We start from the raw sequence: 57,671 nt of genomic DNA on the forward strand, positions 1-57,671 counted from the left end.
CTGTTTTAGCTTTTCTTCTACAACCGATAGGTTTTTCTTCGCGGCTTCAAAGTTAGGCTTTTCCTCTAGCAGCTTTTTATACAAATCAGCCGCATCTTCTAATTGACCATTTTGAGCGAGCGAGTTGGCGAGGTTATAGCGGCCGTTAAGGGAGGCATCATGAGAAAATGCTTCGATAGCGGCTTCGTAGTCACCTTTTTGATAACTGGCGGCTCCTTTCCAGCTTGGGTTTGTAAATAGGTTTTGCGCCTGTTCATACTCACCTTGCTTGTAGAGTTCCGCTCCTTGTTGGTCGGCATTTAAGAACGGATTAGCTTCTGCATGCGGTGTCCACGTTACTGGGACTACAGTCGCAACTACCATCCAAATCAGGTCGCGTCGAAACAGTAAAGCCGCAGGAAGAAGTAACAACGGCAGTAACCAAAAGCCACTGTTGAGACGAGAGTCAGTTTTAACTTCTTCGCTTTGGGTTGCAGAAAGCTGGCTACCAATGTTATTGGTAAAGGCCGCGATGTTTTCAACATCACGGTTGGTGTGTTGAATAGGAACAAATAGGCCACCAGTCTTATTCGCTAGCGTTTGTAGATTTTTCAGATTTGTTTTCGCTACGACGGTTGTGCCTTGTGCAGTTTTTAGCAGAGATCCATCGGGCAGCGCGATAGGCGCACCGTTAGGAGTCCCGACGGCAAGAACAGAAATGCGAAACTTTGTACCTTGGACTAAATCTAACGCGCGAGACAGCTCTGACGTATCAAGATCATCCGCTAACACGATGATATCGCCTTGTTGCGTGCCTGCTTGAGAAAACTGGTTGATCGCAAGTTCAATCGCGGCAGGCAGGTTTGCTCCTTGAAAAGGCATCAGCTCTGGTGACAAATTTTCGATAATGCCAGCAAGCGTGCTGGAATCAGTTGTCAGTGGACTTAAGTTATAGGCATCGCCAGCGTAAGCAATAAGTCCAGTGGCTCCCTCTTTCCATTTAGGCAGCAAATCGAGCGCCTTATAACGTGTTTGTGCTAGCCGATTGGGTTTGATGTCTGTAGCAAACATAGAGCGAGACATATCAAGCACCAAGATACGGTTTTGGTTTAACTCAAAGCTTGGTCGAGCATTGGACTGCCAGCTTGGCCCCGCTAATGAAATGCAAGTTATTGCCCAAGCTAAACCCCATAGAGTGAAGTAATGCTTAGACTGCGTGTTTTGTCCGAGCATCCGCGATAGGTGAGGGGCAATCAGTGTGGACTTTTGGGCTCTAAATTTGTGATTAAGCAAGAGTGCAATAGGGATCACGATGAGCCCCAAAAGCCAATAAGGATTGAGGAAAATAAACTCAGCCATGTTTTCTCCTTAATAGGAATAACAATACCGACAATACAAATGCAGCGCTTAATGGATATGGAAACCATTCAGACTGAGGGCGCCAAGTTTGTGTGTCGCTAGATACGGGTTCTAGCTGGTTGATGGTGTCATAAATCTTTTCGAGCTCTTCTGTATCTCGCGCTCGAAAATATTGTCCACCTGTCACCTCTGCCACTTTAGTCAGTGTTTGTTCATCTAAGTCGGCTGCGGTGTTGACTTTGCGAGTCATGAAAAACTCTTTTACCATCATTTCACCAGCGCCCACGCCCACGGTGTAAACAGTGGCGTTGTATTTTTTCGCAATTTCCGCTGCTTCTAGCGGCTCGAGCACCCCTGCAGTATTGCTGCCGTCACTGAGCAAAATCATGACTCGTTGGGGAGCATCACTGTCTACAAAGGTTTTTGTGCCTAACCCAATACCATCACCAATGGCGGTTCGTTGACCAACCAAGCCGATGACGGTTTGATTAATCTGTTGCATGACGCTTTTGCGGTCTGCAGTGAGTGGTGTTTGCAAATAAGCATGGTCGCCAAACAAAACAACTCCGAGACGGTCACCTTTTCTCTTTGCTACGAAATCAGACAGAACTTTTTTGACTGCTGTGAGGCGATCGATATATTCGCCGTTGAGTTCCATGTCTTCCTGCTGCATCGAACCGGACAGATCGACGACTAACATCAAGTCCCGATATTTGGTTTGGAATTCAACGGGATCGCCAAACCAAACTGGACGCGCACACGCGACGACAAGAAGGCCCCAGATCGCGATTGAAAGTGCTTTTTGCAGCGCTTGCTTAGGCTTGCTGCGATTCTCATTGGTTGGTAAGTACGCCAATTTGATCTCGGCTTGTTGAGATTCTTGTGGCAGGAACTTGTATACCAGCCATGGGATGGGCAACAAAAACAGTGCCCACCACCAGACAAATTCAATGTTTAGCCATTGGGCAAGATCGGTTATGAGTGTTTGCTCAGTCACGGTTATTTGCCTTTTTCTTTGGTGGCAAAGCGTAGGTTATCCAAAAGACACAATCGTCTACCAAGCTTTGATGCTGCCCTTGGGAAGAATTCTGATACAACGCTTCTTGCCACTGATGTTGTTTGTCTACGAATCGACTTTCTTTGGTATGGCTATCGAGAAATTTATACCAAGCGATTCCGGTTAATGGTGCGATCTCTTCACGCGGAAAGTAACTCAATGCTGCCTGGCGCAATATTTCCAGAGCAGAAGAGGGGGTATGAGGCGCGGTAGGTTGAGTTAAAAGTGTTAATGCTGTCTTTTTTGCGCGTAAGTGTTTTTTACGCCATCTCACATAAAGACAAATGCCGAAAACGAAGAGCAAGGTGGCTGCAAGCACCACCCACCATCCCCAAGCGAGCGGAAACCAATCCGGAGCGTTTGGCAAAATCAAAGGTTCAAGGTCTAGGCTTTGGTTGTTTGTTGTCATTATTATTACTGCTTAATAAATACTGCTTGTCAGTTTGTTAGCTTAATTGTGAAATTAAGGGCCAGCCACTTGATAGCGTGTTAAATGGAATTGCTATCGAATGGCACTGCTGCTTAATGGTTTCTTGATGTTGGGTAAAGTGGCTTTCGAGTTCTCTTCGTTGTCCTTTAGAGCCAAAGTTAAACCATTGACTATGCAGCCCATCCGAAGCTTTCACTTGACCTCTAAAGTCTGTTTCGCCTCTTTCTAACGGATCATAAAACTGAACGGCCCTTACGCTATTGTGTTGTTTGAGTCGACGTAGTTGTGCCAGTTCCGTTGGTGTTACGTGGGCAAAGTCACTGAGCATAATCAATTCGCTGCCTTTTGGGGTGAGCGTATGAAGTGTCTCCAATACTTGTGTATAAGGCAGTGTACGAGTGTCGTTGCTTGCAGTACGAGTTACTTGCGCATTATGTATGTCGACTATGGCGTTAAGAATCCGCAGCCCTTGTCTTTGTAAAGAAGAGGGGCGAAATTCAAGACATTGATGTCCGTCATCAATCACTGCGCCGATGCGATCTTTTTTAGCTAGAGTTAGCCAAATTAGAACACTGGCAAAGTGGGCCAATTGAACGGATTTGAGTACATACTTAGATCCAAAATGTAGACTAGAACTTAGATCAAGATAAAGAATGACCGCTTGCTCTTTATCTTCTGCAAACAATTTTGTATGTGCTTTACCGGTCCTAGCGGTGACTCGCCAATCAATGCTGCGAATATCGTCGCCAGGTTGATATTGGCGCACCTCCATAAAATCCATACCTCGCCCTTTTTGGCGACTGGTATGGTTACCACTCATCTGCGACCAGAGACTCTGTGCTGGTGGTAACCAAAGTACAGATTGAGTGCGATATTGGAGCAGCTCTTCAAGGGTTAATGTCACCCCATTCGCATGAGGTGGTAATGAATGTGTAGCGGACATATCACTCACCTGTTTATGCACTGCCAACAAGGTTTAGCAGTTTATCGATGACCTGGTTTGCCGTAATGCCTTCCGCTTGAGCGTGGTAACTCAACAATAAACGGTGGCGCAGTACCGGATAAGCCATGGTTTGAACATCTTCCGGAGAGACAAAATCACGACCAGCAAGCCAAGCGTGCGCACGTGCACAGCGATCAAGAGCGATGGTGGCACGCGGACTCACACCCATTGACAACCACTTGTCCAACTCAGTGTCATATTCGTTGGCTTGACGTGTCGCCATAACTAAACGGACGATGTACTGCTCTATCGTTTCTGCCATATGAATATCCAACACCTCTTTACGTGCAGTGAATATATCTTGTTGGCTTAACATTGGGCGTTCAACCTTTACTTCGCCCTTTGCTTCTCCGCGGTTAATACGCAAGATAGATAGCTCATGCTCTGCATCTGGGTATTCCACTTCTAAATGCAATAAAAAGCGGTCTAGCTGCGCTTCAGGAAGGGGGTAGGTCCCTTCTTGCTCTATCGGGTTTTGAGTTGCCATAACCAAAAACAACTCTGGCAGCGGGTAGGTATGACGACCTGCTGTGACTTGTTTCTCTGCCATTGCTTCAAGCATTGCCGCTTGTACTTTGGCTGGTGCACGGTTTATCTCATCCGCAAGAATAAGCGAGTTGAAGATAGGACCTGACTGGAAAGTGAACTCTCCGGTTTCGGGACGGAAGATATCGGTGCCGGTTAAATCGGCTGGCAGCAAGTCAGGGGTGAACTGAATTCGGTGGAAGTCACCTTCAACACAGTCTGAGAGTGATTTTACTGCACGAGTTTTTGCTAACCCAGGAGGGCCTTCAACTAAAATATGCCCATCCGCAAGAAGCGCAACAAGCAGTTGCTTTACCAGATCTTGCTGTCCGATGATCTGCGACTCTAAGTATTGCTGAAGAGTTTCGAAGTTAGATTTATGCATGCTTTGGACTCTCGGTATCCATGTGATTTTCGTGTTGAGTATTGGTCATTTTCCATGTGAAAAAAGTTCCAACGCTCTATTGCAATTTATCTTTTCAATATTGGGACGCTACAGAGAATTGCAAGTACGTGCTACCTCTGAAAGTGCTTATTTGACAGTGTGTTACATTTATTTTTCATAATATAATGAGAAATGCCTCTAGTTTTGTACATATGAGCCGATAAAGATTCCGTGGTGTGCGTGTCATGAGATATGCACCTGATTCCCCTTGTGGGGCCAATAACAAGTGATTCTTTTAAAAGGTCCGAATATGTTGAAACTTCATTCCTTGAGCATCAAACAGAAGGTTGTACTTGGCATTACGTTTGCTGTTCTAGCATCAACAATCATTGTTGGTGTTATGGCTCAGCGTCATGCGAGAGATGTATTGAGCCATCGTCTTATTGACATCGAGCTACCTGCGATGTTGCAGCAAATCAATACCGAAATTGACCGCGAAGTTGTCGAAATGCAACAAGCGGCAAAACAGCTGGCTACAAACGAATTTATTGTTGAAGCCCTATCTAATACAGACCGTGATCCGTCAGTAGAAGTTCAGTTGGTTCAGCAGCTCAATAACGTTAAATCACAGTATGGTCTTAATGATGCGTCGGTAGCGAATCGTCAAACGGCATATTACTGGAATCAAAACGGATTCTTACGTCAACTTAACCGAACGCAAGATGCTTGGTTCTTTGGATTTACGTCGTCTGGTCAAGAAACGTCCGTGAGTGTGTTCCAAGAGGCAAATGGCGAAGTGAAAATGTTTGCCAATTTCCAAGATCTTAATGGTACATCAATGTCAGGTCTCTCTAAATCTATGGGAGACATGGTTGCTTTGCTCAATGGGTTTAAAATTGAAGATACGGGTTACGTGTTCCTCACTAATGAACAAGGCCAGATTCAAATACACCGCCAACAAGGTAAGAACCAAACTTCTATCACTAAACTATTTGGTAGTGACGCAAGTGCGCTGTTGAACAAAAATAGCTTCAACCTAATTAATGTGGAGTTTGAAGGGCAGGATACTTTTGTTTCTAGTTTGTATGTTCCTTCAATGAACTGGTTTGTTATTGGCGTGGTTCCCGTTGATGAAGTATTCGCAGACCTGAATGCGACAGCTAAAAAAATGCTGTTTACGACCATCATTGTTGCCGTTGTATTCATTCTCATGGGCGTATGGTTGGCAAACAGCATTACGAAACCAATCCGACTGATTGCCGATCGTTTTACCGACCTTGGGCAAGGTGAAGGCGATTTGGCGCAGCGTATTGAAATTAAGGGTAATGATGAAATTGCTCAGCTTTCAAAAGGCTTTAATGGATTTATTGAGAAGATTCATGCCACGATGAAAGAGGTTGCTTTAACCAGTGGCTCATTAAGTCAAGCGGCAGAAAGTGTGTCAACGAAAGCAACATCCACACACGACAACAGCCAAGAGCAGCGTGATCAAACCATTCAAGTAGTTGCAGCTATCAACCAAATGGGTGCGACCATCAGTGAAATTGCATCGAACGCTGCTACCGCTGCTGATACGGCAAATCAGGCTTCAGATAACACTCAAACTGGTCGAGAAGTTGTGATGAAAGCAAAAGAGGTGATCAGCCGCCTAGCCGATGATGTTGAAACAACCAATATTGTTGTTACGCAGTTGGCATCGACAACCAAAGATATTGGCTCGATTCTGGGTGTAATTCGTGACATCTCTGAGCAAACGAATTTACTTGCGCTAAACGCTGCAATTGAGGCTGCTCGTGCTGGTGAGCAGGGACGTGGTTTTGCGGTTGTTGCTGATGAGGTAAGAAACCTAGCTTCACGCACGGCTGATTCTACAGAAGAGATTCAGCGCATGATCAATCAGCTTCAAAGTGACGCACAAGACGCGGTAAGTGCTATGGAAGCGGGCAAAGCGGTCACCATTGAAGGGGTTACTTCTACCGATGAAGCAGTCGAGGTATTAATCAGTATTTCTGAACGAATCACCGACATCTCTGATCGTAATACACAAGTTGCAACGGCGACGGAAGAGCAATCCACGGTGGTGCATACCATTAATCAAAATATCGAAGAAATCAACGCGATAAATGAAATGACAACCGCGACAGCAGAAGAGTTGGCGGATGCAAGTCGCGATCTTCAAGCGCTCTCTTCTCGTTTAGACAAGATGGTTGGTAGCTTCAAGTTATAGAGTTGGATAGAATAGGCGAAGTTTAAAAGTTCAATCATTAATTTTAGGTAAGTACTATGAATGACTTCGAAAAAGAACTAGAGCAAATTTCTCAAGAAACCGCTCAGGAGCCAGAAGTAAAACTGCCGTCGCTAGAAGAGCAAAAAGCGATCGTCGCTGAGCTGAAAAAGCTGGAAGCGGAAGGTAAGCTGACGCCAGAAGTGTTAGAACAACACTTTGGTAAGTTTAACCAAAAAAACGCAGTTCCAATCCACTAAGTTAGGTGGTGTTTTACCTCTAACGTGCGTGATTAAATCACCTGCTCAAACACAAAAAGGGAGTTTATACTCCCTTTTTTAATGTCTGAAAAATGCTAATACCTCTCACATACTTGCCACTTAAAAATTATTGACATTTCAATGAGTTATTAATTAGTACTAGTGATTTTCATACTTGACAATACTACCGCTCTATCTAAATCTATTGCGTATTTCAATAAAAACGACCAAGGGAATGCGATCAGGATGGAGCAGCAAAAAAAACGAAACGTTATTTTAATCACGGAGGGAAGTCTACAGTCATCTCTGTTGAAAGATGTATTGGAGACCAAACTCGGTATTAGTGTTGCTCTAATCACGCCAGATAATCTGATTCACGGAGTGTTACATGAATCTCTTTCATCAGCCATTATTGTTGATTGCAGCGTGATCACGGATGAAATTTTTCGCCGTTATGCGGAGTTTAAAGCGGCCAAGCAGAAAGACACGCTTGAAATCTTAATTAATTGTGAGCAATCCATATCGACAGAAGATCTCTTTGCTTGGCGTACTTTGGCCGGTATTTTCTATACCTCTGATGATATAAAAACGTTGCAAGTTGGTATTGGTAAGGTGCTTCAAGGAGATATGTGGTTCAGTCGTAAGTTTTCTCAGCAGTACATTACTTACCTTCGTCGACATTGCAAACCTATAAATAAGAATGTTTCCGCTATTCTGACCAAACGAGAGCAACAAATAATTACCTTTCTTTCCATGGGGGCGTCCAATCAACAAATCGCTGAACAATTATTTGTCAGCGAGAATACGGTAAAAACGCATTTACATAATATTTTCAAGAAGATTGATGTGAAAAATAGAGTTCAAGCACTTATTTGGGCAAAGGAAAATATTTCAGACAACTCGTTACCGGTGTAATGCTATTGCAATATTAGGTTGCCTAATTTAGTAAACTCTTAATAATTTCTGTGACCTGAATGTGTTAAAAGTGTTTCTTTTATGAGAAACACTTTTTTTGGTTCTCTTTTTAATAACTTTAGAATTTAAAAAAGTAGCAAATAACTTTACTCTGTGAACTAGCACTTACATATCAAACTAAGTGCTGACGATTAACTACTAATTTAAGAATGTTAAGTCACTGAAAGTATGAGAAACATTATGGAACAGTATATGGAAAAGCCTGAAATCCTAATGCTCACTCAACAAAGTTTACAGAGTGAAAACTTTAAGGAAATGCTTTCTAAAAATACAGAAACTAAAATAACGATCATTGATACTAAAAACCCTAGTTATCATGAACTCATTCCGGAACGCTACTTTTTGCTTGTTGATTTTTCAGTTGAGATTCCTTCCGAAACTTTAGTTTATTTAAAAGATAGTAATAAAGTGCTAGGAACCATAATGCTTAATCTAGGTTATGACTTAGACACAGAAGAACTCGCTTCTTGGCCTCATGTAAAAGGTATATTTGGTCCAGGAGATTCAATGGACAAGGTTTGTCAGGGATTAAAAGCAATAATAAAAGGGGATAATTGGCTGTCTCGAAGATTACTTGATCAGCTAGTAAATTATTATCGAGGCAGAGAAGTAAATAGCATTATCGAACCTGCTATTGAGGTTGAGCTTACTCGGCGTGAAGTTCAGGTTTTAAAAATGTTGAAAGAAGGTGGTTCAAATATGGAAATCGCTGATTCTTTATTTATCAGCGAGCATACTATTAAATCACATCTATACAATATTTTTAGAAAGTTAGAAGTAAAGAACCGTACGCAAGCTACAAGTTGGGCTAAGAGAAACCTGTAGTACTAGTATTAACTTGCTGTAATAAAAAGAAAATACTCTATAAAGTACTAAATTTTATATTTATTATTAAAATGTCAGTCTGAAATATCATCCCATATTCAAACTTATTCCTATTCAGTTGACTATTAGACTTCTCATGTCGTGACGAATCTAGTCAGACGTGGAACAGAAGGTCTATTCAATTAATAAGCCAAGAGGGAATAAAAATGAGCGCAAGTGACAATGACACGTATTTAGGCGATGCAGGTGTAAATAACCAATTTGCTGATTTCGATGGCGGCGATGATTTGTTTATCGGTTTTGGTGGTAATGACTCGTTTGTTGGCGGTGGCGGTAATGATTATGTGATCGGCGGCGACGGTGATGATCGCCTAATTGGTGGTGCTGGAGATGATTTGTTAAAAGGTGGGATTGGTGATGATCTATTAAAAGGAGGTTTTGGAAACGATAAGCTTTTAGGTTTGTTGGGTGATAACAAGCTATTAGGAAACACTGGTGATGATATTCTTGTTGTAGGGGCTGGAGATAACATATTGGTAGGTGGGAGTGACAGTGACAAGTTTGTGTTCACGGATAAGTTTGGTGGCCATGGCGAAGCAAAGGTTATGGATTTCACCATTGGTGAAGATTCTTTGCACATTGTTAGCGACTCGGTTACAGCCTTCGGTGATTTAAGCTTTAGCTACGATGCAGTTGGGAATGCAGTGTTTACCGATGGGGCTGATCTAACAGTGAAACTTATTGGCGTGACTGAAACTGACATCAACACCTATGGTGCAGATCTGTTCGTAATCTAAACGACTGAAAATAACTCTGGATGGGACTTAGTTTGCGTGGCTCTGCCATGCTAAAGCGAACTAACCGGACACTCTAGAGCGATTTGAGGTTACCTTAAGCTAGGCGCTAGTATTTCTGGCGCCTACAATTTTCACGTTAAACGGAAGTAGTCGTGCAAAAAACGGTTTTCAAAGAAGTGAAACAAAAACTATGCACGCTTGCGGGCTTGCTGATCGTTTTTAGCCTTTTTATCAACTTATTGGTTCTCTCTATTCCGCTGTACATGCTTCAAGTGTACAACCGAGTGATATCCTCCTACTCAACCGATACTTTATTCTTGCTCACTGTCATCGTAATTGTCGCGCTGTTAACCATGTCCATCATCGACATTGCACGAGCACAAATGAGTAAATCTTTTGGTTATTGGATGGACACAAAACTCTCCGCTTTCATGCTCAAGCGCACGATTCAATATCAATCACATACTGGGAAGAGTTATACCTCGCAAACTCTGAGAGACATTCAGAACATCAAAAGCTTTTTGAGCAGTCAAGCACCTTATCCACTGTTGGATGCGCCCTGGACACCGCTGTTTATTTTATTTGTGTATTTATTGCACCCGATACTAGGTCACATCGCGTTACTTGGATCTATCGTATTGTTTAGCCTAGGTCTACTTAATGAGCTAATGACGCGTAAAACAATGCAAGAGAGCGAAGTCAGAGCGATTTCTCATATCAACAAAGCAGAATTAGCCACGCAAAACTCCAATTCAATTCTCGCAATGGGGATGATGAATGCATTTTTAGAGAAGTGGCAGTCGCGCGTGAGTGAAGTGAATGTGCTTGAAGAGCGAGTTGCAGGTAAGTTCATCTACATGGCTAACTTTTCTAAGTTTGTGCGTGGATCACTACAGATATTTTTACTGGGAGGTGGTGCATGGTTAGTTATCCAACATGAGATAACGGCAGGGGCGATGATCGCGAGCTCCATATTAATGAGTCGGGCATTATCGCCGATGGAGCAGGCGATAGGCACGTGGCGAAGTGCGATGTCTGCTAAAGGCGCCTATAAAAGGTTGAAAGAAATCGATGCGATCGTGCGCCAAGATGAATCAGATATGCCACTGCCTAAACCAAAAGGACACTATGAGCTTACCGGACTGGCCTATCGCCATCCTGGAGCAACCGAACCAGTGCTCTCATCGATCAACTTATCGATTCCTCCGGGTGTTGCTGTTGGGGTGATTGGCCCTTCTGGTACGGGTAAATCGACGTTTGCTCGGCTGTTATTAGGTACGGTTAAGCCATTAGCGGGTAAAGTGACTCTTGATGGAATGGAAGTCTCCGTATGGGCATCTGAAGATCGCGGCGTGCATTTTGGGTATCTCGCTCAAGAGGTGGAGTTATTTCCTGGCACAATTCGAGAGAACATCGCGCGCTTTAAAGAAGAAGACCCCGCTAAAGTCATCAAGGCGGCTCAACTAGCAGGATGTCATGAATTAATACTCAAGAAAAACAAAGGCTATGATTGCATTATTGGTGAAAATGGCCGTGGTTTATCTGGGGGGGAAAGGCAGAGAATCGCTCTTGCAAGAGCCGTTTATGGCGATCCTTCTATTGTGATTTTCGATGAAGCGAATGCCAACCTCGATGGTGAGGGAGAGGCTGCGTATCAACGTTTGATTGCCCATTTAAAAGCACAGAGTACAACGATTATCGTCATTGCCCACAATCCGAGTACGTTACGACAAATGGATAGGCTGTTGTATTTGGCTGACGGCCGAGTCAAGTTATACGGCGCTAAAGATGAAGTATTAAAACGTTTGATGGGCGAAGAAAGAACAGATATCCCAAGGGTAAGAAATGAGCAATCAACTGCCAACCGTTAATCAGAGTTCTACCGAGATCGTATATCGTTTTAGCCCCAAAGCGAGACTAAGCTTTCGAAAACCAATTTTACTCGGTGTGGTGACCTTAAGTGTTTTTCTTGGAGGTCTTGGCTACTGGGCTGCAACAGCCAAATTAGAAAGTGCAGCGATTGCTTATGGTGATTTGTCAGTTCTCACTAAGCGACAAGAAATTCAGCATTTAGAAGGCGGTATTATTGAAAAGCTATATGTACAGGAAGGGGATTTAGTCGAAAAAGGTCAGTTATTAATTCAACTTTCTAAGCGTCAAGCTATGGCTAAGTTGGACTCGTTAAGTGGTCGTTTTATCCATACTCTAGCAAAGGAAAACCGTTTAAGTGCGGAGCTTGATGAGCTTCCAACGATTGTATGGTCTGATGATCTTGAAAGCATTCCCCGTGTCGATATCGTACAAGAAGCACAACTGGTTCAAAACAAGATCTTTGAAGCGAGAAAGCGATTCTTTGATAGTAAACTGAGTATCATTGAGCAGAGTATTTCTGGAGCAAATTTAGAGCTTGAAAACCTTCAGCAAACCAAAGTGATTGAGACGGAACGGCTCAACTTTATTGCTGAAGAAATAGACAGCAACCAAGCCTTGGTGCAAAAAGGTTTCTCGGGAAAATCTACCTTACTTCAACTCAAGCGCCTAGCAGCGGAGGTGAGAAGTACCTTAAGCCAGTTAGACAGGCAATCGCTCACCGTTAGAAAAAGGTTAGATGAGAACCTAGCGCAAATTGAAGAGTTGAAGCTTGAAAGGCTGAATGAGATTGTAGAGGAACTACGAAACACCAAAACGGAAATTGTCGCAATTCGGGAAGAATATCGCTCCGCTCAAGATATTGTCGCAAGAACAACGATCAACGCACCTATTTCTGGTCGCGTAGTCAACATGCAAGTGTTTACCGAAAAAGGTGTGATTGGCTCGGGTGAAACGTTACTAGAACTGGTCCCGCAAGACGATAAGTTGTTAGTCGAGGCTCGTGTTAATCCTCAGGATATTGATTTAGTGAGTCCAGGCCAGCAAGCGCATGTTCGTCTGACCGCTCTGAATGCACGGACGTTGGCACCTTTAGACGGTACAGTGCTGACGATTTCTGCCGATAAGCTCTCGCAAGAAAACCAAGAAGATTTTTATCTCGCTAGAATTGCAATTTCACCGGAAGATGTGACAAAACATCGTTTAACCTCAGGCATGAATGCCGAAGTGCTGATTTTATCTGAGCCACGAACGCCATTGAGCTACCTAATAAAGCCAATTACAGAAAGCATGAATCGCGCCTTCAGAGAGGAGTAATTTCTAAGTGCTTTTTGAAGAGTATTGTCAAAGAGTATCGAATCCAATTACATATCATCATTAAATAAACAGTTTAAAGTCTAGGTTTTTTTCTTAAAGTCGTATGTTTGTAATTTTTAGTTTTTCTGATCTAGTGAAGAATATCAATATTTTACTAGCTAATTATTTTTAGGTTAACTGTGGTAGAAATGTCATATAGTACTCTATTCATTTTCATAGTTTGTATCTTAGAGCATTTTTGAAAACTTAGTGATAATTTATTTTTATATCCATAATTTTTTAGTATTAGTAACTTGGATGAATTATTTGATACTTTTTAAAAATAAACAATATGGAGTATTAAGTATTTCAGATAAAGTACATTAAACCTTGCTGTAAAATAAAAATGTATTATCATATCAGTAAATTTAAAATTTTTCTTTTTTACAATCTTATTTTATTGTTGGTAATGTGTTTTATTAAATAAATACGACGTTATATCGTCATTAATTATCATATAAAATCTTATAATATTGTATAGGGAAATTTAAAATATAAATACAGGAATTATCGTTCTTACAACTCAAAAAAATTAAAAAGCTTTAAATAGATTGCGTTGTTAATTTATATAGTTCACCCGGTGTAGTCAGCGACACGTAATTACGATTAGATATTAATTATTGAAGAAATAGGCTGAGAACTTACTGTCATGTTACAGGTGTACTGTAGTTCAAAGTATTGTCGCAAGGGAGATAGAAAAGTGTGGTATGGTAAATAGCGAAGATATTGTAATTTTTCTGAAAGTTAAAAAAGGAAACGAACTTTGGGATAAAAATTTAACTTGGCTTTGGTCGGTGGGATTTATCACCTGTTAGAACAACATAAAGCTCGAGTCTATACCCAATCGAAAGGTTATGTAGGTTGTGAAAGGTCACGGTAGGAATAATAGCTTAAATTACTTATCCGAATCCCATCTGAGGTTTCTATTAAAATCTTTTTGAATGATAGATTTAATGAATATATGGTGGTTTTATTCATGTGTACGATTCAAACAAATTATCATGTGCATTTTTTTACTTACCACTTTGTAGCCATACATTTATTTCTTTGTAAGACAAATCTGATAACTATTCTTTATATAACAATATATTTTATTTATTGTTACTATTTGCAATTGATTATTATATTTTAAATATAAATTACTTTGTGCCATTAGGCTGATAATAATGTTGTGTATTTATCATGAAAAACAGGGATTAATTTTGGTTTTTATTTTTATTATTTTAAATTCAACAGTGTTATTACGCTAAATATTATATTTTTATGGATTATACTTTCTTAAAAATGACTAATAAAAATTTATACAAGTTGGAAAGCATTACATCAATGTTTAAGATTAGTGTTATCTTGTTATTGATTGCTTTTTTTTACTCTGAAAATGCATTAGCTGCAGGCGAAATAGAAATATCCTTTAATCCAACATTCGGTCTGCCCTACGAAAATGGACAGGTCATTACATACTCGATTGAAGTTCGAAATACGACGATCAGCACGATCAGTGATGTCTCCGTAACGAATGCCATTTGGGATGTGATGTCTGGTTCGAATAGAGCGTTCAGTAGTGTCAAGATCACTGATACTCATACGCTAGGTACGAATGCAGGTACTTACTCCTCTAGCAATAGCAACCTGAATGTGACCGGCGCAAACTTATTACCGCTAGGGCGTATTACTTATCAAATTGAAGCGACGGTTGCTGATGATGCTGCTGAAGATATTGTTCTTGGCAACACCGAAGTAAAAGGAACGGTTTCCGGCACAGAGACGACTTTTACTAACCCAGATACAATTACTTTCCCTCCGGCTGAATACGATTATCTTCTCGAAGAATACGTTAGCCCGACCGAATACGATGTTGGCGGCACACTGACTTATTCTTTAACGGCAACCAATAATGGTGCTTATGCGGTTAAAGGATTAGATATTGAGCAAGAGTTTGCGTCTTTAACAGGACAAAAGTTAGATGGCACAACAGGGAATGCATTTAGCAGCGTGACCATTAGTGCCGTGGCTTCATCGGGGAGCGATGCGGGTACCTTTGCAACAACAGGAGATTTGTCAGTCACCGATGCGGAGATCTCTGTTGGTGGTTACATTACTTACACCATCAAAGCGACGGTTGCTGCGGACTTAGTTTCCGATATTGATACCCAAGCAAGCTCCACGACTCGTGCTGGTACGGTCGACGGCAACCCGCTATCAACGCCTCCATCTGAGCCTGAAATTGCACTGGAACACACGCTCAATTCAACATCGCCATACCTGATTAACGGTGAGGTGGATTTTGAGTTGAAGGTGAGTAACAACGGTGGTGCGATTGCTCATAATTATCATGTAAAACAAAATATTAGCGACCTAATTAGCCGCAATGGTTTAGCTAACAATTTATCCCCTTCTTACAACAACACCGATGTGGATGGTAACCCCTTCACGACCTGGGATATCACGGTTTCAAGCATTGGCAGTAACTCACTTTCTGACTACCAAGGCAGCGCACAAACGGATGTCGATTTTGACGATACCGTTTCTATCTATCCGGGCGAGTCGATCACCTACCAAATTAAAGCAACCCTTACCCCAATCACGATTGGTACCTTGCAAGGCTTTACTGCTTCTGTAACGGATGACTCAGGCTCGTTGGTCAAAAGCTCCAGTATTTCGGATACGGTTGATGCTGAAAAAGTGTTGAGTGTGACGGATTCTGATATCTCTATTTCGAAGACCACTTCTGCATCCGAATATGTACCAGGTGGTGAAATTGAGTACGAAATTACCGTTACAAATGGCTCATCAAAATATTTTGCCAACAACCTGTTAGTCCAAGATAACCTAACTTGTGTTAAGACTGAGCAAGCGGGTGGCGCAGGGGATGGCCAAGCTTTTGAACAGTGGAAAGTTGAGGTTATTTCGGGTGAGGACTCGATTGGCTCGGACCCAGGCACCTTTAGCTACGGCACTTGGACGTCGAATCCACTTTCGCTAACCCCAGATATCGCTCCAGGTAAAACCATCAAGTACAAGCTGACTGCGAAAACCAATGATACCAGCACTGGTCTTATTCTTGATGACGATCCAAGTTGTTCTAACGATAACGTCACTGAAGAAGGCTCGGGTGTTCAAACACCAGATGACAACTTGCGCGCAAGTAAAGATGTAGATAGTCGCTTTTACTCTTCAGGCCAGACTCTTACTTACACCATTACCGTGACGAACGATGGTGATGGTTTTGCAAACCAAGTTCAGGTGCTAGATGACCTGAACTCAGTGAAAACAACCGATATCAACGGCAAAGAAATCAATGCTTATTCGGATTGGACGATCACCGCTGAAGCATTTAAAGACGATGGCACACCAGCAACTGCTTCAAATACGGGGATGACCGGAGAAGTTAAACACCCTGACAATTTAAATGTCATCGCAACGCTTCAACCTCACTCCTATATCGAATACACCATCGTTGCTGACACTAACCCAATTGCAAATGGTCATATCTCAAACGAAGTCACGGTGGATGGCTCTGTTTATGCAGACCGAGGTTCTGATCCTCGTGATTTTGCGATTGAGCTAAACAAACGCGTTAAGACCAATACTGACTCAGGTTTTCATGGTGAGCAGACGGCTTATTCTAAGCTGGATACTGAGGTCACTTACCAAATCAGCCTGAAGAACGATAAAGAAAACGGTTATGCGACAAATGTGGCGGTAAAAGACGCCTTATCTTCGATCACCGCGAAGATATTGGAACCAGACACGACGTCAAAACAAGTCTTCAAGTCGTGGACGATCAGTGCTGAGATCATCTCGGATGATCCTCAACTTGATGGCAACCCTGCTTATACAGATGTCGGTACTTTTAGCGATAACACAGATCTAGACACCACAGCGCATATCCCGCCAAACGTTGAAGTGCTTTACACCATCGTGGCACAAATCGATCGCTCAAATGAAAACGAGATCATTTACTCTCGATTTGATAACACGGCAGAAATTAAAACGCCTGATTCAAGCATTCAAAATTCAGCTTCGGACACGGTAGTAGTTTATCCTCACGATCCGAAAGTTATTGTTGCCAAAACAACGCCAAACGATGATTTCAAGCCCGGCGATAAGGTGACGTTTAAAGTCACAATCGTCAATACTGGTCCAGGCTATGCCAACGAAGTGCATGTTACGGATGATATCCTCGGCCTAAATGCGTTCTCAGATTGGACAATTACAGCGTCGACAGACTCCAATAACTCACCCTTTAAAACAGGCAGTTATGAAGGTGAGAAGTCAGGTTTTCCAGATGGCGGCAACATCAATAGCTACATCGATATTGACCCTAAGATCAATGGCTCAGAAGGTTATGTCGTCTATACCATTAAAGCTACAGTTAAAAATGACTATGTAGAAGATGAGATCTCTAATACCGCAGAGATCTATGACCCATCGACGAACTTAAACCAATCCTCTTCTGCCGAAATTGGTGGTACATCGGGGGATTCTCTTAACGTTTCTATTCTGAAAACAGCGGACAAAGTACGTTTTGTCCCTGGCGATGACGTCACTTATGAGGTTCGTGTTTTGAACAACGGCGCGAATGTTGAAAATGGTCTTAAGGTCGTTGATTTACTGACAGACATTCGCTCTGTGTTGGCAAATGACAAAGACAATCAATATGAAAACTACCCAGATCAATCTCCATTCGAATACTGGCAGTTTGATTTCGATGACGGTGGCGGTTTTCAATCTCAAACTACAGAAGATTTTATTTACCCACCGGGTGATGCATCGAACACGATGACACTTGCTGCGGGCGAATTGCGTACTTTCCGAATTAAAGCTCGTGTTAAAGACAATGTCATTGGTTCTCAGGATTCAATGGGTAACTTAAATGACAAAATTGAGAATGATGCCTACGTATACCGTGACTTTGGCCAAGTGACTGAAGAATCACACGTTTCTCATCACGAGATGGAGCGCGCATACAACGGTGGTGATGTAGTCAGAAAGCTATTGGTTAATGGCGTGGAATCAAAATTCTACTCTCCGGGCGATACACTTACCTATCAAGTGACGGTTTCTTCTCAAACCGGTTATGTCAATGACCACGCAGTAAGTGAAAACATCACCGGTGTGACGACTCAGTTGTTGGATGGCTCTTTGGCTACGCCATTTGATAAAGGTTTCACAGTAGATGTTTCGAAGGACGATTCTAATGGTGGCGACGGTACAACAGATGGCACGTTAGATGGCACCGTTGCGGATAATCAAGACATCAACACAACGATCGATGTCGCAGGAAAAGACTCTGTTACCTTTGAAGTTGTTGGTGTAGTGCGAGAAGACGCGACTGGCACAATCACCATTGGTGGCATCACGGTTATTCCGAACAGCTACCATCTAGCGTTCTCCAAGACGGTAGATCAATCAAGCTATGAACCGGGACAACCTCTGGTTTACCGCTTAACGATCGAAAACGATGGTAAGGGCAACGCATACAACATTCCTGTCATCGACCGACTATCCAATATCATGGTCGATCTTGTCGATGGCACAAGCGGTAAAGCGTTTGACTCGGGTTGGACGGTTGTTCCAAGGATCGTCAGTGGCAGCTCCTCGGCTATTCTCGATCTGGATGGCAAGATTGCTGATAACGCAGACATCGATACTCATGCATCCATCCCTAAAGGCACAACCATTGAATACGTTGTCACAGCTAGGGTGAACAACAACTCCGTCGGTGAGATCTTGAACTTGCTTACTGTCGATGGTGATACCGTGAGTGCGGAGACCAAAGCGTCTGCTGAGAAGTACGACTTCTCTAAACATGTCACCAAAATCTACGATCAGGATGGCACTACCGAGTTAAGCGGTGGTTACACGCCGGGTGGTTACATCGAGTATGAAATCTCACTGAAGAACTTGAACAACGTTCACATCAATGAGATGCCAATCAAGGATGAAATCAGCAAGATTCAGACTGATTACTTCGATGGAAGCGGTAAAGGTCGTGCGTTTGATTCATGGACCATCGTGACCAGTACCGATTCGAGTGGCATCAGTGATGCAGGCTCTGTCAGCAATAACAGTGATATCGACACTAATTTCAACTTAGCCGCAAACGGATTCGCGACAGGTGGAACCTTTGTTACTTACACCATTAAAGCGAAGATCAGTGAGAAAGCCGTTGGCCAAATTCTCAACGTTGCGGTGGTAGACAACAGCCATAATTTACCGTCAGAACCCGTGAACATGCTGCCGGTGAGCATTGCTAAGTCGCATAAAGCGTACACTGATACATCACTAGCGACACACAAGACCACATACAACCATACGACAGACGGCGAAAAGATCGTTTACCACTTGCGTATTGAGAACAATGGTAAAGGTTTGGAGTACAACAAGTCACTGAAAGAGTTGTTCTCAAACGTCAAAGTACGTGTCGCGCAAAACGCAGCAGGCGAATCTGACTCACAAACGCTACAGGCATTTGGCCAATATGGTTGGACAGTGACCGCGACGACCTCGGGTGAAGCGACGACGCTAATTGATGGCTATACCGGCGGCGCAAATGCAGATATCGACATTCCTGTACTTTCAATTGCGCCGGGTGGTTGGATTGACTTTGTCATGGAGTCACAGATCCGCCAAGACGCGCTCGACCAGATTGTTGCGACTCCGAAATACAACGGCAGCAACTTCAATTCTGCGAAAGTCACGCCAGAGGGTAGTAACCTGTCGGTGAGTAAAGAAATTGTCTCTATCGATGGCAAATCTTATGTATCCGGTGACACTTACAAACCGGAAGATGAGGTCATCTACAAATTCACGGTGACCAACACCGAACCCGTGTGGCGTGATCAAACCGTTATCCAAGATATCGTCTCTAACGTTCGCGTTGAGGTGATTGGCGGGACGACGAAATCTGCGTTCTCAGAGACCAACATCTCCCATGCCTTTACTTCAACAGGTACAACGGGAACACAAGACACTTACATCGAATCTTATGATGCAACCGATGATCTTGACCTGTTAGTCGATATCGCTCCGGAAGAAGTCATTGAGTTTACGGTTACTGGTAAAGTTCGCCCAGATGCACTTGGTGATATCGATGGCAACACGGGTAAAGCAGGCAACCAAAGTGATACAACTGATGTAATTCCACCAGTTGTGCCTGTATTGAACTTCGAGAAGTCAGTGCTGAGTACTACCGCAGACAGTGGTACATGTACTTTCCCATCAACGACGGGTACAGATTGTCACTACAACCCGAACGGTCAAGTTCAGTATCAAGTTAGTGTGACCAACGTGGGCGACAGCATTACCAATGGCGCGACTATCGTTGATGAGCTAAACACCATTAATACATCAGATGGTAAGGCTGCATTCCAAGACTACAGTGTGGCAATCGTAAGTGCGCCTGATCCAGACCGATTCTCTATTACGGGTAACTACCAAGGAACCGTGCCACTGAATGCAGCGTTCGACTTGATGCCGGGTGATGCGGTTGTGTTTGAGATTGACGGCACGGTAGCGGCGGATGCGTCTGGCACAATCACAAATATTGCAAAAGTGAATGATGTTGATAGTAATGCGATTGTGTTGGATCCGGGTACTTCAAGCTTAACGGCAGAGAAGTCGACCAGCACACCAACTTACACACCGGGTTCCGAGATTCGTTATGAAATGCGCATTCGAAATGAAACGCTACTTAACGAAGAAATTGATGTTCGAGATTTGATCTCGACGTACAAGGTTGAAGTTGCTGATGGCTCTGAACAGACAGCACTTAAAGATTGGGCAGTAACAGCAAGTGTGGTGAGCGACGGTAACGCTTCTGGTTTCCGTGACATTACACCGCTCCAATCTATCGCAGCCAATACTGACATCGACGTTACCGTGAAAATGAATGGTAAAGTGGATGGCGGTGCAGAAAGTGAAATCCTAATCGAAGTCGTTGGTCATGTTCGTGATGATGCCGTTGGTGAGTTTACAAACCAACTACAAGGTAAGCTGAATTCAGGAACCAAGTACTTCACCTACAACCTCAAAGAAAAAGTTATCGTCCCAGAACCGGGAAGCCTTGCTGTGACTAAAGTAACCTCAATCACCCCTGCGATTTACCATCCGGGTGATACCATTGGTTACGACATTGAGGTGAAAAATACCGGTACAGGTTATGCGACCGATGTGTTGATTTCAGACCTTTGGAAGACAATTCGTGCTGAGAAAGCTGGCGCAACATTACCTGTGCGTGCGTTTGATTCTTGGTCAGCAAAATCTGTGAGCGTTGATGGTACCGATCCAACGTTGACTCAACCCATAGCGGGCTCTGAGGTGACTGGCGACAATGGTTATCAGATTCGTTACAACATTCACCCAGATCACACAGTGAAACTTCATGTTGAAGGTGTTGTAAAAGCGGACCTTGTTGGCGATATCACCAACGTAGTGGAAGTGAGCGATTCAAGCAGCTCTCAAACTGCGGATGCGACTTACGTGGCGGCAACTGCTGACCTCACGGTCGATAAAACAGTTGATAAGAGCCAATACGAATCAGGTGACAAGCTGACCTATACCATCAAGATCGAAAACACCACCGCCAACTGGGCGAGTGATGTGGAGATCAAAGATCTGGTCAACGACATCACTTCAACCAGTATTACGGGCGCGACAGTAAAAGCGTTTGAATCTGGCACCATCTTCTTCAATGCATCTTCACAGACGGGTGACACCAAGTTCCCATCGTCCACTGGTGAGTTTTTAGATGGCAGCTTGGACATCGGTCCAAATGATGTGGTGACCATTACGGCGGAAGGGGAGCTTGACCCAGAAGTGGTGGGCGATGTCACCAACCAAGTTGAAGTGACCTACAACGGTTCGACTAAAACCGCAGAAGCGACCAGCACGGCGAAGATCCCAGATTTAACCTTCACCAAAGAGCCAATGGTAGAGTTTTATAGCCCTAACCAAGCGGCAGGTTACATCCTGAAAATCGTCAACGAAGGCAACAGCTACGCGAATGACATCAACCTAAAAGATGAAATTGGTGCGCTAACCGTGAACACCATTGATGGCTCGGCGAACCAAGCCTTCCTGCAATGGGCGGTTCAGTATGTTACGGGCAGTTCACTGACCACAGTCGATGCTAACTCACTCGTTGTCGACAAGGATATTGATTACAACATCGACCTCGCACCGAACGACACCATCACCCTTTACGTTATTGGTCTAGTCAATACAGAAGCGACGGGCGACATTGTTAACACCGCAACGTTGAATCACAACAGTAAAGACGTGACGGCAACGGCAACGTTGAAACCGCGTCCGGGCGATATCATTCTAGAGAAAACCACCGATGAGCGTTACTACCAGCCGGGAGAGTTCTCTACATTCCGCGTCAAAGTGACCAACAACGGTTCTGGCTTTGCGGCCGATGTAAAAGTCGAGGACATCATTTCTTCACTCGAAGTGGAAACCTCGGGTGGAGCAATGGAGCCTGCATTGAATGATTGGACCATCGTGACCACTAAAGGCGACCCACGCACCAATATCGAAACGGTACCAGGACCAAACGGTGACATTTCTACCAACCTTGATATCGCGCCTGGCGACACGGTTGAATTTGCCATCACAGGTACAGTCAACAGCAGTGCGGTGGCTAACATCGTTAACACCGCGACAGCTGAGTTCGGCGGTGCGACCACCGATGCAACAGCAACGTTAGAAACCTTACCTGAAGAAGTTTGGATTGAGAAAACAGCAGAATCACCAATTTACATTCCGGGTGAGGAAGCGGTTTTCCATGTTCGTGTTTACAACGGTACCGATGGTTTCGATAACGACATTAAATTGGATGACATTCTATCGGGTATCAAAGCGACCAACATTTACGGTGTTAATGAGCGAGCGTTTGAAAGCTGGACGATTGAAACAACCAACACTGACAGCCGCACAACGATCACGCCAATGCCTATCGATAACCAAGACATTCGTTCAGTAATCGATATCGCGCCGCATGACATTGTTGAGTTCACCATTACGGCGAAAACCAACCCATTAGCGGCGAGTGAAATTACCAACACTGCCACCGCTGATTTGAATGGCACCACACAACAATCGAGCGCGACTATTCAGCCTCAATCGCAAGGTATCTCTATCGAGAAAACCGCTGACACTGAGTTCTACATTCCGGGCAAAGAAGCGACATTCCGCGTCAAAGTGAAGAACGAAGGTACGGTGCCAGCAACAGATGTCGAGGTGAAAGATGCCATTAGTGATCTTGAAGTGGTTCGTTTAGATGGCACGACAGTCAAAGCGTTCGATTCGTGGCGTATCGAAGTTAACAAGGGCAGTTCCGATACTGACATTACCAATATTCCAAGCGTAAATACGGACATCGATTCAACGCTGACCATTGCAGCGAATGATGAAGTGGAGTTCGTCATCACTGGTTTGGTGAATCAATACGCAACGGGCGAGATTGAGAACACAGCAAGTGCGTTGTTCCGCGGTGAAACTCAAGAAGCAAGCGCGATGCTATTGGCGATGCCAGAGTCGGTCAAGCTAGAGAAGACCGTCGATGATGAGTACTACCGTCCGGGTGAAAACGTCACTTACCACGTGGTGTTAAGTAATGAATCTGGATCGTTTACCGAAGAGATAGTGCTTAAGGATCTTATCTCAGAGTTGAAGGTAAATACGATTCATGACACCGAAGCGCCAGCGTTTACCAGTTGGAGCATGACAAGCTCATACAGTGATGACCGCACCATCGTGTTACCACAGATTCAAGGTGACAATCTGGACGTGAATAGCCGTGTGATTATTGCGCCAAACGATAAGTTGGACATTGAAATCACGGGTGTCGTCAACGCGGATGCGATGGGAGAAATCACCAACCACGCGTATGCCTACGACAAGTCAGAAAGTGATGTTCTGGCGGATGATTTCGCAACTATCAAACCACTGCCGATCATTTTGTCGGTGACCAAGGTGGCAGATAAAGCGGAATACACCAACGACGACGATGAAATTACCTTCACGATGACGGCGACCAACCGAGGCTCTGCAGATGCAGAAAGCGTCAACCTGTTGGATGAAATCGATAAGCTTATTGGTAACAACGGCAATCCATTGTTCACCACATGGAAAGCGACCATCACTGAGCTTAAGTCTGGTGTGGTGGTTTCTGTCGATTCAGATAGCAATGTCGATTCAAACCACACTATGAAGGCGTACCAAGGTAATGAATACGAAATCGTAGTGACAGGTGAGATCAACCAAGGCATTGATGACAACTTCACGAACGTCTTTACCGCGAAAGCATCGACAGGTGAAGTCGCGTCCGCCAACGTCACGATCAAGGTTAAGAAGCAAGCTTACAACGAAGGCATGCTGAAAGTGACCAAGGTAGCGAGCAAGTCAGAGGCGAGCGTCGGTGAAGTTGTTGAATACGAAGTCGTGATTACCAATGAAAACGACAACCCATTCACGGGTGTACGTTTGGTTGACCGCTATCCGGGCGGCTTTGCTTACATCCCAGACTCGACAGAGATGGTCAACAGTGGTCCTGATGGCGTATTTGATACCTCGGATGACATCCAAATCACCGTAGAGCCAACGAAGACCAATCAACTGTTCTTCGAAGTCGGCGACATGAATATTTACGGCAAGGGCGATTCGAAAACCGCTGATGCTGTTCGTATCCGTTACCTAATGCGTGTAAGCGTCGGTGCTACCTTTGGCGTTTACACCAACACAGCATGGGCCGAAGCGCCACCGGCAGAAAGCTTCTCGGCACAAAACACCACGACCAACTACGTTGTGAAGTCGAACCTCGCCAGTGCAACGGTTGAAGTCATGCCAGATAAGGTATTCGACACCGCTTCGATCATCGGCAAGGTGTTTGAAGACCACAACGGTGACGGTTTCCAAGCAGACGCAACGGCAGATGACATTTATATTGATGTAGACCTTGCCGCAGGCGATTACGTACTGGGCTCAACTTTCATTACTCAAGATGGCGTTGAAACCCAACTTAAAGATGTGAAGGTGAAACTCAAAGGCCAAGACGTTGTTATGTCGAGTGTGGACAAAGGCTATGAAGTCGATGAGCTGTTTGGTCTATCTCGTAACCGTACCCTCGAACACAGCAACAAAGTGGTGTTCCAGTTTAATACTCGAACTCGCCAAGGTTTCCCGTTCAAGGTGACAACGGATAACGGCACGCACATCGAGTTCGATAAGCAAGGTAACGCGATTACCAAGCACAAAGGAGATAAGAAAAAAGGTCTGTCGGCAGAGAACATCGACGTGGTGAGAAACCTCTACCGAGATGGGGATATGTACTTATGGGAAATCATTGTAGAGAACAAAGGACTTTACGAAGACGGTATCCCAGGCGTTCGACTGTTAACGGTCGAAGGCATCATCATCGAGATAGACCAATATGGTCGATACCACGTTCCAGATCAGTGGGTGTTGAATAAAAAAGGTAAGCAGTTCTTGGTCAAAGTCGACACAGACTCGCTACCGACAGGCATGAGGGTGGTCAGTGAGAACCCGAAAGTACGCCGAATCACACCAAACAAACTGACGAAATTTAACTTCAGTATTCAAAGCAGTGGGGATGATTAACCGTTCGCAGTACAGACGCAGGCTGGGCCAGACCCAGCCAACCACTCAAGCGGTTAAGCAGGATTATTATGATTAGATTTAGACAATCAAAACTGACAATGTGTATCGCGGCTGCGTTGCCAATACTTTCGTACGCGAAAGACACCAGCCAATTGGAGAAACTTGACAGTGACTCACTGGGTATTGAAGTAAAAGCTCACGAACAAACGGATAACTCGCGTATCTACCTAGACCAAGGTGCGATTTGGGTAAGCCGCGACATCATGCGATTTGACCCGGTACTTGACCTGAGCATTAGCAGCGATGTTGAAGTGAAAGATGGCAAGCCATTGCAAGAGATGAGCTTTGCTATCACAACCAACTTCAGCTACTACGTTGACCATTACCAACTGGAAGTCTTCCGTGGTGGTGACCGTGGCTTGGTTGACCCTTTAGCAGTGGTTGAAGGTCAGCAATTTGCCAACGATTTCAACATTGTTTGGGATGGCGCGACCGACCAAGAGTATCAATTTGAATCCAACACACAGCTGTTGTTCCGTTTAAAAGCCTTCGATAAAGACGGCAACATGGACGTGACGACGGTTGGTGTGATTGACCTTGTCGAGCCAGATTCTGAAGTCGATATCGACAAGAACGACGGTGAAGAAGAGCAAAGCCGCAAGCTTGGTAAAGCTCAGTTGATGCGTCACAACATTCCAACCTCTGCGGGTCTGGCAAGATTCATGGGTACGGGACTAAAAGGCGTCGATAAAGTCGTGATTGGCGAAGACGAGTTTGATGTGGAAGAGGGCGAGTTATACGCAGAACAGTACTTGCCAGCAGATGCGTATCTCTTCCCTACTCGTGTAGTATTCGACAGCGGTGAAGAGCGTCGCTACCAACTGTACGTGCGTATTCCTGATGAGTATTGGGTACAAGCAGGTCTTGCGGATTTCTACATCGGTAAAAACAAAGTGACGGGCAACTCCGCCGCATTAGCCGTCGACGAGCAATACCAAGATGACATCTATAACCAAGGACGCTTGGCGTACTTTGGTCAGGGTAAATTTGGCGACAAACTCAGAGTTACCACTCACTTTGATACTAAAGAGAGTGACGTGCGAGACATGTTTAAGAACCCGTTTGCCTCTGACTCATCCAGCGTATTCGACATTCTCGAAGACGACGATGAGATGTATTACGGCAACTATGGTGACAGTTCCAACATCTACAAAGTGGTAAATACCAAAGGTAAGGTTTACCTCAACGTTGAGTACGACAAATCCAATGTGTTGTGGGGTAACTACAACACTGGCATTACTGGCACCGACAACAACGATTACAACCGTAGCTTATACGGCTTTAAAGGTGACTACCGTACTCGTTCAACCACCAAGTTTGGTGAAGATCGTCTAAACATTGTTGGCTTTGCGGCTGAATCTGATTCACTCTTCGCTCACGATGAATTCCTAGGTACTGGTGGTTCGTTGTACTTCTTGCGTCATGGTGAAGTGGTACCGGGCAGTGACAAAGTGATGGTGAAAGTTGTCGACCCAGACAGCAGCATCACTGTGCAAGAAATGCCGCTGCAATCGGGGCGTGACTATGAAATCGACCCATACCAAGGCCGCATTATTCTGACCAGACCGCTGAACAACATCATTTCGGATAACTTTGGTGATGTGATAAACGACCAACCGAGTTCAGGATACAAAAACTATCTTGCGGTGGACTATGAATACGTCCCTCAAGGCAGTGACGCGCTTGACGCAATGACCGCTGGTGGTCGTGTGAAAGGTTGGGTGAACGACTACATCGGTGTGGGTGCAAACTACCAAACCGAAGAAAAAGACAACCAAGATTACGAAGCGTACGGCACGGACTTAACCTTGCGTGCATCTGAAGGGACGTACTTAAAAGCCGAATTCGGACACAGTAAAGGTCGTCAAACCGATTCCAACTACGTTTCTTTCGATGGCGGTTTAACCTTTACCCCAATTGGCAGCAACGCGGAAGATCGTGAAGGTGATATCTACCAAGTGAAAGGGGTGATGAACCTTTACGACTTAGCTCCTAACGTATTCTCTGCGGTGGGTAACGACGTTAAAGCTTGGTACAAATCCAAAGACGCAGGTTACAGTTTTGCTAGCCAAGATGATGACTTAGAGCAAGAGTCTTACGGTACCGAAATTCGTTTCCAAGCCACTGACCGAGTTGCTGTTAAGACGCGCTTTACCTCGGTTGAAGAGCGTGAATCCGATGGTGATTTGCGAACGGATACCCAGCAAGCGGAATTGGAAACCCAAGTTAAAGTCACCAAACACATCAAGATCTCGGCAGCGGGTAAACAAGTTGAAGAGCTAAACAACCAAGATGAAAAAGGCAAAGGCACGTTAGCGGGTCTGCGTGCTGACTACATCTGGGACAGCGACAACAACGTGTACATCAAAGGTCAGAAAACCGTAGGCCAAACAGACGAATACGACGAGAACGACAGCGTCACGCTCGGTGGTGAAACGCGAATTCTAGAAGACTTTGTGGTTGGCGCGGAATACACCACGGGTGATCGCGGCGATGCCGCAGAAGCGAGCGTGACGTATGACGTAACGGAAGATTACAGCACCTACTTAACCTACGTAGACGACACTTACGAAGGCAAAAACAACGTGATTGTCGGTCAACGTGCAGACCTGACTTCAACCGTCGATTTCTACCAAGAAAACCAATTTGTAGATGAGAACAACGGCAAAGGTCGTATTGACTCGTTTGGTTTTGGTTACGACATGAACGACGACATCGACATGGGGATTGGCTATCAAAAAGGCGAAATTGAAGACGACCAGAAGATCACCACAGAGCGCCAAGCCGTGAGTGTGAGCACATCCATCGATGTCGATGACGTATTGTTCAAGAACAAAGTCGAGTACCGTGTCGACAAGACCGATGATTCCGCAGACCCAGATAAAAAACGTGTCGACCAATGGGTGACGACTAACCGTTACACACATCATCTAACGGAAGAGTACACCTTGTTTGGTAAGTTCAACTACTCACGCTCAGAGAGCAAATCGAGCGATAAAGTGTTGGCTCGTTTTATTGAGTCGACCGCAGGTTTAGCATATCGCCCAATCTACAACGACCGTTTGAACGTACTTTCTCGTTATACGTATTTGGTGGACTTCGACCAACTTAACCGCGATGTGGATTACAAAGATGAAGAAAGCCACATCATCGAAATCGAAGGTATCTACTCGTTGGATGCAAACTGGGATTTAGGCGCGAAATACGCTTATAAGGACAAGCATGAAATCTTCACTCGTCAGTCAGGCGAAGACATTCCAGTCGACAGTAAAATTTCTCTCTACGGTTTGAGTGCCTCTTACCGTGTTATGAAAGATTGGGACGTGACTGGTGAGTACCACTGGAAGACGGACAGCACCTACGACGAGTTAGAGCAGGGAGCATTGGTTTCGGTTAACAAACATTTGAGCGACAACTTCAAAGTCGGCGTGGGTTACAACTTCTCAGGCTTTGATGGCAATCTAGCGAATGATGACGATTACGATGCATCAGGCGTGTTCATTAACCTAGTTGGTAAGTTATAAGAGGGCGATATGAAAACGACGATTCGTTTGTTAAGCGGCATGATCGCAGGGGCAATATTGGCAGGTTGTTCGGCGGATGCGTATGTAAGCCAAGAGAACCGAGAAAAGTTTGCCGATGTCAATGTCTCCAAGTTTCTGATCAGTGAATGTTTGGCACCGCAACGCGAAATCCATATTGCGGTAGCCGAGCATTTCGACTTCGATAAATCCATCATTCGTGAAGCCGATGCGGCAAGCCTAGGTGCGTTCATCCGTGATATTCAAGGCTTGAGCGGACGCATCACGATTGTTGGTCACACCGATTTTAAAGGCTCTGACGAATATAACGAGAAGCTGTCTATGCGACGCGCTGAATCGGTAGAAGCGTACCTTCAGCAGCAACTCGACCCAGAGCAATACGATTGGGAAGTGAAGCACTTTGGTGAGTCGCAGCCGCTAGCGTTGGGTAAATCGGATCAAGCTCGTGCTGAAAACCGTCGTGCTTACGTGATGTTTGAAGAGGCGAAGAAGTACGAAGAGATGCCTTTCTGTGAGCCGCCAAAACCAGAACGTAAGATCTACATGGCGATGACACCACACTTCGATTTCGATAAGTCGGAATTAAAACCGGAAGACCTTTCACAATTAGATGATTTCATCGCAAAACTGCAAGGTTTAGAAGGTAGCATTATGGTGGCTGGTCATACCGACCAAGTGGGTTCGCTCTCTTATAATGAACAATTGGCGGAGCGAAGAGCGCAAACCGTGGTGGCGTATCTCAAGACGAAACTCGATCCATCGCAGTTTGTGTGGGAAGTAAAAGCCTTTGGTGAGCTTCAACCTGTGATCAACGAAGAATCTCCAGAAGCCAATGCTTTAAACCGCCGTGCGTTTATCGTATTTAAAGAGAGTGAACTGGGGCTACCGACTGAATAATTTGGTAAGGTTGTCCTCTCGCAAGCTAGCTATCTGTTTTCTGAGCGATATTTAGCATGAAAGGTCAACCTATCTAAACCAAACAGGGAGTCGGGTAATGGAGAAAGTGCAGTTAGTCGTCGATTTTCTTCTCACTCATAAATTGATTTTTACCGCACTGATCTTTGCGATTATGTGGTTAATTCGTCGTGCAATTTTATCGATGATTCGTGGTGATCACGCTTTTCTCTCAGAAGATCAGCGTAGTTGGATGTCCAGAACTAAAAATGGCACCTTTGCTGTTACATTACTGATTTTATTTATTTTATGGCAATCAGAAATTAACGAGTTTGCTCTGAGTGTAACGGCGATTGCCGTTGCCATTGTAGTGGCATCCAAAGAAATCATTTTGTGTTTTACGGGTTCGATTCAAAGAGCAAGTTCGCGTTCTTTTCGCGTTGGAGACTGGATTGAGGTCGGGAAGTTGTGTGGTGAAGTGATTGAGCACAATATGATGGCGACGGTGATTCAAGAGATCGACCTGCATCACGGGCAATATCATTACACCGGCAAAACAGCGACATTGCCTAATAGTATGTTCTTTACCTATCCAGTAAAGAACCTCAACTTCATGAAGCGGTACGTTTACCACAACTTTTCTGTAGTGGTGAAAGACTTCGTCAATTTGTATCCACTGTTACCGATTTTAACTGATAAAATTGAAGAACATTGCAGTTACTTTGCTGATGTTGCACATCGTTACAATGCGATGATTGAAAAACATGCTGGTGTTGACCTTCCTGGTTCTGAGCCACATATGCATATTTCTAGCAACATTAATGGTGAACAAATTCTGCACGTGATGATTTTCTGCCCAACCGATAAAGCGAACCACTTAGAGCACTTAATTCGTAAGGACTTTATGGAACTTTATGAGCAACGTTTTCCTGTAGTGCGAGAAGAATAGAGCATCGTACTTCGCCTTTAATTTCAAACCCCGCTATCAAAATAGCGGGGTTTGTTTTTCTTAGCGTATTTTTAGGCTGTAACAATATTCCCAACTTAGCTGAATTTACTCTTCAGCATTAAAAATAGGAAGTAAGTGCTGCCTATAATAGCGACCAACGTGCCAGCTGCGACCTGACTTGGATAAATAGCGATTTGTCCTAGCCAATCTGCCCACAACATTAGGGTTGCGCCAATTAAGGCACCGACACACAGTTGCTCTTTCACTTTTCTTGCTCCTAACATCATCGCCATATGGGGAGCGACCAAGCCAACAAAAGATATTGGACCAACTGTAGCGGTAGAAAAGGCGCATAACAAAGCAACGATGGTGAGCATAAGCGTATTGGCTACGGTAGGGTTAAGCCCTCGTGCATTTGAGAATTGTCGCCCGATGGAAATTAGTGTTAGCCAACGAGAAATCGAGAATACAGCGGCAAGCAGAACTATTATGGCCAAACATAGCATCAGTGCGGTGTCGGCTGTGACTCGATAAATAGAACCAGTTAGCCACAATAAAATTTTGTAACTGTCACCTGAACCTTGAGCTAGCGAAAATTGAACAAGAGCTTCTAGTAGTGCCGTTAGTGCGATGCCGGACAACACGAAGTTAGATGGATTAAAATGGCTTCGTTTACCGATAATCAGCAATAACATCAATACGGACATACTTCCGAAAAAAGCGATACCCCAGCTAAATGCGGAGAGAAGCGACCCAGCGATGACTCCTGTCGTAATAATGGCAAACGTGGCTCCGGAAGACACACCGAGAATATCGGGACTTGCCAGAGGGTTATAAACAATGCGTTGCAAAATGATTCCGGCAACGGATAGCGCAATACCGACAGAAAGTGCGGTTAACATTCGCGGCCAACGCAATTGCCATTGGAACTCACCTGGCACAGACCATTGAATTCCGTTTATACCATGGGTAACGAATGAGTAAGCTAGAATCCCAACCAGACTGAATAGCGCAATGCTGCATACCGCGCGTTTAGAAAGCGCCGTTTTTCCTTGGCTCATTGAAAGGTTAAGTTGATCGGTTGCCGTCAGCTTTTTACGAGTAAACCAAATTAAAGCGGGAGCGCCAATAGCTGCAGCCGCTACGCCGCTAGGAATGGTTTCCTCTAACCATAAGCTCAGCGAGATAGCGGCAGAGTCTGTGATGATTAGTAGCATTGCGCCCAAAAGCATGCTGCTGATCAATTCGTCGCGCGGTGTTCTTGCCCCCATCGCTCTGGCAATATTGGGTGTCAGTAATCCGATGAAGCTGATAATGCCAACTGTGGTGATTGAGGCAGATACCAGCCAAATACCCATCACCATTAACGCACCAAACGCGGGTAATACCGCTAAGCCTCGGGCTGCTGCGCCTTCTTGTCCTAGTTTCATTAAGGTCAGAATACGTGGTGCGACGATCAAAATTACGATTGCGATAGCGCAGCGAGGCAATAACCACTCAAACCAATCCCAGCTGTATTGAGAAAGGTCTCCGGCTCCCCACATAAAAATATTCTGTGCGAACTGGGCGTTTAAAATAATAATGGCTGTGGCGATAGAACCAAGCAAGATATTGATAACCATCCCCGAAACGACCAACGGCAAACCTGTCATATTACGCACGCCTGCAATTGATACGATCAGGCCAAACGCCACTAAAGCCCCCACCATTGCGGCTAATGCAGAGTAATCGGCTACCCAATCGACGAACCAAATGTTTACCACGACTAATGCAAGCCAAGCACCAGAAGAGGTGCCAAGAGTCAACGGCGAGGTGAGGTTATTCTGCGTTAATTGCTGCATTAAGCTGCCGGTGAGACCAAGCATGGCACCAACAAGCAGGGTCATACTTAACCTAGGAAGCTGCGCTTGCGTAAAGAATACGTCACGAAACTCGGTTGCTACCTCTGGTTTTGTTAATAATTGCCATTGTTCGAAAAGTGATAAATTAGTATCAATTTGTAGGCTAAAGACGCTAAGTAACGTAATCAGCGCCAGATAACCAATATAATGTTTCGTTCTCATTGTTCTGGTGCCAACTCTATTAGACTGTCGGTAATCGCTTCAGCGGTGTATTGCAAAGACATGGCACCGCCATACGCCCACACTGCTCTGACTGAATTTACCCGCTGCTTTTTCACAAACGGCATCGCTTGCCAAAGTGGCGACTCTTTCAGTTTTCGTTCTTCTGGGAAAGGTTGTACGTAGAGAACGTAGCTGTTTTGAAGGCTCTGAAGCCGATTGATTCGATCTTGCTTTACTCCCCACGCACGTGGGTCCTCTTTAATTGGAGCCTGTAATCCCAGTTTTCTAACCACGTAGTCAGTGGTGGAGTTTTCGGTTGCAAGTAATACAGTATTCGGGGTTGAAAATCGCATCACAAGAACGCTGAGTGGAGCAGAGTAATAGTGGCGAATTCGCTGGCGCATCTGCGCAAATGAAGCATCTAATTCTGCCAGTTTCTGTTCAGCAAGTGCCTCTTTATTGAATAGCTTGCTGAGCGTACGAAAGTGACGAATGGCCGTTTCAGCTGCGGCCTCATTTTCAGAAAAATTAGGTAAATAGATTACCGGAGCAATTTGTTTGAGTAACGGAATCAAGTCTTGCTGTGGAGACGCAGCAAGGATGACATCTGGTTTCAAACTGGCTATTTTTTCTAAGTTGGGCTCTGCTCGGGTTCCAATATCTTCAATTGACTCTGGTGCAGTTGGATTGACGACCCATTGGCGGTAGCCTGGTAAATTTGGGGCTGCGATTGGTTCTACGTTTAGCGCCAAAACTTGTTCTAAGATGTCCCAGTTTAAGGCTACAACGCGTTGTGGCGCGTGCTCAAAACTATGCTCACCATATTCATCGGTAACGGTGATGACTGCATGTGCATTGGTCATAAAAAATGCGAGGAGAAAAGCAGATTGTGTAACCACAGTAAGTAAACGAGCTATTATGCGCATACAACAGCCACCTTTTGGCTCGCTAATGTGTTAGCCGGGCTTGGGTGTTCAATCAGCTTAATTGGTGACTCATATAGTTTAGAAAGGCGTGCCTCGTCTAACAACATGTCGGCGTTGCCTTCGAAGGCAATTTTACCTTTTTTGAGCGCAACAATGTGGGTGGCGTAGCGCAGTGCTAAGTTCAGATCGTGCAGGATCACGATAATGCCTACATTCTCGGTTCGATTCAGTTCTGCCAGCAGCGCCATTAGTTGAAACTGATGGTGAACATCGAGCGCCGAGGTTGGCTCATCGAGAATTAAAATTGGCGATTGTTGAGCCAGTAGCATAGACACCCAAGCACGTTGGCGCTCACCGCCCGATAAGTCATCCGCCAAAGCTTGAGCAAAAGGTGTAACCCCTGTTCGTTCCATAGCCTGCGTGATGATCTGTTTGTCTTCGGTTTTCCAACGACCAAGTGCCCCACGCCACGGAAAGCGACCTAAGCGCACTAGCTCTTCGACCGTTAAACCAGCTGAAGAGGGCAGCTTTTGTGGCAAATAGGCGATCTGTTTTGCCAACTCTTTGGTTTTAAGTGATGAAAGGGAAGTATCGTTTAGTGTTACCGTGCCTTTATATGGTGGCATTTGACCAGAAAGCAGGTTCACCAGTGTCGACTTACCTGAACCGTTATGGCCTAAAACGACCGTTAGCTCATTTGTTGGGATGTTAAGTTGTTCGATGCCGAGGATCTGACGTCCACCTCGCACGATCTCAATATTAGACAGTTGAAACATGGATGGCTCTTAGGAGAAAACTCCCCTCAATAGAGGGGAGTAGAAGTACAATTACCAGCGGTAGTTTGCGTTTAGCATAACAGAGCGAGACTGGCCGTAGTAACACCAGTAATCGCAACCTGAAACAAACTCTTTATCTAGGATGTTGTTCACGTTTAGCTGTGCTTGCCACTGTGAAGTGATGTCGTAAGTGACTGACGCATCCCAAAGAGTGACAGAAGGAACCGTTAGGTTCGAGCTCTTAGGGTTATCTTTTGACTCACCTACGTAGCGCACACCAGTACCGATATTGAGGCCTGGAATCAGGCTGTAGGCGCTGTAGTCTACCCATGCAGACGCTTGATGCTCAGGAATAAGTGCGGCTTGTTTTTTACCTTGGCCAAAGCTCTCATCTGTTTTCGCTTTAGTGTAGGTGTAGCTTGCCATCAGTTTTAGATCGTCGGTTAGCTGCGCCGTGCTTTCTAGCTCAATACCTTGAGATGTCACTTCACCTGTTTGTGTCGCAATCCATGTTGATGGGTTAGTGACCAACGCGTTCTTTTGCGTGATGTCGAACCATGCAAGGTTGATAAAGCCATCCATAAAGCTTGGCTCATACTTTACACCCACTTCTACTTGCTCGCCTTCCAGCGGTTTGTAAAGTTCATTGGTTGCCGCATCAATAGTGCTGATCACTTCAAACGACTGAGAGTAGTTTGCGTAAGGTGACAGGCCATTGTTTGCAAGGTACATCACACCCGCACTTAGAGAGAGCTGACCATCATCACGAGATTCACTTTGATCAACGGTAGCGCCTTTGCCAGAGTTTTCTGTTTTCACCCAGTCGTAACGAGCACCTATGTTACCAATCCACTGTTCATGCAGTTTCAATTGGTATTGTGAATAGAGACTTGCTTGAGATTTCTCAATCTCACGTTTCACGTTGTTGGCAGGATCAAGAGGGGTGAAGTTGCCGTAAACTGGGTTCCACGGGTTGATAGTGCCAAATGCATAGTTGTCTTGCTCGTCGCCATCGGTTTTGTGGAATTGCAGATCCATACCGATAAGCACTGTGTGCTCTGCGTTGTCTGTCATCCAGTTGCCGACAGCATTGTTATCGAACGTAATGCTCTGGTTTTTTCCGTCACGGAATACGATGCCTTGCGTTAACTCTTCTTTCGCTGGATCGTTGTTTGAGAACGCGTAAGAGCTGCGCAAGTACAACTCATTCGAACCGTAGTTGAGGTTTTGCGAGAGTGACCACATGTCATTGATGTCGTGCTCTAGTAAGTAACCTAGAGAAAACTGCGTGCGTTCGTATTTATCGTAGTTTGGCTGACCAAGGTTAGTCGAAGGATCGATTTTGCCAAAGTTAGAACCAATCAGAGTACCTGCTGCCGGGAAGAATGGGTTAGTTGGTACACCGTCATCATGAAGGTAAGTTGCCAAAACGGTCAGCATTGTACGGTCAGAAATGTCGAACTCGACACTTGGCGCTAGGTAGAAACGCTCGTTATTTGTGCCGTCCAGTTCACCATCTTGGCTTGTCATCAAGCCAACCAAACGATAGCGCACAGTGCCTGCGTCGTTTGCTTCGTCAGCAATGTCAAAACCTACGGATTGGTGTTGGTTGTTGCCAACTTCGACTTTTACTTCGCCTTGAGGCGTAAACGTTGGTTTTTTCTGAACAGCATTCACGATACCGCCTGGTGCCGATTCACCAAACAGAATAGCCGATGGACCTTTAACGACTTCTACACTTTCTAGGCCGTAAGGTTCGACCAACCATGTGTAGTAACCATCGCGGAATAGGCGGTTGCCGTTTAGGTAAGTCGCTGCATCAAATCCACGAACTTTGAACCAATCAGTGTCGTTGTCTGCGCCATAAGGCTGAGCGGTTACACCAGACGTGTAGCGTAATGCTTCATCTAGCTTTTTCGGTGCACGAACACGAAGTTCATCTTCAGAAATGATAGATACGCTGCGCGGCGTTTCTGCTGCCGGGGTTTCTACTTTAAGTGCTTGCGCGGTGACCGTTATGGTCTCCATGGCAATCACGTCATCTTGTACGACGTCTTCTTGAGCTTGTGCTGTGAATGCAACCACTGCTGTAGGTGCTAAAGCACAAACCAACGCGTTGCGGATAGCGATGGTCAGTGAGTTATTCTTTTGCATAAATCTATTCCCGATAATTATGATTAACGCTAAGCTTAATTGTAATTATTATCATTTGAGCTTTTGTTTCGGTATTTTACTGACTTTTGTATCAAAAGATAGTAAAACGTTCGCAAATTCATTCGCGGTACCTAAAGTCATTGTTATGTTCAATTGGTTTGAAAAACTGACCCAACCCTTTCCCCAGATGGAAACCGAAAAGCCACCGAAGACGCTATTTGGCTTTTGTCGTTTTTACACTCGTGGCTTTGAAGCCCCTTTACTCGTTATGGCTGTGTTCAGTGCGCTTATTGCCATTACAGAGGTGACGCTGTTGCGTTATATGGGCGAGCTCGTCGATATTCTCTCTAATCAAGATCGCGCAACATTCTGGCAAGACCAGGGTGATCGCATGCTAATGATGCTGTTCTTAGTGGCGGTTGTGATGCCAGCTCTCGGTTTTGTCCACTCAATGGTGATGCACCAAACGTTATTGGGTAACTACCCGATGTCTATCCGTTGGTTGATTCACCGTTACTTGCTAAAACAAGCGGTTGGATTTTTCCAGCGTGACTTTGCAGGCCGAGTTGCGACCAAAGTGATGCAAAGTGCGTTAGCGGTACGAGAAACGGTCATGAAGCTGGTGGATGTACTGGTTTATATCAGCGTTTATTTTCTTTCGATGCTCTGGATGATGGGCGAAGCCGATGGTTTGCTAATGTTGCCTATTGTGATTTGGATAGGAATGTACGCGGTTATCCAGTTCTACTTTATCCCTAAAATGAAACAAGTAGCGACAGAGCAAGCGGATGCTCGTTCTGTAATGACTGGGCGCATTGTCGATTCTTACACCAACATATCTACCGTAAAGCTATTCGCGCACTCGCAACGAGAGTTGGAATACGCAGAAAGCAGCATGAAGCAATTTTTGGTGACGGTTTACCGCCAAATGCGCATGGTGACTTGTTTACTGTTTAGTGTGGATGCCATCAACTATTTGCTGCTGATGTCTATTAGTGCCATTTCGGTTTATCTATGGCTAGATCACGCTGTAACAATTGGTGCTATTGCGATTGCCATCAGTATTGCGTTGCGCGTACAAGGTATGTCGAAGTGGATCATGTGGGAAGTTAGCGCACTGTTTGAAAACATCGGTACAGTAGTAGACGGTATTAATACGATTTCAAACGATGTTGAAGTGAAAGACGTACCAAATGCTAAGCCTTTGCAAATCTCTCAAGGTGAGATCTGCTTTGATCACGTAGGTTTTAACTACAGTGATGAGAAGGCAGTATTTGAGAACTTGAATCTGACTATCAAACCGGGCGAAAAAGTCGGCATTGTCGGTCGCTCTGGGGCAGGTAAATCCACGTTGGTCAACTTGTTGCTGCGCTTTTACGACGTAAATAGCGGTAAGATTTGTATTGATGGACAGGACATTTCTCAAGTTGAACAAGAGTCGCTTCGCCAACACATCGGTATGATCACGCAAGACACCTCTTTGCTGCATCGTTCAATTAAAGAGAACATTCTTTACGGTGATCCAGATGCTTCAATGGATGCCGTTATCGCAGCTGCTGAGAAAGCACATGCTCATGATTTCATTCAATCTCTACGAGACGAGCAAGGTAACGTTGGCTATGACGTTGAAGTGGGTGAACGCGGTGTGAAGCTGTCTGGTGGTCAGCGTCAACGTGTGGCGATTGCTCGCGTTCTGCTGAAAAACGCGCCAATTTTGATCATGGATGAAGCAACGTCTGCACTTGATTCAGAAGTAGAATCGGCAATTCAAGAAAACCTTGAAGTTCTGATGGAAGGAAAAACAGTGATTGCGATTGCTCACCGTTTATCAACGATTGCCGCGATGGATCGTTTGATTGTAATGGATGACGGCAAAATCATTGAGCAAGGCTCGCATTACGAGCTGCTGCAATTGGGTGGTGTTTACGCTCAGTTGTGGAAGCATCAAACCGGCGGATTTTTGTCTGAGCAAGGTGATGCTCAACTGCAAGTCATCTAATATGACGCTACACGAAAGAGGAGCAAATGCTCCTCTTTTTTGTGTCTGTCGTTTATACCGAGTAAGTAGGCGTTAATGGGCAACGTTAACTTGTGATTATTCATTGAGTTAGGCCAACTTAATGATGATTATGTTTATAACTCACTGTCGTTATTGAATTTTTTACGCTTTTTTTACGCGAACTCCGAATGGGCTTTTGCTAAAGTTTTCTACATCGAATTTTGGTTGATGTATTTTATGTTTGTTCAATGGCGAGATAACACCTTTCTCTTTTCTACTACCGTGATTGTTGGTGCGGTTGTCGTCTCATGGCTGTTAGACCAACTGTTTGGCTCTACAGCCGCAGTCCTGCTGATTTTACAGTTAGCGGTCGTGGTAGTGGCGTTTCAATGCAACTCGCGATTCGCTTATGCGGCGGCGGTGGTCGAAGCGTTGAGCTTCAACTTCTTTTTCACGACGCCTCGTTACTCTTTGCAGATGTTTCGTCCGGAAGACATTTTTAATTTAGTCGTGTTTATGGTGGTGGCTTTTATCACCAGCACCTTTGCGGATCTTTATCGTCGGCAGCAGGGAGAGTTAAAACAAACCAAGCTGCAAAACAGCATCCTGCTATCGGTGTCCCATGACCTACGCACGCCGCTAGCAACCATTATTGGAACACTGACCACACTCAACGAGTACATGCCCAAGCTCGATGACTTAGAGCGTAAAGAATTGCTCGACAGTGCGACTTCAGAAAGCCATCGCTTGCATCAATATATCGAGAACCTCTTACAGGCGACTAAGCTCCAGCACGGCACATTAAAAATTACCAAAAAAGATGAGCTGATTGCAGATATTGTGCGGGATGCGGTTTCTCGTTTGCCGAATTACACCGAGAAAGTGTCCATGAATATGGATGATTCCGTTGGTTATTTATCAGTAAGTCGTTCGCTCATCGAACAAGCGATTTTTAATGTGCTGGATAATGCCATGCGATTTTCACCAGAGAATGAATCTGTTGAGGTTTCACTTTCTAAGCAGGGTTTGTCGTGCGTGATTGATGTTCGGGACATGGGGATTGGCATCAAAGCTGAAGATGCGGAAAAAATATTCAACCTTTTCTATTCCGGCGCGAACAACAAATCGGCCGATTCAGGCACCGGAATGGGACTCGCGGTTGCCAAAGGCATCATCATCGCACACCAAGGAGAGATTCAATCTATGCCAGTATCAGAAGGGACGCTGATCCGCATTCTACTTCCACTCAATCAAGGAGCAGAGCAGGCGTGAGTTACAAAGTTTTAGTCGTGGACGATGAGCCTCGCATTCATACCTTTATTCGAATTTCGCTGTCTGCTGAAGGGTTTGATTACATTGGCGCGAGTACCATTGCAGAAGCCAAAGCGTGTTTCGAAGCACATTCGCCGCACGTCATTCTGCTAGATTTAGGCTTGCCCGACGGCGATGGGACGGAGTTTCTCACGACGCTTCGTCAGACGTATAAAACGCCAGTGCTAGTGCTGACAGCTCGCGATCAAGAAGAGGAAAAAATCCGCCTTTTAGAAGCGGGCGCGAATGATTACTTAAGCAAGCCTTTTGGCGTAAAAGAGCTCATCGCGCGCATCAAAGTGCTGGTTCGAGATTTGGTGGATGAGAAATCCATCGCTGATGAGCTGGTGGCTGGCCGAGTCAAAATCATCAAAAGCACCCACCAATTTTGGTTGGATCAGAGGGAAATTCCACTCACCAAGAAAGAATTTTCTTTCATTGAACAGTTGATTCTCAAGCCGGGAAAACTCATTGAGCAAACTCATTTGCTAGCGGTGATTTGGGGAAAAAGTCATGTCGAAGACACTCACTACTTACGCGTGTTAGTGAGTCAACTACGCAAAAAACTGAACGATAGTGCTGACGAACAGCGGCTATTAAAAACCGAGCCGGGGCTGGGTTATCGTTTAGTGCTTGAGACGTCCAAGTACCACTAAATTCCAAATTTAATCAACGTTAATGCCAAGGTTTAGTGCTGGTTATCGGCACTCGAACAGGATTCGTGTTGCCTATTTTTCGTGACGGAAAATCAGCCTAGCCCTTAGCGCATTAGCATTTTCTATACATAAAACACAGTTAGGGATTGATATGGCTCACTTTACAGTAATTGGTTTAGGGCGATTTGGCGTTGCCGCTAGCTTAGAACTTATTCATCTTGGACACACCGTAACGGGGGTGGATAGCGACCCGAAAATCGTCGAGAAATACGTCGAAGAGTTAACGCAAGCGGTCATATGTGACGCAACAGACGAAGGTGCACTCAGAGAGTTAGCGTTAGCGAACAGTGATGTGGTGTTGGTGGCGATTGGCGAAGACATGCAAGCCAGTTTGTTGTGTACGCTGGCGCTGAAAAATCTGGGTGTGAAATCTATTTGGGTCAAAGCGAGCACCAAAGCACACCACACCATCGTGTCTAAGCTTGGTGTACAACGCATTATTCATCCGGAAGAGGAGATGGGCGTAAGAGTCGCGCAGGCACTCAACTATCCGATGGTGAACAACTATTTGGAAATGGGGCATGGTTTGTATGTGGTGGAAATCCACGTTAAATCCAATCTGCACGATACGCCGCTTTCTAAGTTGATCAGCCGAGGCAGTTACAACATTCAGCCTATCTTGGTGAAGCGCGAAGAAGCCGTCTACACCAATATCAATGATGAGTTTGTGCTTAATGAGTTCGACACGCTGTTGCTTTGCGGTAGTCGCGCTGAGCTGAAATACGTCGCTCCAAGGTTGGTGTAACATGGTTTTGTGGCATCCCTCTGTTATCCCAATCGAGCGAAAACCCAAAGCGGGCAAAAAATTGTTGGGCGCACCGCCATTAATACTTAGCCTCAGCTTTGCGTGCTTGATCATGCTCGGCACGGTCTTACTCAAACTGCCGATTGCCACCACAGAGCCCATCACTTGGATTCAAAGCCTGTTTACTGCGACATCGGCCATTACGGTGACGGGATTAGTTGTGGTAGACACGGGCACGGCGTTTACGCCTTTTGGGCAAGTGGTTATTGCTTTCCTGATTCAATGTGGTGGCCTAGGTTTGATGACGTTTGCTATCGTGACCTTGCTGGCTCTGGGCGGAAAAATTGGCTTTTTGGAGCGAGCAGTCGCGAGAGAGGCGTTCAACCAGACTGATTCATCGACACTCATTGCCACCGCTAAATCTGTATTGATGTTCGCTCTGCTCGTTGAACTTATTGGTTTCACTATTTTGAGCGTTTATTGGAGTGAAGAGCTGGGCTGGGAAACCAGTTTGTTCCATGGTTTCTTCTACACCATCAGTGCGTTTAACAATGCAGGTTTTGCGTTGAGTGCCGATAGCTTAATGCCTTACGTGGACGACCCGGTCGTTAACTTCACCATTACCAGTTTGTTCATTATTGGTGGTTTAGGCTTCTCGGTTTGGATTGACTTAAAACGCAATCGCCGTTGGCATCGACTCACCGTTTACAGTCGAATGATGATCTTAGGCACGATGATCATTAACGTGGTGGCACTTATCGCGATTTATCTGATTGAATATGACAACCCCAACACGCTTGCCCCGTTGAGCGAAGCAGGGAAATGGTGGGCATCGTGGTTTCAAGCGGTGACGCCAAGAACGGCAGGGTTCAACACTTTAGCTATCGATCAGTTGGAAGATGCCACAACGGCGATCATTCTGGTGTTGATGTTTATCGGCGGTGGATCATTGAGTACGGCAAGTGGCATTAAAGTTGTGACATTTATGGTGTTAGTCTTGGCAACTTACAGCTATTTGCGTCGCGATGAAGCAACCTATGCCTTTCAACGCGAGATTCCCAAAGAGACCATCAGCAAGGCATTGGCGCTGACTCTGATCTCGGTGGGGGTGACTTGGTTTGCCATATTCACGCTGTTACTGACAGAGAAAGCGTCTATGTTAGATATTATGTTCGAAGCGGTCTCGGCACTGGGTACGGTTGGGTTATCGCGAGGCTTAACGGGCAGTTTGTCCGAACCAGGTGAGTTAGTGATCATCTTCATGATGTTTATGGGACGATTAGGGCCTCTTACATTAGCGTACTTCTTAGCCAGTCCAAGAAAGAAAAAAGCGCGTTACGCGAGTACTAAACTGGCAATAGGGTAGATGGGCTAACTCGTACAAAGTGAGCAAAAGGCTAGACAAAAGAGGAGTAACTGCTCCTCTTTTTGTGCTCGTTGTAGCCACGAAACTGTATACGGCAGTCTCTCTCACAACAATTTATGATTCATCTCTATTTTTTATCATTTATAAATTGTCGTTTTTGAGGTGTTGTCCAGAATGGCATTATCCACGTGCAACATAAGATTGCCGGGAATAAAAATAATTACAATACTGCCTTACTGGAAGATACATGAAAATCAAACCCCTCCCACCTTTAAATAGCCTCGTTGCGTTTGAAGCGTCGGCGCGGCACTTGAGTTTTACGTTAGCCGCTGACGAGCTAAACGTGACCCAAGGTGCTATCAGTCGCCAAATTAGACAATTAGAAGAATACTTAGGCAAGGCTATGTTCACGCGAGCCAATCGAAGCATTAATTTAACGCCTACAGGTCTTCAATATTATCAAGCTGTCAGCCAATCTTTGCTCGATATTGCTCAAATCACGGGTGAAGTGAAGAAATGGCAGGGCGAACAAAAGATCACGGTTGCGACGACAAATGCAATGGCAGCCTTGTGGTTGTTGCCTAAGGTTGCTCAATTTCAAAATGAACATGATGACATCGATATAAGGATATTGGCCTCAGATAATGTGTTGGACTTACGCCGATTAGATTGCGATCTCGCCTTGTTTTATTGTCGCACTCCACCTGCGGAAATGGATGTGACAACGCTATTTTCAGAAGAGGTATTCCCTGTGTGTAGCCCGCTTTATTTAGAGAAAATCGGCCAGCCTAGTGAGCCAGAAGAAATCTTCAATAAAACGTTACTCTATCTGGAAGAGTCTCAAAGAGATTGGGTGAATTGGGAGCAGTGGTTTGCAAGTGTGGGGTTGCCAAATATTTCGCCTCGTAATCGCATGAACATCAATAACTATCCAATGCTGTTACAAGCGGCAATTAATGGTCAGGGAATCGCGTTAGCCTGGGGGTCATTAGTGGACGACTATTTACAAAGCGGCGCTTTGGTTAGGCCAGTCGAACACGTGCTTTCAACACCTTCCAATTTTTCTATGCTTGAACCTAAAAATAGAGGTTTAATCCCAGCCGGCGTCAAACGTTTTAGAGAATGGCTTTTGCATCAGTTGCCAGATGAGGTAGGTGATCGAGGCTTAGCTTAAATCAATAAGCAGAGAAAATAACAGAGTTTGGTCATGTTAAAAAAGCGGGAATATCAGTTCCCGCTTTTTTAATTGATTGATGAAACGACGCACTAACTTAGTACTGGTCCCTGATTAAGTGTGGAATCATCTTTCAGCGAGGATCTTGAAGCGATAGGCTCGGAAGCCAAAGTTTTGCTTTCAACAAGCGGTTCAACAGGACCATCAAGTTTCTCTTGCTCTGGGTGAACATGCTCAGGAAGCATTGCCCATGGCTTAGGTTCGCGTCGAATACTATGGAACAGCGTTAAGCTCATCACCGCGATAAAAATCGCGATAGGGAAACCGGCAATAATGGAGGCTGTTTGCATTGCTTTTAACCCTCCTGCATATAGAAGCACTCCCGCAATGGCAGCGATCATGATTCCCCACAATACGCGTATAGACGTAGGAGGCTCACTGTGCCCAGCGGCATCGAGGGTACATAGAACCAAGGTACCCGAGTCTGCGGAGGTAATGAAATAAGTACCGAGCAATAGACACGCAAGCACGCTAAGGAGTTTACCAAACATACCTGTATCTAGATTGTCGAATAGCGTAAACAAAGCGCGTGTCGTATCGGCTTTAGTCGCTTCAAGAATCGGGCCGCCAGAGAAATCCGCAGGTGGTGTTTGTTTGGCTTCTTGTGCCGCAGTGACTTGCTCTTGATGAGCAACACGAGCGTCTTGCTCTACCTTCAACGCTGCACCACCAAATACTGAAATCCATAAAAACGTGATCAGCGTGGGTACGATGAGAGCACCGCCGATAAGTTCACGTATTGTGCGTCCTTTAGAGATACGAGCCACAAACATGCCAACGAAAGGTGCCCAAGTCATCCACCAAGGCCAGTAATAAGCCGTCCACCAGTTTTGCCAGCCAGAGTCATTCTGTGCATCGCTCCATAAGCTCATACCGACAATGTTTTGTGCATAAAGCCCCGTACTTTCGAGTAGCGTATTTAAGATATAGCGAGTTGGGCCAATGTAAAGTACGACTAGCACGAGTGCGAGTGAGAGCAGCATGTTCCATTCTGATAAACGGCGAATACCTTTTCCTACACCAGATAGCACCGACGCAACCGCACAAGTACAAAGGGAAACGATAATAAAGAGTTGAATCCCCAAACTAATATCTAGACCAAAGGCTTGATTCAAACCAGAGTTTATTTGGATAACTCCCATCCCCAAGGTTTGAGATATACCGAAAGCGGTCACCGCGACTGTTAGGATATCAACCGTGTGTCCGATAGGCCCATAAATACGATCACCAATCAAAGGGTACAAGATAGAGCGTAGGGTAAAAGGCAGATCTTTACGGTAGGAAAAGTAAGCTAATGCGAGTGCCACAATGATAAAGACAGACCAAGGATGTAGGCCCCAGTGAAAGAATGTCAGTTTCATTGATGTTGTTGCGGCTTCATTGGTCAGGCCTTGAGTAAATGGGTTGTCAGCGTAATGCCACATCGGTTCGGCGACCGACCAGAAAATCAAGCCTATCCCCATGCCTCCGGAAAAAAGCATGGATACCCAAGACAAATAACTAAACTCTGGTTTTTCGTCATCTTTACTCAAACGAATATGCCCATATCGACTAACCATAAGGTAAAGAAGAAAACCGACAACGAGTGAAACAAGTCCGATGTAAAACCACTTCATATTCTGCAGCAAAATGCCGGAAATCGTTTCGAAGTATTGGCCCGCTTGGTTGGCGAGAATGGCGCAGAAAAGTACAAAACCGATAACGACGATCTTTGATGCGATAGTCACAGTCGGATTGAGTCCTTTCAATATCCCAGATGTTGCTCTCATAGGCATCCCTCACAGTGCGTTTGTTTTAGCGTTATTGTTTGTTGCGTTATTGTTAATTTTTGAAAGAGAGTAGAGAGAGGGCTTTTGTGTTTCAACTGATTAATACTCATCGGTTAATGAGTATTAATCATGACAAGAAGATCATTGTTAATTAAAAGGTTATTTTTTTGTTCGAGATCAATGCATGAATGACAAAAACTCATCCAAGCCCGGCGAAAAAGTCGTTTGTTTGTTGCCGGGTTGTTAATCAAAATCATCTCCACTAACACAACACGATGTTGTACGCACTGGATGCAACTCGACTCTCGGAGATAAGAATATGAGTAATGTCAACCAAACCATTATTCCTGTTGAACTTGTTGATAATGTACTGAACCCAATCAGTGAAGCAACAGGAATGCCGAATCAGGCCTACACCAGCGAAGAGTATTTTACTTTTGAGCGTGATCAGGTGTTTGGTAACACTTGGGTATGCATTGGTTTTGCATCAGACCTGCTTAAAAATGGCTATGTGATGCCACTTGATTTCATGGATCTTCCACTACTCATGATGAGAAATCGTCAAGGTGAAGTCCAAGTCTTCCACAACGTATGTAGTCATCGTGGTATGAAGCTGGTGCATGAGGCAGGCGAAGTTCAAGGCATGATTCGCTGTCCTTACCATTCATGGACGTACGATCTTGACGGCAATCTAAAAGGCACACCACACATTGGTGGTATCGCAAAACACAAAGATGACCGATTTAAGTGTGAAAAACATGGCCTTAAGCCACTTCGTTCAGCCGTTTGGATGGACATGGTGTTCGTCAACTTATCGGGCAATGCAGAAAGCTTTGAAGAGCATATCGCGCCGCTAGAGCAACGTTGGCAGCAATTCTTAGGTGAAGAAGGATTAGGGCTTCTTCGCCGCGTGAACATGGGTGGCAACCTAGAGATAGAAGTGAAAAGTAACTGGAAGCTTGCCGTAGAAAACTACTGTGAAGCTTACCACTTACCTTGGGTGCATCCGAGTTTGAACAGTTATTCTCGCCTAGAGGATCACTACAACATCATGTTTGCAGAGCGTTTTGCTGGCCAAGGTAGTCTCGCATACAACCTCTCTGATACTGCAGGAACACACTTACCTAAATTTCCAAGCTGGCCAGAAGATAAACTGCGTCATGCAGAATATGTTGCACTCTTTCCAAACGTGTTGCTTGGTATTCAAGCCGATCATGCCTTTGCAATGATGATTGAACCAATCACTGCGAATAAAAGTGTTGAGCACCTACGTGTTTTCTATGTGGGTGATGAAGCAACGAAAGATGAGTTCGCTGCGTGCCGTACTGCTACCGTTGAGTCATGGCGAGTCGTATTCGGCGAAGATATTGGAGCGGTCGAGGGCATGCAGGAAGGTCGTTACTCACCTGGCTTTGGTGGTGGTGTGTTCTCACCAGAAATGGATGTGCCGACGCATTTCTTTCAAACCTGGTTGGCAAAGCAAGTGAAAGCGGCACTGGAGCAGTAATATGATGCATTACCTTAATTATATTGATGGTGAGTGGTGCGATTCAGAGCAAGCGCTGACCGTCATGAACCCTGGCACAGCCGAAGCGTATGCGACGGTTGCAGAAGCCACTATCACCGATGCAGATCGCGCAATGGCAGCGGCACGTCGAGTAGTCAATCAAGGCGTTCTTTCGGACGTTCGTCCAGCCGTCAGAACCGAGTGGATGTTAAAAGCCGCCGCGGCTATTCGTGAAATGGTTGATGAAGGTGGGTTAGTTGCCTGCCGTGAAAATGGGAAATCTTTGCAAGATGCCAAAGATGAGTTTTTAGAATCGGCACGTTACTTCGAATACTACGCTGGCATGGCCGACAAGCTGGAAGGCACGTCAATTCCGTTGGGTAAAGATTATGTCGATTTCACCCAATATGTGCCGTTTGGTGTGTCAGTGCAGATTGTGCCGTGGAATTTCCCAGTTTCTATTTGTGCACGCTCATTAGCACCTGCATTAGCTGCTGGTAACGCAGTGGTGATCAAATCGCCAGAGATTTCCCCACTCGCTATGACGTTGTTGATTAAAGCGATTGAAAAAGCGGGTTTCCCAAAAGGCGCGATTAACTTGCTATGTGGCAAAGGCTCCGTAGTTGGCAGCCACTTGGTGCAGCATCAAGACGTTGATCAAATTGTCTTTACAGGTTCTGTGCCGACCGGCCAACGCATACTGAAAGATTCAGCGCAACGCGCCACACCATCTGTGATGGAGCTGGGTGGTAAATCGGCCGCTATCGCACTGAAAGATGTGAGTCTCGAAACGCTTTTACAAAGCGTTCAAGTCGGTATTTTCTTTAACGCTGGTCAAGTTTGTTCGGCAATGTCTCGTTTGCTAATTCAAAAAGAGCGTTATGAAGAAGTAAAAGCGGCGGTAGTGAAAATGGCGCAAGACCTAACCATTGGTCAAGGTGAAAGCCAGCCGGATATAACACCGTTGGTATCGGCTGATCAACAAGCGCGCGTGCTTGAAATGATAGAACAAGCAAAAGCCGACGGCGCGAACATCCTAACGGGTGGATACGCCCCTGATTTGTCGGGTTACTTTGTGGCACCGACGGTGATTGAAGCCTCACCAGATATGCGTATTGCTCAAGAAGAAGTGTTTGGTCCTGTACTGGTAATTACACCGTTTGAAACCGAGCAAGAGGCCGTTGAAATCGCGAATTGCACCGATTTTGGCCTGGTTGCTGGTGTCTTTGGTGAAAGCCTAAACCAAACATTGCGTGTGGCGCAGCAACTGCGTGGTGGGCAAGTGTTCATCAATGAATGGTTTGCTGGTGGTATCGAAACACCATTTGGTGGCGTGGGCTTGTCCGGTTTTGGGCGAGAAAAAGGACAAGAAGCGATTTATAGCTATGTCCAGACACGCAATATTGCCATTCGTTTGCAGCAAGACAGCAACGTATAGGTACCGTGTAACTGTATTTTCATCACCTCGTACCGGCTTGGATTTCAGACCACAAGCTAGGGCGAGGTTGATGGAATCACAACAAATCTGACAACGGTTTGTAAACACGGAAATTCTGAACAAGGTAGTTGGAGTATAAGTGATGAGAAAGTGGCTCTGTATTATTTGCGGCTTAATCTATGATGAAGCACAAGGTTGGCCATCCGATGGCATTGCACCAGGAACAGCATGGGAAGATGTGCCGGATGATTGGTTATGCCCCGATTGTTTAGTGGGTAAGGCCGATTTTGAAATGATCGAAATCACCGACGATGCGCCAGTAGAAGAGGTCGTGGCAGTGTCTTCGGTATCGGTAGGATCGTCTGTTCAGCCAAATACGGCTCAGCCACTTCCATCTGAAGTCACTCAACCTATATTTTCAGCTGACCCTATCGTTATCATCGGCAGTGGCCACAGTGGTTACCAGTTGGCAGCGGCACTTAGAGCACAATCTGAAACGGTTCCGATCACTGTCTTTACCGCTGATGATGGCGCACTGTACAGCAAGCCTGCCTTGTCTAATGCACTGGTCATGAATAAAGACGGCGACGCGCTACAAAGTGAGAGCGCGTTGGAGTGGGAAAGCCGTCTCAACATCCGAGTTTACCCGCATACCCGTGTTGAACAGATCGATCGTGCCAATTCAACGTTACATACCTCCATCGGTAAATACGCCTACAGCCGCTTGGTACTGGCAACAGGTGCATCACCGATTGAAATCCCAATTGAGGGCGATCGCTCTTGGGTTATGAGTGTGAACGACTTAGTTGATTACCGCCGTTTCAGAACGGAGCTGCAAGACAAAAAGCGCATCGCGATCCTAGGTGATGGCTTAATTGGCTGTGAGTTCGCAAATGATCTGATCGAAAGCGGTTATGAAGTAACAGTTATCGGGTTGGGTCAATGGCCAATGGAGCGTTTGATCCCGCAACAGTTGGGTGAATCATTACAAAGCGCACTTGCCGATCGAGGCGTGCAATGGGCTCTACAAGACAGTATCACCAGAATCGAGCCAAGGTCCGAATCCAGTGCGGTTTTACATCTGAACAGTGGCAAGCAGATTGAAGCAGACCTAGTGCTAAGCGCGGTTGGACTCAAACCAAATGTTTCTCTGGCTGAGCGCGCGGGGCTTGAAGTTGGCCGGGGCATTAAAGTGAATCAATTCGGCCAGACGAGTGATGAGAATATTTACTCGCTAGGCGACTGTGTTGAAACGGAGCAAGGTTGGCAGCCCTATATTGCACCGATTAATCAAATGATCCCTTCTGTAGCGAAAAGCTTGCTAGGCGATGTCGCCCCTATCTCGTTAACACCAACTCCAGTGATTGTAAAAACGCCGATTCTTCCACTCACGATTTTCACGGTAGCCGCTGAAGAACAGGGACAATGGTACATCGAGACCCAAGCAGATGAATTGACCGCTGCGTTTTATTCACCAGAAGGAGCAATGCTCGGTTTTGCGTTGCTAGGAAGAAAAGTACAGTCATTACGCGGCCCTTGGCTAGATCAATTGTCATTGAAACTGTCAGCAGCGTAGCGGAGAAAGAAGATGATTCATTTACCCAATGATGACGTGACGTGTGGTTGGTACCATGCGTTGCCAAGTATTCCAGAAAAATCGGCGTTAAAAGGTAAACAAAGTGCTGACTATGCCGTGTTAGGTGCCGGTTTCGCAGGCTTAGCTATGGCAAGACGTTTAGCTGAACTTATGCCTAATGCACGAATTATACTGATTGATGCGCAACGTATCGGCCAAGGGGCTTCAGGAAGAAATTCGGGCTTTGTTATCGATTTGCCTCATAAGTTTTCACTTGAGCATCCCGACCCTGAGCACAAGCAAAAGTTATTATCACTCAACCGTTCTGCGATTGCTCAGCTAAACACTTTAGTGTCGAAGCACAGTATTTCTTGTCAGTGGTCAGCAAAGGGCAAATATCAAGGAGCCGTAGGGGCGCGCGGTGAAGCGTATCTCGATCACTTTGAGCACCTAATGAAAGACCTTGGCGAACCATACTTCCATGTTAATGGCAGTGAGCTGGCGAAAGTCTTGGGAACAAACTACTACAGCCGCGCAATTTACACGCCAGGTGGTTATTTAATGCAACCTGCTGCTTTGGTGCGTGGGCTAGGGGAAAGCCTTCCAGAGAACGTCGAGGTGTTAGAGAACTCGCCAATCCGCAAGCTCAGTAAAGAAAACGGTTGCTGGGTATTACATGGAGATAGTGGCTCTGTTGAAGCCCCTGAACTGCTGCTTGGGACCAGCATTTTTACTCGGGAGTTTGGTTATCTTAAAAACAGACTACTTCCAGTGATGACGTTTGCAAGCTGGACGCGTCCATTAACCGACGCAGAAATGCAGCGATACGGAGGAGAGTTGAATTGGGGCCTAACTCCAGCTGATCATGCGGGAACGACGTTACGTATGACCGCCGATCGACGTATTTTGATCCGCAATACTTACAAACACGTGCCGAAATATGGCTCAAGCATGAACGATAAAGTCAGAGAACAAATTCGCGACGATCATCGTCAGGTCTTTCTGGCGCGTTATCCCGAGCTGGCCGACGTACCATTTACTCACACATGGGGTGGGGTGTATGCCATCTCTCGTAACTTTACTAACTTTTTCGGTCAATTAGATGAAGGTGTTTATGCCAGCGCTTGTGACAATGGTGTTGGTGCTGCGTGGGGAACCATTTCTGGAACACTGTTAGCTGACTATGTCGTTGGTGCGACATCTAAATCATTGGATGACATACAGCAAGTGACAGGAATGCCTTGTTTGAATCCGCCAGAGCCTTTTTTAGGTTTGGGAGTAAAAACGCGTATCCAATTAGCAAAATGGCAAAGCCGGAGTGAATTATGAAGCAAGTCAAACTTGTTGATAGTAAAAGTCTAGATTTCAATGTTCGTGGTGATACGCCGGGAATGGCGTATGTTGCCAGGGCGTTAAGCCCAGAAATTTCACCAAACATTGGCGTAGGCTTTGCTAAATGGGAAGGCGCTAAAGTGGCTTGGACAGTGCTTTATGATGAAGTTATTTTCGTGATTGAAGGCTGTTTCGAGCTGACCGCAAATGGTGAAACACATTTTGTGCACCCAGGTCAGATGCTGTGGATACCGGAAGGAACTGAATTGGTTTATGGTGGGCATGCTCTGTTCGGCTATGTGGTTCATCCAGGAAACTGGAAAGAGTTACATGGTATTGAATGACTTTTATCATTTAGTAGTGTCTCGGAAAGGCAAAACAAAAATCCGATTTTTACCCATGAGTTTTCGTAAAAGAACTTAATCTCAATGGAGCAAGGGTTTCTTACTTGCTATGTTTCTTGGTCACGTTTCCAGACGTGTTAGACCTTTCTCAATTGCTATTTTATCTATCAAAAAGGGAAGCCTTGGCTTCCCTATAATGAGTCTTCTTTTGGCTTGGCTAAATCTTTTATTTTAGCTCAAATTTACCCTGCATGATTGCCCAGTGACCCGGGAATGAACAGAAGAATGAATAGTCACCGCCGGCTTTCATTTTCTCAGTACTGAACGTAATGCTGGTGCTTTCACCGCCACCAATTACTTTTGTGTGAGCGTAGACGCGATCATCATTTGGTTTTACGTAGTTATTTTCTGCTCCAGCTGCCATGCCGTCAGTACCGACTGCTTGTAGGTTGGCAGTGTCAGATATGACCACGTTGTGACCCATCGATTGCGCTGGCATCTTACCTGTGTGGTTCAGCGTCAGTTTTACCTCTTTACAAGTGGCTGGTACGCTCAATGTTTTAGTAGAAAACTGCATCATATCGTTAGCATCTAATGACACTTCACACTCGGCACTGGCTTGGGCACCAAAGCTCATTCCTACTAATGCGAAGGTTGTTGCTAATAAACGTAAAGACATATAACACTCTCCATTTTGTATTTTAGGCTGACTTGGATTGATCTTATCCAATAGTTCTCATTATCAGCCAATTTTCACTCCAAAAACGTGCTTCAATCGGTATATTGACGTTTTGTTGCAAGCTTGTACTGGTCAGTTCCGCTATTTGATCACTCAAATACCTTATTTCATGCGATTGCGTGAGTTAAATCAAAAGTCGTGATTAGCCAGAGTTAAGGTGAAATTAATCTCGCTAAACGGGTGGCAGAATCGTTTGGTTTTAAGGTATTGGAGAGGTTTCGAGAAAGAAGCTCAGCTAGATTGCTGAGCTTCTAGAGAACAGATGACAAGTAAACCTAGCGAGTTTGTTTTAACGTGTGCAGCACATCATGCAGTGAAGGTGCGACGGTATGGCCTAATTGTTTTATTTCGTTGCAAGGCTCAACCAAATCAGGAATTTGATAAGTGATCATGTTCGCTGCTACCGCAGCACGCACGCCATTATTTGAATCTTCAAAGGCGAGACATTTGGTTGGATCTACGCTTAGACGACTTGCTGCAAGCAGGTAGATCTCTGGATCAGGTTTGCCGTGTGACACTTCACAGCCCGTCGTTAAGTTGTCGAAATACTTGCTTAGGCCCGCTAACTCCAACTTCTTCTGTGCCACTTCTTTTGCTGTAGAAGTGGCGACTGCAATTGGCAACCCTTGGCCTTTCAACCACTCAAGCAGCTCAATCACCCCTTCTTTTACCGGTATCGCTTGGTGCTTAACCACAGCGTCGTAACGGTCGCGCCACTCTTGGTGTAAGCGGTCAAGATCATCCCCATAAGCTTTACGAAAAATCACTTCAATGCCCGCTGCATTGCGACCAATGATTGAAAGGTAAACATCTTTATAGAAGGGTAGGTTCTGGGCTTCACATGCTTCTTGGAAAATATGCATACAGACGCGCTCGGTATCAAGGAGCAAACCATCCATATCAAAAATAGCAGCTTGGTAGTTCATTACATTAAGACTTTTTGGTTGGGATGGCGCATTTTGACACAAGCAGACCGGTTTTTCTTCTAAAAATTAGAACTTGATTTTGATCCTATGAGTTCACATTGCCTCTGAACACACTATACATAGAGTCTATAAATTAGGTGTTAAATATAATGTTTTTAAAATTAGAAAAATTTCAGTTAAATAGATAAAACTCTATCTTAATATAAGCTAGAGTTTTATTAATATTCTATTGTTATTTTAACTATTGGATGATTTATTAATAGTTAAAATTAATAATAAAATAATACCAAGTCACGATTGTTTACGACTGCATGAGTGTACCAGCTCTTGACTTCAGATATTTGTTGCTCTGATAAGCCTCCGAAGTCAACGTTATCTTGGTGAATATCTTGATTTTTTATCATAAAAACAACAGGGAAATCGTCAGGGAATGGGAATTTTATAGGATAATCGGTATTAGTGAATGGAATATCGCAGAAATCGTTTACATCGCAAGGATACCAAGAGTTATTGGATAAGTAATAACCAGTTATCTTACATATAGCTTCAAGCAAGTAAGCATAGGCGTAACCCAAGTGACTGTATTTTATCTCTTCAGACAACATTTGCATAAGAAGCTCTTCAGCTCGGATGCTTTCGCCACTACTTTCCAGCATTTCATTAATCACCTTAAAGGAGTCTTGACACCTTTCCATTATGGCTTTTTCTAGCTCTGGATTACGCTCATTCTTTAGTACGTTAAAAACCTTTTCAGTATCTAATGAATATACTGTCGCCCCATATCCCATATTTTATTCTCCTCACGTTTATACAGTTAAATTCATTTAAGTGTTTTTTAGCGAAGGGATTATATTTTGATGTTTTTTGAAGGTAAAGTGTATATATAGAGGTTGTATTTATTATGATGAACTTTGAAAGTTTAAGTTCTTAAAATAAATACTATATATTTAATTTTATTAGATCTAGCTCATAAAAATACCTTAACTATTATTGTGTTTATTGTTAAGGGTTATTAAATCTGTGAGGTGGTTCAAGACAATAAAATTTAGAAGAAAATACCGTCAAACTTAGGTGGCTATTCTATCTGAGCACTCAGCCCACTAGTTATGGTGGGCTGAGTGCGCGGTTGGGCATCAGGCACATTATTTGGCGATGAATATGCCATATTAGGTGATATTCGTTAGTGTCTATTTTATCCCTAGACGTTTTGCTAAGCGGTGTAAATTACCGTTATCTAATTCAAGCTGACGTGCCGTTGCTGCCCAGTTGCCTTGGTTTTCTTCCAGAGCTCGAACAATCATCGCTTTTTGGAAGGCGTCTGTGGCAGGCTTTAATCCGCCTTCTGGTAGCTCAAGCCGAGATTTTTGTTCCGTTTTTTCAACGTTCTTGATGTTCTGATTCGGCGTTCTAATATCAAAATCTTGCTCAACTAACTCAATGTCCATGGCGTGGGTACGCGCTTTTGCCAAAACACCAGCACGTTTAATGACATGTTCTAGCTCTCGCACGTTGCCCGGCCATGAATAGTCTTTGAGTGCTTGTACTAAAGTGGGGGACAAACGAATGCTGTTCAATCCCAATTTGCTTCTTAAGCGTTCGGCAAAAAAGCCTGCGAGTAACACCACATCGTCTTCACGTTCACGAAGAGGTGGAACATGAAGCGGGAAGACGCTTAGGCGGTGATATAAGTCGGCTCGGAAGCGCCCAGCAGTCACTTCTTCATGCAATATACGGTTAGTTGCGGCGACAATGCGTGTGTTGACTCGAATATGGCGGTCATCACCCACACGTTGAATGTCGCCGTATTGTAGGGCTCGAAGTAACTTAGCTTGCAGTTCTAACGACAGTTCGCCGACTTCATCCAAAAACAGTGTGCCGCCGTCGGCTTGTTCGAACTTACCTTTACGATTGCTGATCGCGCCTGTGAATGCGCCTTTGATATGGCCGAACAACTCGCTTTCCGCGACTGATTCTGGCAGCGCCGCACAGTTGAGGTAAACCAAAGTATTGTTCGATCGGCTAGAACGATGGTGAATAGCGCTGGCAACTAACTCTTTACCTACGCCTGTTTCTCCCATGACCAACACAGACAATTCCGTATCCGCGACGGCATCAATCTGCTCTTGAAGATTCCTCATACCCTGAGAGTTGCCAATGATTTCGTTACTCAACGTGCGTTTCTCAGCGTAAGAGTCACGTGGCAGGCTCGCTTGAGTTTCTAGTTGCTCTAGCAGAAGTGCAGTGTGCAAGCCACCTGCTGCCAACGCGCTGACAAAACGTAACTCTTGGTTGCGTAGCCCATCAAATTGGTTGGGGTCGAAGGCGTCAATCGTAATGGCACCAATCAGTTGATCGTCGATCAGCAGAGGTAAACCAATGCAGGAATGGACATGCAGTTTGTCATCGTGGTTTGGAATCAAGCCATCGTATGGATCAGGTAAGTCGCTGTCGGAGGGAAAGCGCACGATATCGCCTGCTCGGGCAATGGCTTCTAATCTTGGGTGTTGCTCAATAGAGAAACGGCGTCCAAGGACCTCTTTCGCCAATCCATTGATCGCTAAAGGTTTAAAGTGCTGGTCTTCATACAAAAGAAGGGCTGAAGAGTCACACTTCAATACATCTCGAATCGCCGTTAATAACGTATCGAAGCGAGCCTGTTGAGTGAGCGCCGAGTTAAGGTCTTGCGTGATGTGTAGCCATTGCGCGATTAAAGAAGTCATAGCCAATACCGATTGTGTCAATATGACTATTGTAGTGTCTTAATGACAATTTTCAACTGTGTCCAAATGACACTTATCAAAGTTGGATTTTAATTAAGATATTGAAATATATAGTAATAAAAAGTTGGCATGCCCAGTGCAATACAAGAAGAAATTATTTTTGTTTATCCCGTCATTCAAGGTAGTAATTATGACAATTCACGTAAAAAACAACATCCACTGGGTAGGTCAACGCGATTGGGAAGTTCAAGACTTCCACGGCACAGAATACAAAATGACAAAAGGTACCAGCTACAACAGTTATCTAATTCGTGAAGAGAAAACCGTATTGATTGATACGGTCGATCATCGATTCAGTCAACAATTCATCCAAAATTTAGAAATGGAAATCGACCTTAAGTCTATCGACTTTATCGTGATAAACCATGCAGAAGAAGATCACTCAGGCGCATTGTCGGCATTAATGGAGAAGATTCCAAACACGCCAATTTACTGTACAGAAGCGGCGATTGATTCGATTGTGGGTCATCATCACCATCCTGAGTGGAACTTCAAAACCGTAAAAACGGGCGATAGCATTGATATTGGTAACGGTAAGCAATTGGTGTTCGTGGAAGCGCCGATGCTGCATTGGCCGGACAGCATGATGACCTACCTAACTGGCGATGCAGTGTTATTCAGTAACGACGCATTTGGTCAGCACTACTGCGATGAACGCTTATTCAATGATGAAGTGGATCAAAATGAGTTGATGGAACAGTGCTTGCGTTACTACTCAAACATCCTAACGCCATTCAGCAGCTTGGTAACTGCAAAAATCAAAGAAGTGCTGAGCTTTAATTTACCTGTCGACATGATCGCTACGTCACACGGTATTGTATGGCGCGATAATCCAGTTCAAATCATCGAGCAATACT

General features: G+C 44.9%; 37 protein-coding genes and 1 pseudogene (1 of these 38 running past the window's edge). 24 read left to right on the top strand and 14 right to left on the bottom strand.

Annotated elements, in window-relative coordinates; translation table 11 throughout:
• From R7Q41_RS01960 to R7Q41_RS01980, 5 genes are all read right to left on the bottom strand, one after another.
• Positions 1-1,338: VWA domain-containing protein (locus R7Q41_RS01960; protein WP_225477348.1), on the bottom strand; the 1,338-nt coding region annotated here is incomplete at its 3' end.
• Entirely contained in the window at positions 1,331-2,335 is a 1,005-nt protein-coding gene (locus R7Q41_RS01965) for a vWA domain-containing protein (protein WP_250654562.1), read from the bottom strand. The genes R7Q41_RS01960 and R7Q41_RS01965, both read right to left, overlap by 8 nt.
• Positions 2,328-2,804 carry a DUF4381 domain-containing protein gene (locus R7Q41_RS01970; protein ID WP_065275458.1) on the bottom strand — a complete coding sequence of 159 codons (477 nt, stop codon included), beginning with the start codon at positions 2,802-2,804 and terminating at the stop codon, positions 2,328-2,330. Before R7Q41_RS01970 ends, R7Q41_RS01965 begins: the two co-directional genes overlap by 8 nt.
• A gap of 37 nt (positions 2,805-2,841) precedes the next feature.
• On the bottom strand, positions 2,842-3,768 hold the full coding sequence (locus R7Q41_RS01975) for a DUF58 domain-containing protein (RefSeq protein ID WP_065275457.1): 927 nt from the start codon (positions 3,766-3,768) through the stop codon (positions 2,842-2,844).
• Between the two features lie 13 nt (positions 3,769-3,781).
• Complete coding sequence (locus tag R7Q41_RS01980) at positions 3,782-4,738, bottom strand: AAA family ATPase (RefSeq protein WP_005383914.1); 957 nt, start codon at positions 4,736-4,738, stop codon at positions 3,782-3,784.
• 310 nt (positions 4,739-5,048) lie between these two features.
• On the opposite strand from R7Q41_RS01980, the gene R7Q41_RS01985 reads away from it, so the two are divergent.
• The 11 genes from R7Q41_RS01985 to R7Q41_RS02035 all read left to right on the top strand — a co-directional run bounded on the left by R7Q41_RS01985 (position 5,049) and on the right by R7Q41_RS02035 (position 31,113).
• Positions 5,049-6,965, top strand: a complete 1,917-nt coding sequence (locus R7Q41_RS01985; protein WP_017821859.1) for a methyl-accepting chemotaxis protein — start codon at positions 5,049-5,051, stop codon at positions 6,963-6,965.
• A 56-nt stretch (positions 6,966-7,021) separates the two neighbouring features.
• Positions 7,022-7,222, top strand: a complete 201-nt coding sequence (locus tag R7Q41_RS01990; RefSeq protein ID WP_005375165.1) for a restriction endonuclease subunit S — start codon at positions 7,022-7,024, stop codon at positions 7,220-7,222.
• A 246-nt stretch (positions 7,223-7,468) separates the two neighbouring features.
• Complete coding sequence (locus R7Q41_RS01995) at positions 7,469-8,137, top strand: LuxR C-terminal-related transcriptional regulator (protein ID WP_065275456.1); 669 nt, start codon at positions 7,469-7,471, stop codon at positions 8,135-8,137.
• 228 nt (positions 8,138-8,365) lie between these two features.
• Positions 8,366-9,022, top strand: a complete 657-nt coding sequence (locus R7Q41_RS02000; protein ID WP_031777174.1) for a LuxR C-terminal-related transcriptional regulator — start codon at positions 8,366-8,368, stop codon at positions 9,020-9,022.
• 206 nt (positions 9,023-9,228) lie between these two features.
• The gene (locus R7Q41_RS02005; protein WP_206959036.1) at positions 9,229-9,819 is read left to right on the top strand and encodes a calcium-binding protein; all 591 of its coding nucleotides are present in this window, start codon (positions 9,229-9,231) and stop codon (positions 9,817-9,819) included.
• 152 nt (positions 9,820-9,971) lie between these two features.
• Complete coding sequence (locus tag R7Q41_RS02010; protein WP_206959034.1) at positions 9,972-11,690, top strand: type I secretion system permease/ATPase; 1,719 nt, start codon at positions 9,972-9,974, stop codon at positions 11,688-11,690.
• The gene (locus tag R7Q41_RS02015; RefSeq protein WP_206959032.1) at positions 11,665-13,005 is read left to right on the top strand and encodes an HlyD family type I secretion periplasmic adaptor subunit; all 1,341 of its coding nucleotides are present in this window, start codon (positions 11,665-11,667) and stop codon (positions 13,003-13,005) included. Before R7Q41_RS02010 ends, R7Q41_RS02015 begins: the two co-directional genes overlap by 26 nt.
• Before the next feature lie 1,365 nt (positions 13,006-14,370).
• Entirely contained in the window at positions 14,371-25,668 is an 11,298-nt protein-coding gene (locus R7Q41_RS02020; protein ID WP_318144324.1) for a hypothetical protein, read from the top strand.
• Positions 25,669-25,736: 68 nt separating this feature from the next.
• A complete protein-coding gene (locus R7Q41_RS02025) occupies positions 25,737-29,252 on the top strand; it encodes a hypothetical protein (protein WP_206959027.1) in 3,516 nt (1,171 codons plus the stop codon).
• Positions 29,253-29,261: 9 nt separating this feature from the next.
• The gene (locus R7Q41_RS02030) at positions 29,262-30,167 is read left to right on the top strand and encodes an OmpA family protein (protein ID WP_206959025.1); all 906 of its coding nucleotides are present in this window, start codon (positions 29,262-29,264) and stop codon (positions 30,165-30,167) included.
• 97 nt (positions 30,168-30,264) lie between these two features.
• Positions 30,265-31,113, top strand: coding sequence for a mechanosensitive ion channel family protein (locus tag R7Q41_RS02035; RefSeq protein WP_005375171.1), 849 nt, complete (start codon positions 30,265-30,267; stop codon positions 31,111-31,113).
• A gap of 95 nt (positions 31,114-31,208) precedes the next feature.
• Here the strand turns inward: R7Q41_RS02035 and fhuB are convergent, their stop codons facing one another.
• Genes fhuB through R7Q41_RS02055 form a run of 4 tightly spaced genes read right to left on the bottom strand, consistent with a single transcriptional unit; the run spans position 31,209 to position 37,032 of the window.
• Positions 31,209-33,176 (bottom strand): Fe(3+)-hydroxamate ABC transporter permease FhuB, encoded by a 1,968-nt coding sequence (gene fhuB, locus R7Q41_RS02040; RefSeq protein WP_258480828.1) that lies wholly within the window; start codon positions 33,174-33,176, stop codon positions 31,209-31,211.
• Positions 33,173-34,102, bottom strand: a complete 930-nt coding sequence (locus R7Q41_RS02045) for an iron-siderophore ABC transporter substrate-binding protein (RefSeq protein ID WP_154203993.1) — start codon at positions 34,100-34,102, stop codon at positions 33,173-33,175. The genes fhuB and R7Q41_RS02045 overlap by 4 nt, the downstream gene beginning before the upstream one ends.
• Positions 34,093-34,878: an ABC transporter ATP-binding protein gene (locus tag R7Q41_RS02050; RefSeq protein WP_318107664.1), complete on the bottom strand. Its 786-nt coding sequence runs from the start codon at positions 34,876-34,878 to the stop codon at positions 34,093-34,095. The genes R7Q41_RS02045 and R7Q41_RS02050 overlap by 10 nt, the downstream gene beginning before the upstream one ends.
• A gap of 51 nt (positions 34,879-34,929) precedes the next feature.
• Positions 34,930-37,032: a TonB-dependent siderophore receptor gene (locus R7Q41_RS02055; RefSeq protein WP_054578633.1), complete on the bottom strand. Its 2,103-nt coding sequence runs from the start codon at positions 37,030-37,032 to the stop codon at positions 34,930-34,932.
• Between the two features lie 145 nt (positions 37,033-37,177).
• On the opposite strand from R7Q41_RS02055, the gene R7Q41_RS02060 reads away from it, so the two are divergent.
• The 6 genes from R7Q41_RS02060 (at position 37,178) to R7Q41_RS02085 (ending at position 44,343) form a co-directional block, all read left to right on the top strand.
• Positions 37,178-39,031 carry an ABC transporter ATP-binding protein gene (locus R7Q41_RS02060; RefSeq protein ID WP_042521744.1) on the top strand — a complete coding sequence of 618 codons (1,854 nt, stop codon included), beginning with the start codon at positions 37,178-37,180 and terminating at the stop codon, positions 39,029-39,031.
• A gap of 237 nt (positions 39,032-39,268) precedes the next feature.
• On the top strand, positions 39,269-40,303 hold the full coding sequence (locus R7Q41_RS02065) for a DUF4118 domain-containing protein (RefSeq protein WP_171344188.1): 1,035 nt from the start codon (positions 39,269-39,271) through the stop codon (positions 40,301-40,303).
• Positions 40,300-40,998 carry a response regulator transcription factor gene (locus R7Q41_RS02070; RefSeq protein ID WP_285398851.1) on the top strand — a complete coding sequence of 233 codons (699 nt, stop codon included), beginning with the start codon at positions 40,300-40,302 and terminating at the stop codon, positions 40,996-40,998. Before R7Q41_RS02065 ends, R7Q41_RS02070 begins: the two co-directional genes overlap by 4 nt.
• A gap of 151 nt (positions 40,999-41,149) precedes the next feature.
• Entirely contained in the window at positions 41,150-41,803 is a 654-nt protein-coding gene (locus R7Q41_RS02075) for a potassium channel family protein (RefSeq protein ID WP_005375180.1), read from the top strand.
• 1 nt (position 41,804) lies between these two features.
• Complete coding sequence (locus R7Q41_RS02080) at positions 41,805-43,169, top strand: TrkH family potassium uptake protein (protein ID WP_054578635.1); 1,365 nt, start codon at positions 41,805-41,807, stop codon at positions 43,167-43,169.
• Positions 43,170-43,416: 247 nt separating this feature from the next.
• Complete coding sequence (locus R7Q41_RS02085) at positions 43,417-44,343, top strand: LysR substrate-binding domain-containing protein (RefSeq protein ID WP_318144325.1); 927 nt, start codon at positions 43,417-43,419, stop codon at positions 44,341-44,343.
• A 92-nt stretch (positions 44,344-44,435) separates the two neighbouring features.
• On the opposite strand, the gene R7Q41_RS02090 is transcribed toward R7Q41_RS02085, so the two are convergent.
• Positions 44,436-46,172: a BCCT family transporter gene (locus R7Q41_RS02090; protein WP_318144326.1), complete on the bottom strand. Its 1,737-nt coding sequence runs from the start codon at positions 46,170-46,172 to the stop codon at positions 44,436-44,438.
• 319 nt (positions 46,173-46,491) lie between these two features.
• On the opposite strand from R7Q41_RS02090, the gene R7Q41_RS02095 reads away from it, so the two are divergent.
• The 6 genes and pseudogenes from R7Q41_RS02095 (at position 46,492) to R7Q41_RS02120 (ending at position 52,369) form a co-directional block, all read left to right on the top strand.
• On the top strand, positions 46,492-47,679 hold the full coding sequence (locus R7Q41_RS02095) for an aromatic ring-hydroxylating oxygenase subunit alpha (RefSeq protein WP_258666224.1): 1,188 nt from the start codon (positions 46,492-46,494) through the stop codon (positions 47,677-47,679).
• A 1-nt stretch (position 47,680) separates the two neighbouring features.
• Positions 47,681-49,117 carry an aldehyde dehydrogenase family protein gene (locus R7Q41_RS02100; protein ID WP_258477447.1) on the top strand — a complete coding sequence of 479 codons (1,437 nt, stop codon included), beginning with the start codon at positions 47,681-47,683 and terminating at the stop codon, positions 49,115-49,117.
• 142 nt (positions 49,118-49,259) lie between these two features.
• Positions 49,260-49,421 (top strand): annotated as a pseudogene (locus R7Q41_RS02105) (rubredoxin); the annotation flags it as partial.
• Entirely contained in the window at positions 49,410-50,693 is a 1,284-nt protein-coding gene (locus R7Q41_RS02110) for an NAD(P)/FAD-dependent oxidoreductase (protein ID WP_318107926.1), read from the top strand. The pseudogene R7Q41_RS02105 and the gene R7Q41_RS02110, both read left to right, overlap by 12 nt.
• A 12-nt stretch (positions 50,694-50,705) precedes the next feature.
• Positions 50,706-52,022, top strand: a complete 1,317-nt coding sequence (locus R7Q41_RS02115) for an NAD(P)/FAD-dependent oxidoreductase (protein WP_042521596.1) — start codon at positions 50,706-50,708, stop codon at positions 52,020-52,022.
• Positions 52,019-52,369 carry an ethanolamine utilization protein EutQ gene (locus R7Q41_RS02120; RefSeq protein WP_005375208.1) on the top strand — a complete coding sequence of 117 codons (351 nt, stop codon included), beginning with the start codon at positions 52,019-52,021 and terminating at the stop codon, positions 52,367-52,369. The genes R7Q41_RS02115 and R7Q41_RS02120 overlap by 4 nt, the downstream gene beginning before the upstream one ends.
• A gap of 226 nt (positions 52,370-52,595) precedes the next feature.
• Here the strand turns inward: R7Q41_RS02120 and azu are convergent, their stop codons facing one another.
• The 4 genes from azu to norR form a co-directional block, all read right to left on the bottom strand.
• On the bottom strand, positions 52,596-53,048 hold the full coding sequence (gene azu / locus R7Q41_RS02125; protein ID WP_005375211.1) for an azurin: 453 nt from the start codon (positions 53,046-53,048) through the stop codon (positions 52,596-52,598).
• A 335-nt stretch (positions 53,049-53,383) separates the two neighbouring features.
• Positions 53,384-54,034, bottom strand: coding sequence for an HAD family hydrolase (locus R7Q41_RS02130; protein ID WP_149191619.1), 651 nt, complete (start codon positions 54,032-54,034; stop codon positions 53,384-53,386).
• 269 nt (positions 54,035-54,303) lie between these two features.
• Positions 54,304-54,822 (bottom strand): hypothetical protein, encoded by a 519-nt coding sequence (locus R7Q41_RS02135; protein ID WP_005375218.1) that lies wholly within the window; start codon positions 54,820-54,822, stop codon positions 54,304-54,306.
• Between the two features lie 399 nt (positions 54,823-55,221).
• On the bottom strand, positions 55,222-56,754 hold the full coding sequence (gene norR / locus R7Q41_RS02140; RefSeq protein WP_054574466.1) for a nitric oxide reductase transcriptional regulator NorR: 1,533 nt from the start codon (positions 56,752-56,754) through the stop codon (positions 55,222-55,224).
• A 190-nt stretch (positions 56,755-56,944) separates the two neighbouring features.
• Here norR and norV point away from each other — a divergent pair, with 190 nt between their 5' ends.
• Positions 56,945-57,671 carry the 5' end (the start) of an anaerobic nitric oxide reductase flavorubredoxin gene (norV, locus tag R7Q41_RS02145; protein ID WP_053350070.1) on the top strand. The gene runs 776 nt beyond the window's last position, so only the first 727 of its 1,503 coding nucleotides appear in the window; its start codon is at positions 56,945-56,947; the stop codon falls past the right edge of the window.

It is taken from the genome of Vibrio sp. 2096 (genome assembly GCF_033339595.1).
GTDB lineage: Bacteria > Pseudomonadota > Gammaproteobacteria > Enterobacterales > Vibrionaceae > Vibrio > Vibrio alginolyticus.

Bases quoted from the DNA above. Each gene is read 5' to 3' on its own strand.
- R7Q41_RS02005 (WP_206959036.1), top strand. From the start codon at position 9,229: ATGAGCGCAAGTGACAATGACACGTATTTAGGCGATGCAGGTGTAAAT.
- azu (WP_005375211.1), bottom strand. From the start codon at position 53,048: ATGTCTTTACGTTTATTAGCAACAACCTTCGCATTAGTAGGAATGAGC.
- R7Q41_RS02055 (WP_054578633.1), bottom strand. From the start codon at position 37,032: ATGCAAAAGAATAACTCACTGACCATCGCTATCCGCAACGCGTTGGTT.
- R7Q41_RS02050 (WP_318107664.1), bottom strand. From the start codon at position 34,878: ATGTTTCAACTGTCTAATATTGAGATCGTGCGAGGTGGACGTCAGATC.
- R7Q41_RS02100 (WP_258477447.1), top strand. From the start codon at position 47,681: ATGATGCATTACCTTAATTATATTGATGGTGAGTGGTGCGATTCAGAG.
- norR (WP_054574466.1), bottom strand. From the start codon at position 56,754: ATGACTTCTTTAATCGCGCAATGGCTACACATCACGCAAGACCTTAAC.
- R7Q41_RS02110 (WP_318107926.1), top strand. From the start codon at position 49,410: ATGATCGAAATCACCGACGATGCGCCAGTAGAAGAGGTCGTGGCAGTG.
- R7Q41_RS02080 (WP_054578635.1), top strand. From the start codon at position 41,805: ATGGTTTTGTGGCATCCCTCTGTTATCCCAATCGAGCGAAAACCCAAA.
- R7Q41_RS01970 (WP_065275458.1), bottom strand. From the start codon at position 2,804: ATGACAACAAACAACCAAAGCCTAGACCTTGAACCTTTGATTTTGCCA.
- R7Q41_RS01990 (WP_005375165.1), top strand. From the start codon at position 7,022: ATGAATGACTTCGAAAAAGAACTAGAGCAAATTTCTCAAGAAACCGCT.
- R7Q41_RS02015 (WP_206959032.1), top strand. From the start codon at position 11,665: ATGAGCAATCAACTGCCAACCGTTAATCAGAGTTCTACCGAGATCGTA.
- R7Q41_RS02060 (WP_042521744.1), top strand. From the start codon at position 37,178: ATGTTCAATTGGTTTGAAAAACTGACCCAACCCTTTCCCCAGATGGAA.
- R7Q41_RS02000 (WP_031777174.1), top strand. From the start codon at position 8,366: ATGAGAAACATTATGGAACAGTATATGGAAAAGCCTGAAATCCTAATG.
- R7Q41_RS02120 (WP_005375208.1), top strand. From the start codon at position 52,019: ATGAAGCAAGTCAAACTTGTTGATAGTAAAAGTCTAGATTTCAATGTT.
- R7Q41_RS02075 (WP_005375180.1), top strand. From the start codon at position 41,150: ATGGCTCACTTTACAGTAATTGGTTTAGGGCGATTTGGCGTTGCCGCT.
- R7Q41_RS02020 (WP_318144324.1), top strand. From the start codon at position 14,371: ATGTTTAAGATTAGTGTTATCTTGTTATTGATTGCTTTTTTTTACTCT.
- R7Q41_RS02135 (WP_005375218.1), bottom strand. From the start codon at position 54,822: ATGGGATATGGGGCGACAGTATATTCATTAGATACTGAAAAGGTTTTT.
- R7Q41_RS01985 (WP_017821859.1), top strand. From the start codon at position 5,049: ATGTTGAAACTTCATTCCTTGAGCATCAAACAGAAGGTTGTACTTGGC.
- R7Q41_RS02035 (WP_005375171.1), top strand. From the start codon at position 30,265: ATGGAGAAAGTGCAGTTAGTCGTCGATTTTCTTCTCACTCATAAATTG.
- R7Q41_RS02090 (WP_318144326.1), bottom strand. From the start codon at position 46,172: ATGAGAGCAACATCTGGGATATTGAAAGGACTCAATCCGACTGTGACT.
- R7Q41_RS02025 (WP_206959027.1), top strand. From the start codon at position 25,737: ATGATTAGATTTAGACAATCAAAACTGACAATGTGTATCGCGGCTGCG.
- R7Q41_RS02045 (WP_154203993.1), bottom strand. From the start codon at position 34,102: ATGCGCATAATAGCTCGTTTACTTACTGTGGTTACACAATCTGCTTTT.
- R7Q41_RS02095 (WP_258666224.1), top strand. From the start codon at position 46,492: ATGAGTAATGTCAACCAAACCATTATTCCTGTTGAACTTGTTGATAAT.
- R7Q41_RS01980 (WP_005383914.1), bottom strand. From the start codon at position 4,738: ATGCATAAATCTAACTTCGAAACTCTTCAGCAATACTTAGAGTCGCAG.
- R7Q41_RS01975 (WP_065275457.1), bottom strand. From the start codon at position 3,768: ATGTCCGCTACACATTCATTACCACCTCATGCGAATGGGGTGACATTA.
- R7Q41_RS02115 (WP_042521596.1), top strand. From the start codon at position 50,706: ATGATTCATTTACCCAATGATGACGTGACGTGTGGTTGGTACCATGCG.
- R7Q41_RS02085 (WP_318144325.1), top strand. From the start codon at position 43,417: ATGAAAATCAAACCCCTCCCACCTTTAAATAGCCTCGTTGCGTTTGAA.
- R7Q41_RS02065 (WP_171344188.1), top strand. From the start codon at position 39,269: ATGTTTGTTCAATGGCGAGATAACACCTTTCTCTTTTCTACTACCGTG.
- R7Q41_RS01995 (WP_065275456.1), top strand. From the start codon at position 7,469: ATGGAGCAGCAAAAAAAACGAAACGTTATTTTAATCACGGAGGGAAGT.
- R7Q41_RS02030 (WP_206959025.1), top strand. From the start codon at position 29,262: ATGAAAACGACGATTCGTTTGTTAAGCGGCATGATCGCAGGGGCAATA.
- fhuB (WP_258480828.1), bottom strand. From the start codon at position 33,176: ATGAGAACGAAACATTATATTGGTTATCTGGCGCTGATTACGTTACTT.
- R7Q41_RS02130 (WP_149191619.1), bottom strand. From the start codon at position 54,034: ATGAACTACCAAGCTGCTATTTTTGATATGGATGGTTTGCTCCTTGAT.